Raw genomic sequence first — 55,531 nt, forward strand, 5'->3', positions numbered from 1 at the left:
TCTCGACCGTCACAATTGCCTGACCTTCAGCTTTCGCTCGACCGCGGAAGAATGGCCATTCCGCGATCCTGAGAATGGCGACCGTTTCTCAAGACCCGTCTTCGGCAATCTCGAAACCAATAACGGGCCGACCGCACGCAGCCTTTGCCTCGCCGGTCTTGGCCTCGCCCGCGTCGGTCAGTTCCATGTGCAGCCGGATATCGACGCGGGAACATTGGTGCCCGTGTTGGAAGCCTATAACCCCGAGGATATCGAACTCATCCACGCCGTCTATCCCGGTCACGAACATCTTGCGGCCCGCATCCGCGCCTTCATCGATTTCCTGGTCAAGAACATCCGCTAGATAGGGCATAACAAAGCGCACCGGCTGGACAGAACCGGAGGGCGATTGAAAGCAGGGCTTGTCGGGAGATATCGACATGGCTCCGGAAGAACCCGCCGTAAAGAGATTAAAGTGCGATCCACACAGCCGGTGGAAACTTTCGATCCTGGGCGCCTACTGAAGTAGGTGGGCGCCGTATGTCCAGACCCACGAGCCCGGACAGGGACAGCTCCCTAAGGATCGGGTATGGCCCCGAGGATTCATTTGTTCCTGTCGAGAAGCGCAGACCGCATCGCGGAATATAAGTGCATTTATGTCGCAGCACTAGTGGGGCAGCGGTGCTGGCCCAAATTAATTGAGTTCAGCGGGTGTGCGGCCGTTGAGCTTGTCAGTAATGCCCTGAATGTGGCTCGTCACTTCCGAAAGGGCAGCCGCAATGCCTTCCTCCGTTCGGGCGGTGGCGGCAAGCACGGTATCCCGGTTGCTGCGCAGCGTCTCCAGTTCGGATTCCAGCCCGGCAACGCGCCGCGTTAGCTCGGAAATCTCGTCCATCACCATGATCCCGGCCATGACTGTGATCCTGAGATCGCCGATTTCGCCGAACTGCCCTTTGAGATGGCCCACGTAACGGTCGAAACGGGTCGCAAGATCGCTCAGGTGCTCTTCCTGCCCTTCTTCGCAGGCCATGCGATAGGCCTTGCCGTCGATCGTTACCGTTACCTGCGCCATGTCTTCCAAGTCCTCTTAGCGGTCAAGAACCGCGCGGATCGTTTCCATCGCCGTCACCAGCCGCCGCGAAACCTCGCGGTTGACCTCTTCCAGCCGATTGGCGCGGAATTCGGCCTGGTCGAGCTCCTGGGCAAGACGCGAACGATCGGCATGCACACGGCGAACCTCGCCTTCGATCTCGCCTTGCTCGCGCTGGCGCTCGATACGCATGTCCACTGCATTCTCAAGGCCTGAGATTGCCTGTTTCAGCTCCGTAAGCGCCGCTTCGATGGTTTTGCCGTTAGGCGTCATGTCTTTTCCGGTTCCCCGCACAAGACCCGCGAATCGGCTCCTGCCGCCGACCCTGTATTTTCAAGAGGATATGCAGCTAGGCTGGAGCGCGTCAATAAAGCCTGGCTGATCGTGCCCGCCCTATTCTGTGGATGAGTGATTTACACAAGCTTGTCACACAAAATTCGTCTTTTGTAAAACTTGACGATCAAATGTCAAAAATCGTCGCACCCGGCCTCCAAACGGCTTCCAGTTTGTTGACTTGCCCGTTCCAACTGCTATGTCTCGACCGCTCCCTTTGATGGTCTTGGCAGGCTCGAGGCCATCCCCAACCTGGAACCAGCGGAAAAGCCATGACCTCACGCGAACAAAACGATCGGATGGCGAATGCGATCCGATTCCTCTCCATGGATGCTGTCGAAAAGGCGAATTCCGGCCACCCTGGCATGCCGATGGGCATGGCTGATGTGGCAACGGTCCTCTTCACCAAATATCTCCGCTTCGATCCCAAGCAGCCGCATTGGCCGAACCGCGACCGCTTCGTGCTGTCTGCCGGCCATGGCTCGATGCTGCTCTACTCGCTGCTCTATTTGACCGGCTACCCGGACATGTCGGTCGAGGACCTGAAGCAGTTCCGTCAACTCGGCTCCAAGACCGCCGGCCATCCGGAATACGGTCATGCCACCGGCATCGAAACCACCACCGGCCCGCTTGGTCAGGGCATTGCCAATGCCGTCGGCATGGCGATCGCCGAGCGCAAGCTGCGCGACGAATTCGGTCCGGAACTGCAGGATCACTATACCTACGTCATCAATGGCGACGGCTGCCTGATGGAAGGCATCAGCCATGAGGCGATCGCTCTTGCCGGCCATCTCAAGCTGAACAAGCTGATCCTCTTCTGGGACAACAACTCGATCACCATCGACGGCGCCGTCTCGCTGTCTGACTCGACCGACCAGATCGCCCGCTTCAAGGCCGTTCACTGGAACACGATCGAGATCGATGGTCACGACCAGGCCGCGATCGCCGAAGCGATCGAAGCCGCCCACAAGTCGGACCGCCCGACCTTCATCGCCTGCAAGACCGTCATCGGCTTCGGCGCTCCGAACAAGCAGGGCACCCACAAGGTTCACGGCAACCCGCTCGGCGCCGATGAAATCGCTGCCACCCGCAAGGCGCTGAACTGGGAATACGAGCCTTTCGTCATCCCCTCCGACATCCTCGATGCATGGCGCGCAGCCGGCACCCGCTCTGACAATATCGTCAAGGCTTGGGAAGAAACGCTCTCCAAGTCCCCCGCCAGGGCCGAGTTCACCCGCCGTTTTGCCGGAGACCTGCCGGAAGGCTTTGACAAAGCCATCGACGACTACAAGAAGAAGCTCGCCGAAACCAAGCCGACGATCGCCTCCCGCAAGGCATCGGAAGACGCACTTGAAGTCATCAACGGCTTCGTGCCGGAAACGCTTGGCGGCTCTGCCGACCTCACTCCGTCGAACAACACCAAGACCAGCCAGATGCATTCGATCACGCCGACGGATTTTGCCGGACGCTACATGCACTGGGGCATCCGCGAACACGGCATGGCATCTGCCATGAACGGTATCGCGCTCCATGGCGGCCTTATTCCTTACGGTGGCGGCTTTATGATCTTCTCGGATTATTGCCGCCCGCCGATCCGCCTCGCTGCCCTCATGGGCATTCGCGTCATCCACGTGCTTACGCATGACTCGATCGGCGTCGGCGAGGACGGCCCGACCCACCAGCCGGTCGAGCAGATCGCTGGCCTGCGCGCCGTTCCGAACCTGCGGGTCTTCCGTCCGGCAGACGCCGTCGAAACGGCCGAATGCTGGCAGATCGCGATGAAGAGCAAGGATCATCCGTCTGCGCTGGCTCTCACCCGCCAGAACCTGACGACCGTCCGCACCGAGTATAACCAGAAGAACCTCTGCGAACTCGGCGCCTATACGCTCGCCGGCAATGCCGATGCCAAGGTCACGATCTTCGCCTCGGGCTCGGAAGTGGAACTGGCCGTTGCCGCCCGCGCAACGCTGGAAGGCAAGGGTGTCAGCACCCGCGTCGTTTCCGTTCCCTGCACGGAACTCTTCTTCGAGCAGCCGGATGCCTACCGCAAGGACGTCATCGGCAACTCGCCGGTCAAGATTGCCGTCGAAGCTGCCGTCCGCGAAGGCTGGGATGCCTTCATCGGTCCGGAAGGCTCGTTCGTCGGCATGAAGGGTTTCGGCGCTTCCGGTCCGGCAAAGAAGGTCTTCGAACATTTCGGCATTACGGCTGACGCCGTTGTTGCAGCCGCAGAAGCGAAGCTCTAATAGAAGTGCCTACGGGCACTTCCTCATTACTATCAGCAAGCCCCACCTCTAGGGAGTGAATGCACATGACAGTCAAGGTTGCCATCAACGGTTTCGGACGTATCGGCCGCAACGTTCTTCGCGCCATCGTCGAATCCGGCCGTACCGACATCGAAGTCGTCGCCATCAACGACCTCGGCCCCGTCGAGACCAACGCTCACCTGCTCCGTTACGACTCCATCCACGGCAAGTTCCCGGCCGAAGTGAAGGTCGAAGGTGATACGATCATTGTCGGCGGCGGCAAGCCGATCAAGGTCACCGCGATCAAGGATCCGGCAACGCTTCCCCATCGGGAATTGGGCGTCGATATTGCGATGGAATGCACGGGCATCTTCACCGCCCGCGACAAGGCTGCGGCCCATCTGACGGCTGGCGCCAAGCGCGTCATCGTTTCGGCTCCTGCCGACGGCGCTGACCTGACGGTCGTCTTCGGCGTCAACCACGACCAGCTCACCAAGGAGCACCTGGTCATCTCCAACGCCTCCTGCACCACGAACTGCCTCGTGCCGGTCGTGAAGGTTCTCGACGACGCCGTCGGCATCGACCACGGCTTCATGACGACCATCCACTCTTACACCGGTGATCAGCCGACGCTCGACACGATGCACAAGGACCTGTATCGCGCCCGCGCCGCTGCGCTTTCGATGATTCCGACCTCGACGGGCGCCGCAAAGGCCGTCGGCCTCGTTCTGCCGCACCTCAAGGGCAAGCTCGACGGCACCTCGATCCGCGTTCCGACCCCGAACGTCTCAGTCGTCGACTTCAAGTTCGTTGCCAAGAAGGCGACCACGGTCGGCGAAATCAACGAAGCGATCAAGGCTGCTGCAAACGGCAAGCTGAAGGGCATCCTCGGCTACACCGATGAGCCGCTCGTCTCCCGCGACTTCAACCACGACAGCCACTCCTCGATCTTCGCGACAGATCAGACGAAGGTCATGGAAGGCAACTTCGTGCGCGTCCTGTCCTGGTACGACAACGAATGGGGCTTCTCCAGCCGCATGTCCGACACGGCTGTGGCCTTCGCCAAGCTTATCTGAGCTTGACGGCAGATTGGAAAACGGCCCGGGAAACCGGGCCGTTTTGTTTTGAGGAACGGTGTGCAACCTTCGCTGGGTTGCCTCGAAAGAACGGGAAATGGTGCATCTGAATATTCGAAAGGCTGATCCGGCCGACGCCCGGGAACTTTCCGAGATTCTCAACGAGATCATCGCAATCGGCGGCACAACCGCACTCGAGACCCCTCTTTCGCCGGAAGAACTGGCCGATTGGTTCATAACAGGCGAATGGCCTCTGATATGCCACGTCGCCGAGAGCAATTCTGGTCTCGCCGGTTTTCAGCCCCTGAGCCTCTACGGAAACCCACCGAAGGGCTGGGCCGATATCGCGACCTTCGCGCGGCAGAACCCAAAGATACCGGGCGTTGGAACCGCACTTTTCGCGGCAACTCTTGCCGTTGCCAAAGAGCGCAACATCGAGTTCATCAACGCAACCATCCGCGCCGACAATGCCGGCGGTCTCGCCTATTACGAAAAAATGGGCTTCCGCACCTATAACACGATTGAGAAAGTGCCGCTTAAGGATGGTACGCTGGTGGACAAAATTCAGAAGCAATATGAGGTGCAGAAGGGTCGGAGCGACCTCTAGGCGCCTCGCAAACAAAAAATGCGGCGGCCCGCCTATCTGCCCTGCTCTCGCCTGATTTGCTTATACATTCTTTATACAGACTTTTTCCCGTAGCGTCCTTCACTATCCCTCCTCCCGAGGGTCGTCCAGCAGCATGATGCAGCGATGCAGCCGAGGTTAAGCCGCAAGGCCTACCCTTCTGCTGTTTTTTGCCGTTTACTAAAAGATCGCGCTGGACGCGGAGGGGTAAGGGACAGATCGGGGGCGGCTTTCGGATGGCGATGAGGCGAAAGGGGTAGGCATGGAAGCGTTTTACATCGTGGTGCTAGTTGCGACGGCGCTCGTGCTTCTTGCTGCCTTTTCGAGCTTGCTCGCCTTCCGCTTCGGCGCTCCCCTGCTGCTGCTCTTCCTGATGATTGGGCTTGCCGCCGGTGTCGATGGTCTCGGCATCGAATTCAGCAATAACTACCTTGCCTATGTTCTGGGCTCGATTGCCCTTGCCGTCATCCTCTTCGATTCCGGCTTCGGCACGCCGATGCAGGCCTTCCGCATCGCTGCGATACCATCACTGACACTCGCATCGGTCGGCGTGCTCCTGACAGCGGCCCTCTTTGCTTTCGCCGCCCGCTGGCTGCTCAATTTCACCTGGCTCGAAGGCATGCTGCTCGGTTCCATCGTCGCCTCCACCGATGCCGCCGCCGTCTTCTTCCTGCTGCGCATCGGCGGCATCAACATCCGCGACAAGGTGCGTTCCACCCTGGAAGTCGAATCCGGCACCAACGACCCGATGGCGATCTTCCTGACAATCGCACTGGTCGAGGTTCTCGCCAGCGGCGAACGTTACGCCGGCATCAATATCGGCATGCTCGCCATGTTCATCCAGCAAATGGGCCTTGGCGTCATCCTCGGCCTGCTGGGCGGCATGATGATCGTGCTGATCGCCGGCCGGCTGGAAACGGATCGCGGCCTCACGCCGATCTTCGTGCTGGCGCTTGCCTTGCTCGTCTTCTCCTTCACCGGTGCTGTCGGCGGCAGCGGATTCCTTGCCGTCTATGTCGCCGGTATCTATGCCGGAAACCGCAGGATGCAGGCGATCAGCACCATCAGGCGCTTTCAGGACGGCATGACCTGGCTTGCCCAGATCATCATGTTCCTTGTGCTCGGCCTGCTGGCGACACCCTCGCAGTTTCCCGTCATCATCGTGCCGGCGATCCTGCTCGCGCTCTTTCTGATCTTCGTCGCCCGGCCGCTCGCCGTCTGGCTGTCGCTGCTGCCCTTCGATTATACCCAGCAGGAAATCGGCTTCGTCGCCTGGGTCGGCCTGCGCGGCGCCGTTTCCATCCTTCTCGCCATCATGCCGATCCTCGGTGGGCTGCAGCACAGCCAGATCTATTTCAACACCGCCTTCATCATCGTGCTCGTCTCGCTGCTCGTACAGGGCTGGACGATCAAGCCGGTCGCCAAGCGCCTGGGCCTCATCATCCCACCGCGCATCGGCGCGGTCGACAAGGTGGAGGTCGACCTGCCGGGCGCCGCCAACCACGAACTGCTTTCCTATCGCGTCGTCAAGGATAGCCCCGTGCTCCGTGGCGAGCGCATCCCGCGCTGGGCAGCCCCCTCGCTCGTGATCCGCGACGGCAAGTCGATGCGCTATCAATATGCCGGCCGCCTCAGGGAAAACGATCTCGTCTACCTTTTCATCGCACCCAGCTACTCGCGCCTGCTCGACCGTCTCTTCGCCAGCCGCGCACCCGTCGATGAGGACGATGCGGAATTCTTCGGCGCCTTCGCGCTGTCACCGGCCCGTCCCGCCGCCGATCTCGACGCCGCTTACGGTCCCGGCCTTCTCAACGAAACCGAAAAGGGGCTGACGATCGCCGAACTGATGAAACAGCGCCTCGGGGGCAAGGCGGACTATGCCGATCGTGTCCGTCTCGGCTCGCTGATCCTCATCGTTCGCGACCTCGACGACCAGGATCACATTACCTCTGTCGGCATGTCGCTGGAGGCTGTGGAGCCGGCCACCACGCTACCGATCTTCATCAATCTGCGCGATATTATCCAGCGCATCCGCGACCGTATGAAAGGCCGCCAGAAACATGAGGCAGCCACGACGGAAGGTGCTGCGGGACGTGAGGAAAACCCGCGCTGAAACGGCGACCCACTGCCTTGCGTCTCCCCCGATCCTTGCTATGGTCGGCGCAACTTTCGCCAACCACGAACGGATCCTCCCATGGCAGCTTTCAAGACTCTCGACGACCTCAACGACATCGCCGGCAAGCGCGTTCTCGTCCGCGTCGACCTCAACGTCCCTGTCAAGGACGGCAAGGTCACCGACACGACCCGCATCGAGCGCGTTGCGCCGACAATCCTTGAACTGTCGGAAAAGGGCGCCAAGGTCATCCTGCTCGCCCATTTCGGTCGCCCGAAGGATGGTCCTTCGGCGGAATTTTCGCTTTCGCTGGTTGCCCCGTCAGTCGAGCAGGTGCTTGACCATTGCGTGCTGACGGCAGCCGACTGCATCGGCGAGGCAGCTGCTTCCGCCGTCGCGAAGATGAACAATGGCGATATCCTGCTCCTGGAAAACACCCGCTTCCACAAGGGCGAGGAAAAGAACGATCCTGATTTCACCAAGGCGCTCGCCGCAAACGGCGATATCTATGTCAACGATGCCTTTTCGGCTGCGCACCGCGCCCACGCTTCCACCGAAGGTCTTGCCCATCATTTACCTGCTTATGCGGGGCGCACCATGCAGGCCGAACTCGAAGCATTGGAAAAGGGTCTCGGCAACCCGGTCCGTCCGGTCGTCGCGATCGTCGGCGGCGCCAAGGTCTCGACCAAGATCGACCTCTTGATGAACCTCGTAAAAAGGGTCGATGCGCTCGTCATCGGCGGCGGCATGGCCAATACCTTCATCGCCGCCCGCGGCACCAATGTCGGCAAGTCGCTCTGCGAACATGATCTTGCCGATACCGCCAAACAAATCATGATTGAAGCCGCCACTGCCGGCTGCGCGATCGTCCTGCCGGAAGACGGAGTCGTCGCCCGCGAGTTCAAGGCAGGTGCGGCCAACGAAACTGTTTCTATAGAAGCGATCCCCGCCGATGCTATGGTTCTCGACGTCGGCCCGAAGTCGGTCGAAGCCGTCAAGGCCTGGATCGAACGCGCCACCACGCTCGTGTGGAACGGTCCGCTCGGCGCCTTTGAAATCGAGCCCTTCGATACAGCGACCGTCGCCGCCGCGAAATATGCCGCCGAGCGCACCAAGGCAGGCAAGCTTACCTCGGTTGCAGGCGGTGGCGATACGGTCTCGGCACTGAACCATGCCGGCGTTGCCGAAGACTTTACCTATGTTTCGACCGCAGGCGGCGCCTTCCTTGAATGGATGGAAGGCAAGGAACTACCGGGCGTGGCCGTTCTCTCCCGTTAATCGATAAGGCGATTAGCCAGATATTCCAGCAGGATAGACCGCGGAGGCTAGCGCTTCCGCGGTCTTTTGCTCAAAAAGAGAAAAAAATCCCGAACTTTCAAACGATTGAAATCATTTCAATCGTTTCAATGACTTAGCGCTCCCTTTTTTCTCCCTATAAACTTCTGTTATCCGGGTTCTATATTATCAATTCTGCCGGGTTTCATTGTGGAGAGAACGAGATGAGCGAACGACTGGAAGACATTGCAGTGAAGATGGTTGCGGGTGGTCGAGGCCTACTTGCAGCCGATGAATCGACCGCCACCATCAAGAAGCGTTTCGATGCGATCAATCTTGAATCGACCGAGACCAGCCGGCGCGATTATCGCGAGATGCTCTTCCGCTCCGACGAAGCGATGAAGAAGTACATCTCCGGCGTCATTCTTTACGAGGAAACCCTTTTCCAGAAGGCCGCCGACGGCACGCCTTTCGTTGACATCATCAAGGCTGCCGACAGCATTCCAGGCATCAAGGTCGATATCGGCGCCAAGCCGATGGCCAAGTTCCCCGGCGAAACCATCACCGAAGGCCTCGACGGCCTCGCAGACCGCCTCGCCAAATATTACGAAGCCGGCGCCCGTTTCGCCAAGTGGCGCGGCGTCATCGCCATCTCTGAGACCCTGCCGAGCCGCGGCTCCGTGCGTGCCAATGCCCAGGCGCTGGCGCGCTATGCAGCGCTCTGCCAGGAGGCCAGGATCGTGCCGATCGTCGAGCCGGAATGCCTGATGGACGGCAAGCCGGGCGACCACAATATCGACCGTTGCGCCGAAGTGACCGAGGCCACCCTGCGCATCGTGTTCGAGGAACTCGCCGACGCCCGCGTCAGCCTCGAAGGCATGATCCTCAAGCCGAACATGGTCATCGACGGCAAGAATGCCCGCAAGGCTTCCGTCGCCGAGGTTGCCGAGCGCACCGTGCAGGTTCTGAAGCGCACGGTTCCGTCAGCCGTTCCTGGCATCGCCTTCCTCTCCGGCGGCCAGACGACGGAAGAAGCGACCGCCCATCTCTCCGCGATCAATTCCGGCTACGACCTGCCCTGGTTTGTCACCTTCTCCTATGGCCGCGCCCTGCAGGACAGCGCGCTAAAGGCCTGGAACGGCAAGCAGGGAAACGTCGCTGCCGGCCAGCGCGAATTTGCGCACCGCGCCGAAATGAACAGCCTCGCCGCCAAGGGCAACTGGAAGGCCGAGCTCGAAAAGGCTGCATAAGCCTTTTGATATTTGAGAAAATAAGGCAGGCGGCGAACATCTTCGCCGCCTGTTTTATTTGCACCTGCGTATCACGATGGCAATTTGTCATGGCGACAAGATAATCCTTCGCCACAACCGCGGGCCTCGCTAATCATGGCGCCTCCACCATCGGAGTTGTCATGAACAGCCTGTCTTACACCACCGTCGACGTTTTCACTTCCACCCGCTTCGAAGGCAACCCGCTCGCGGTCATGACCGACGCAAGGGACCTCAGCGACGCGGCAATGCAGACGATCGCCGCCGAGTTCGGCTATTCCGAAGTCACCTTCGTACTGCCACCAGAGAACCTCGAAAACACGGCAAGAGTGCGCATCTTCACGCCGACGATGGAAGTGCCGTTCGCCGGGCATCCCAATGTAGGCACCGCCTTTGTTCTCGGCCAGCAGAGCGAGATCTTCGGCCGCCCCATCGGCGACAAGCTGCGGTTCGAGGAGAATGCCGGTCTCGTGGAAGTCGCCCTGCAGCGCCGCGAGGGCCGCGTCACCGCAGCGACGATCCGTGCGCCGCAACCGCTTGAAATAGGAGACACGATACCCGAGGCAGTCATTGCAAGCTGCGTCTCCATCGACCCGGCCTCAATCCGCAAAAACACCCATGCTCCGGTCTTTGCATCGGTCGGTCTGAACTTCGCCGTCTCAGAACTTGAAAGCCTTGAGGCTCTCGCCGCGGCAAGCCCGAACCTCAACGGCTTCCAGGCAGCGGCCAGCACCACAACCGGCAGCCATGATTTCTCCCTGTTCCTCTACGTCCGTCCCACAGCTGCACCCTGGAAGATCCGCGCCCGCATGTTCGCGCCGCTGGACAATGTCATCGAGGATCCGGCGACCGGCAGCGCATCGGCAGCCCTTTGCGCCTACCTCGTCTCGTTGCGTCCGGAGGCTGACATCAACCAGCACATAACGATCGAGCAGGGCGTCGAAATGGGCCGGCGCAGCGTCATCGAGCTGGATGTCGTCAAGAAGGCCGGCACAGTGACCGATGTGACGATTTCGGGAAGCTGCGTGCCCGTCATGAGAGGCGAGATCATCCTGCAGGACTGAACCTTCGACCTAGATCACAAAGTCGCGCGCCAGCAGCGCCACAGCCCAGATGGCAAAGGCAATCAGCGCGATCTTCCAGAAATCCATCCGGCGGCGCAGCCCCGGATAGCCGAGCGGCTTGATGATCTGGATTGCCATGGCAAGGATGAGCAGCAACGCTATCAACTTTGTCATGGCTTTATTTTTTCCATTTATCAGAATGTCACAGGACGGACATTTTTTCACGCGAACAGAGAATATCTACTCGCCGTAAAGGCATTCCGGGACACAATCAACATACTTATGGACTGGGCAGATACAGGTCTCGCCTTATGTCCTTTTTCAAAGCGAACACGCCGAGTCTGGGGATATGACAAGAAATCTGCTGTCCGTCGCTGCGCTGCTCTTTGGCACGCTCTTCCTCTTCATGGGCAACGGATTGCAGGGCATTCTGCTTCCCGTGCGCGGAAATCTCGAAGGTTATGCCACGACGACGCTCGGCCTGCTCGGCACGTCCTGGGCGGCGGGCTTCGTCATCGGCTGCCTGGTGGCCCCGAAATTGGTGCGGCGTGTCGGCCATGTGCGCGCCTTCTCCGGCTTCATCGCCATCATTGCCATCATCGCGCTCGTGAGCGGCATCATCATCGATCCGCTCTGGTGGGTCGTCCTGCGCGCCGTCACCGGTTTCTCGACCGCCGGCACCTCGATGATCATCGAAAGCTGGCTGAACGAGCGGGCGAACAATGAAAGCCGCGGCGCGATCTTCTCGCTCTATATCGGCATCACCCTGCTCGGCGTCGTCGGCGGCCAGTTGATGATCCCGCTGGAAGACGTGCGCACGCCGGTGCTCTTCATGATCTGCGGCATTTTCTACTGTATTGCCATGCTGCCGACGACGCTGTCGACCGCCGCCTCGCCGCAGCCGCTGAAGGCCGTAAAACTCGATCTGCCGGCGCTCTACCGCAATTCGCCCGTCTCCTGCCTTGGCATCCTGCTCGTCGGCATCGCCAACGGCGCCTATGGTACGCTTGGCGCCGTCTTCGGCGCGGGTGCCGGCCTCTCCGACACTGCGATTGCTGTCATGATGAGTGCGACCATCTTTGCCGGCGCCATAATGCAGCTTCCGGCCGGGCGCCTCTCCGACCGTATCGACCGTCGTTATGTATTGGCCGCCATGTCGGCCATCGCAGCCCTTGCCGGCCTCCTGATTTTCGTGCTGCACCCCTCGTCCCCTACCTTCCTGATCGGCCTCGTAATCCTCTACGGTGCCGTCGCCAATACGCTCTATCCGATCGCCGTCGCCCATGCGAACGACTTTGCCGCATCGGAGGATTTCGTGAAGGTCTCGGGCGGCCTGCTGCTTCTCTACGGTATCGGCACCGTCATCGGCCCGACGATTGGAGGTCCGGTCATGTCGGTCATCAGCCCGCACGCACTCTTCCTGGTGACGGCGCTCGCCCATCTTCTGATCACCGGTTATGCCATCGTCAGGAGCCGCATTCGTGCAGCCATTCCGGCGAGTGACCGCGATGCCTATACGACGATCCCGACCGCAACATCTCCTACGCTCACGCCGCAAAGCATGTCGCTTGCTGATCCCGGCTCCAACAAGCCTCCCGAAAGCGGCAATCCTGCTGTAAAGTTCGGCTGACAAACTGAAGCATGTTGCGCAAAACTGTGCAGCGGTTTTGCGCGAGATGCATGAAACCAGGACTTAAAGCGTGAAAGCGAATCCTGGAGATCGCAACACGGCTTAAAGGAGGAGCGACGATGAGCTTCATTGATGATGACAGGCCGCAGAAGAAGACTGCACACGAGATCGGCTCCGATCTCTCCATGCTTTCGGTGGACGAGCTGAAGGCGCGTGTGGAACTCCTGAAAACCGAGATCGCGCGGCTCGAAGCCGAGGCCGCCAAGAAGGCGTCCGGCCGGATTGCAGCCGAAGGCCTTTTCCGATCATAAGACTGCGAATAGGCAAATATTGCTTCAAAATTACTTGTCGTAAGTCTTAAATTGGGACGATATTAATAAAAAATTAAGCTTTATAAGATATTACTCGTACCGTTCAGATCTTTCTGGACCTCAGACAGTTTTCCAAGCGGTGAATTGGTCTGATTTTTCTCCCTGTTTTACCTTGAGAGCCGCTTTTGCGGCTCTTCTTTTTTGCGCTGCCCTACTCCTTTCCACGAAACTGTGGAGATTAACCTTTTCTTAAGAAACGGCTTGCGCATTTGGGCTAAAGATACCATCTTGAAATCATAAAGACCGGCGTGGGAAACTTTTCCATGAAAACCGGCGTTACCTGATAGTAGATGCGTGCAACAGGGATTCTTTAGATGTCGGAACTTGGATTGAACACAATCAGTTTTGCGGGCCGCGCTGCCGCATCTTCACAGTTCAAGACGCTTTATGCTGAGGGCATGTCGCTGGTCGAAGAAACCGCATCCTACCTCGACGGCCAGGGCCGCGCAGCCTCCAAGGTGCTGCCGCGCATGGCCTCGGTCCTTTATGCAGCTGAATCGATGCGCCTGACCACCCGCCTCATGCAGATGGCTTCCTGGCTGCTGCTACAGCGCGCCGTCAACAATGGCGAAATGTCCCGCGATCAGGTTCTGGCCGAGAAGAACAAGGTTCGCCTCGACGGCTTTAACGTCGACCGCAATGCTCCTGGCTGGGGCGACCTGCCGGAATCCTTCCGCGATCTGGTCGAGCGTTCGCTTCGCCTGCAGAACCGCATTGCCCTGCTCGACCGCGAGATCTATCGCCCGGCCGAAGCTGCGATCGTTCCGGACAATCAGAACAGCGTCCAGGCTCAGCTTTCCCTGCTGCAGACGGCCTTCGGCAACAACTGATCTGGTATCATAGAATTTCATGAAAACCGGCGGCGGCAACGCGGCCGGTTTTTTGTTTGCTCACCAGGACAGGTCCGGAAAACAAAAAGCCCGGCACGAAGCCGGGCTTTGAATAGTCCGCCAAGCGGAAGCGGATTAGAGGCCGAGGCCGCCGAAACGCTTGTTGAACTTCGAAACACGGCCGCCGCGGTCCATGAGCTGCTGGTTGCCGCCAGTCCAGGCCGGGTGCGACTTGGAGTCGATTTCGAGATTCATGACAGCGCCTTCCGAACCCCAGGTCGAGCGGGTTTCGTACTCGGTGCCATCGGTCATGACTACCTTGATAACGTGGTAGTCGGGATGGATGCCTTCCTTCATGACAATCTTCCTGCGATGCCGGGGTTCAATTTGCCGCAGACAGTTGCGGCGAAAGAACCGATTGAATAAATGAAGCCGCAGTCGTGAAGGCTACGGCTTCCCATTAGGATGCGGTGCCTATACATGAAGGGCGCCGGGATAACAAGGGCCAAGGAGCCGCAATACGCGGTCTTTGAAGGCGATCGGAGATGAATTGGCAGAGCAGGCAGAGCTTGGGGAAAAGAAGTCGCGTTCGCTGAAACCGCTCGGCAGGCTGACACCCTATGTGGTGCGCTATCGCGGTATGGTCGCGGGCGCGCTGATTTCGCTGGCGCTCGCCGCAATCACCTCGCTTGCCATCCCACTTGCCGTACGCCGCATGATCGATCACGGCTTTACTCAGGCCGACGGCACCTTCATCAACAGCTATTTCGCCATGTTGATGCTCATGGCCATGGTGCTCGCCGTCGCTAGCGCTCTTCGCTATTATTTCGTCATTAGCATCGGCGAACGCATCGTTGCGGATCTGCGCCGCGATGTCTTTTCGCATGTCACACGGCTTTCGCCTTCCTTCTTTGACGTCAACCAATCGGGCGAGATCGTCTCGCGGCTGACGGCCGATACGACACAGATCAAATCCGCCGTCGGCGCCACGGCTTCCGTTGCGTTGCGCAACCTCATTCTCTGCATCGGCGCGCTCGGCATGATGATCGTCACCTCGCCGAAGCTTTCGAGCCTCGTCATCGTTGCGATCCCGGTCATTGTCTTTCCGCTGGTCGCCGGCGGCCGCTCGGTGCGCAAGCGCTCCCGTGCTGCACAGGATACGCTGGCAGAGGCCTCCGCCTTCGCCAATGAGACGATCGCGGCAACCCGCACTGTACAGGCCTTTAACGCCGAGATCGCAGCCGCCGACCGTTACGGCTCGGCTGTCGAATCCGCCTATCAGGCCGCACGTTCCGCCGTATCCTCCCGAGCCCTGCTCACAGGCATTGCCATCACCCTGATCTTCGGCAGCGTGGTCGCCGTTCTCTGGTTTGGTGCCCATAGCGTTCTCGCCGGTACGCTCTCGGCCGGTACGCTCGGCCAATTCTTGCTCTATGCGGTCATCGCAGCCGGCTCGCTCGGCGCATTGTCGGAGGTCTGGGGCGAGCTTTCGCAAGCGGCAGGCGCGGCCGACCGCCTGACCGAGCTTCTGGACGAGGTTTCGCCGATTGCTGCCCCTGTAGATCCGCAACCGCTTCCCTCACCGGCACAGGGTCGGGTGGAATTCGACAGCGTGCATTTCGCCTATCCGTCCCGCCCCGGCAGATCGGCTCTGCATGGGCTGGATTTCAGAGTGCAGCCGGGGGAAACGGTCGCGATCGTCGGCGCCTCCGGTGCCGGCAAAAGCACCGTCTTTTCGCTCCTGCTGCGATTCTACGATCCGCAACAGGGCAGCGTAAGGATCGATGGGGTCGATGCCCGCCAAGCAGACCCGGATGCATTGCGCCAACGCATCGCCATCGTGCCGCAGGACGTCACCATCTTCGCAGCTTCGATCCACGACAACATCGCTTTCGGCGTTCAAGGTGCCACGCGTGAGCAGGTTCGCGCCGCCGCGATTGCGGCTCAAGCCGATGAATTCATCAACAGGCTGGAGAGGCATTACGACACCGAGGTTGGCGAACGCGGCGTCACTCTGTCCGGCGGCCAGCGCCAGCGCATCGCCATTGCCCGCGCGATCCTGAAGAACGCCCCCATCCTGCTTCTGGACGAAGCGACTTCGGCACTTGATGCCGAAAGCGAAACGCTGGTGCAGAAAGCCCTCGATGGCCTGATGCAGGGCCGCACCACCTTGGTGATCGCTCACCGCCTCGCCACCGTTTTGAAGGCCGACCGCATTCTCGTCATGGATCAGGGCCGCGTGGCGGAGGAAGGCACACATCAGAGCCTGATCCGCCAGGGCGGCATCTATGCGAAGCTCGCCCGCCTGCAATTCGATGCGGCCAATGAGGACGTCTTGGCCGCAGCCAAGTAGCCTGCTCCGCATCGCATCACGACTAAAGTCTGATCGGCACACCTCCCACGAGCGGTTGCCTTTGCCGCAGCCTGCCCTAACCTCCCTATGCCCGAGGGTGGGATTTTGCTGTTGAAATCTGTGGGAGGAGATTCGAATGGCGCTTTGTAGAATGACTCGTCGCATGAGCCTGGCGTTAGCCCTTGGCCTGCTTGCCGCCACTGCAGGCACGGCAGCATTGGCCCAGACCTTTCCGGATCGCTCGATCACCATGGTCGTGCCCTTTGCCGCCGGCGGCTCGACCGATGTCGTCGCCCGCATCGTCGCGCAGAAAATGTCCGACGATCTTGGGCAGCAGGTCATCGTGCAGAATGTCGCGGGTGCCGGCGGCAATCTCGGCGCCGGCAATGTCGCGCGCGCCGAGCCGGATGGCTATACGATCCTGATGGGTACCGTCGCCACGCACGCCCTCAATCCAATGATTCTGAAATCGACGCCCTACGATGCCGAGAAGGATTTCGCGCCGATCTCGCTGCTCGTGATCGTTCCGAACGTGCTGGTCGTCAATCCGGAACTGCCTGCAAAGAATGTGCAGGAACTGATCGCGCTCCTCAAAGCCGATCCGGGCAAATACAGCTACGCTTCATCCGGCAACGGCACGCCGCTGCACCTTTCCGGCGAACTTTTCAAAAGCATGGCCGGCGTCGACATGCAGCATATTCCCTATAAGGGAGCGGGACCGGCGCTGAACGACGTCATCGGCAACCAGGTGCCGATCATGTTTGACAATCTGCCCTCGTCGTCGAGCCACATCAAGGCCGGTACGCTGAGAGCTCTCGCTGTGACGACGGCCGAACGCGCGCCATCCTTCCCCGATGTTCCGACCATAGCGGAATCCGGCATATCAGGATACGAGACCTATACTTGGAATGCGCTCTTTGCACCTGCCAACACCCCACCCGATGTGGTCAGCCGCCTCAACGCCGCGGCCAACAAGGCATTGACCGATCCGGCTGTTGCCGAACGGATGAAGGAGTTCAGCGCAACGATCGTCGGATCCACGCCGGAAGAACTCGGTGCCCATGTGAAGGCCGAGCTCGCGAAATGGAAACCGGTCGTCGATGGCGCCCATATCCAGATGGAGTGACCGCAACGGGAGGGAACCGCATGCCGATTTCCCTCTTCTCCCGCGCCCGATCCAACCGGCGGCAATTGAACGCCCTGCAATTGAATTCTAATTAAGGTAGTGGAAAAGCTTACAATTCTGGGCTAGCCTTCAAAGGGCTGACGCACGATTTCAGCTTACCAGGAGGGATCCATGTACAGATTTGAAGTTTACAAGGATAAGGCCGGTGAATTCCGCTTCCGCTTCAAGGCGTCGAACGGAGAGACCATGTTCTCGTCCGAGGGCTACAAGGCGAAAGCATCCGCAATGAACGCCATTGAATCCATCAAGAAGAATTCGCCCGGCGCGGATGTGGTGGACCAGACAAAAGCGGAAGCCTGATCTGAAGCGGAGGCGACACCGTCGCCTCCAGCATCTTCCTGTCGGCGTATTTTCTCGCACCCATTTGCAGCGAAGCAAGAAGACACGCGCGACGCGACAGTGATGGCCTCTACGTGCCGCTAGAGGCCAGGACACCGGCCTCCGGAACGAGATCATGATGGCGGAAGCCGACGCGCTGCTGCTGCGAAGCCGGTACTTTCGACTGCTTCGGTCCGTTCCAGTGCCAGGCGGCGAACAAGTCCGTCCACGTCGCGCATCGCCGGACGGCAGCAACGGACTGGGAAGCTCTCGTCACGCTCTATCGGGCCCTGATTGCCATGAAACCGACGCTCGGCGCGAAGGTCAGCCACGCAGCTGTCATCGGCAGGGTCGAAGCGCGGCCTCGGCCCTCACTTTGCTGAACGGGCTGGAGCAACGTGCCATTGCCAGCTGCCGGCCCTATTGGGCAGTGCGCGCGCATCTGCTTTCCGAACTCGGTGAAGGTGATGCCGCGGCAGAAGCCTACGCTACGGGATCGCGATCGGCCTGAGTGACAATCCAGCCATCGGCACCTTCCTCACCGGCAGGCTTAAGGCCGTTATTTCTCGGTCAGCTTGAGTTCGATACGGCGGTTCGTGGCGCGCGCTTCCGGCGTATCGCCGGGCGCAATCGGCTGGAATTCGCCGAAGCCTGCCGCAACAAGCCGATCGGCAGGCACACCCTGCGCGATAAGGAACTTCACGACAGAGATCGCGCGGGCAGACGAGAGCTCCCAGTTATCCCGGTAGCGGCCCGTGCCTGAAAGCGCAACATTGTCCGTATGCCCGTCGACGCGCAGAACCCAGTTGATTTCGGGCGGAATTTCCTTGGCAAGGTCGAGCAAGGCGGCGGCGAGCTTTGCCATTTCCGTTTGGCCATCGGGATTGAGGTCCGCTCCCCCAGATGGGAACAGCACTTCCGACTGGAAGACGAAACGGTCGCCGACGACACGGATGTTTTCGCGATCGGACAGGATCTCGCGAAGACGGCCGAAAAAGTCCGACCGGTAGCGGTTGAGTTCCTGCACGCGCGCGGCCAGCGCCACATTCAGACGGCGGCCGAGATCGGCAATTTTTGTCTGTGAGGTCTGATCCTTTTCCTCGGAAGCCTGCAGCGCTGCCTCGACAGCAGCAATCTGGCTGCGCAGCGCTGCGATCTGCTGGTTGAGGAGTTCGACCTGGCTGAGGGCACGGTCGCTGACCTGCTTCTGCTCATCGAGCTGTTGCGTCAGCGTTCCGATCTGTCGCTTTGCCGCATCTTGGCCGCCGGAGCCGGCGCTCAACAGTGCCTGCAATCGCGTACGCTCGCCCTCAGCACTCGCAAGCGATGCCTGCAGATTGGCGACGGAATCCTGAAGATCCTGATTGCTGCCTTTCTCGAGCGCCAGCAACTGCGTGAGCTCATTGATCTGACCGTTCAGACGTGCCAGCACTTCATCACGGCCGCTGATTTCGCGGCTGAGAATAAACTGGCCGACGACGAAGACCGTAAGGATGAACATGATGGCGATGAGCAGCGTCGACAGAGCATCGACGAACCCCGGCCAGTAGTCCACCGCGCGTTGGTGGCGACGGTTGCGGGCAAGAGGCATGCTTACTTGCCCTCGCTCTTTTCGACATGACCGGCTCGCTCGCGCGCCCGCTCGCCGCCACGATCCTGCACGCCGATACGCTCGGCCAGCCGGTCGAGCGTCCGGCGCATCGCCTTTGCCTCGTCCTGCTGCACCTCGATCCAGTCGCGCAACATCTGCTGCTCGTTGCGCATGTTCTTGACGAGGCCCTGGATGCCTTCGGCAAGGCTCGCCATGGCTGCGACCGACCGCTGGCTGGCCGGGCCACCCTCTTCGGCAACCTTGCGCAGATATTCCGAAAGCGCCTTCATATCTTCCGACGAGCCGCCGGAGACTGCATCGAGCGTCGGCACCGGAATGTCCGAGCCGACATCGGTAACCGAGGAGAGCCAGTTTTCCAGCTCCATGTAGAAACGGTTCTGCGCGCGGCCGGCCTGCAGGTCGAGGAACCCGAGGATCAGCGAACCCGAAAGACCGAGCAGCGATGACGAAAAGGCCTGGCCCATGCCGGACAGCGGCGTCGCAAGCCCTTCCTTCAGCGTGGACAGCACGTCGCCCGTGCCGTTCGAGCCGGCATCGAGCGACTGGATGACCGAACTGATGGAGCCGATCGTGCCGATAAGGCCCCAGAAGGTGCCGAGCAGGCCGAGGAAAACGAGAAGCCCGATGAGGTAGCGGGAGACATCGCGTGATTCGTCGAGACGATTGGCGATCGAATCCAGAATGGAGCGCAGCGCGGTGGTCGACAATGCGACCCCGGACTTGCGGTTGCCGATCAGCGCCCGCATCGGCGCAAGCAGCCGCGGATTGCGGTTCACCTTGTCGGCGCTGCCCGCAGCGCGGAAGGAGTTGAACCAACGCACTTCCGGACGAAGCGACAGCACGTGATTGAAAACGAGAATGATTCCAACGGCAAGAACACCGAGGATGAGACCATTGAGGCCCGGATTATGCATGAAGGCGGTCTGTGTCTGCCGGAACAGGATAGCCGCTATGAAGCCCACGATGATGAGGAACAATAACATCGTCCAGAAGAACGACATGGGACTTGAGAGTTTGTAGGCGTAGCCACTCGTGGTCTTCTCGGTCGAGCCGAACTCGGCCACATTCACATTTTCCATAGGTTCCTCGGCCTCCGGACTAATTGCAGCCGGAGACTAGATCAACATTGCGCCGAATTGAAGTATGCCCGGTGGAAAAGCGGGACTTTGCAACAGGCTGTTTGCCCGCCCGTCACCGGGTCGGAACAGGCCGCTTGACGACTTCCGTCAGGGCTTTGTGAATGTGCTCGTTGCCGGCAATGATCGCGCCGGTTTCGAGGATCGACGTGCCGCCGTCCCAGTCGGTCGCAAAACCGCCCGCTTCGCGGATGAGCAGGATGCCGGCCGCCATGTCCCAGGGCGACAGCGCCGTTTCCCAGAAACCGTCAAAACGACCGGCCGCCACATAGGCAAGATCGAGCGAGACCGCACCCATGCGACGGATGCCGGCGACCTCACCCATGACGTGGCGCAGCTCGATCAGGAACTTGCCGTGATTTCCACGACCGAGATGCGGCACACCGCAGCCGATGACGCTGTCGGAGAGCACCCGGCGCGAGGCGACCCGCAGCCGGCGATCGTTCAAGAATGCACCACCGCCGCGCTCTGCGGTGTAAAGCTCGTCCGTCGCCGGGTTGAAGATGACACCTGCCACGATCTCATTGTTGCGCTCGAGTGCGATGGAGACGGCGAAGGCTGGAATGCCGTGCAGGAAGTTGGTCGTGCCATCGAGCGGATCGACGATCCAGCGATGCGCGCCATCAGTACCCTTGATCTCTTCGCTTTCCTCGCCGAGGAAGCCGTAGGTCGGGCGAGCCTTGAGAAGCTCTTCCTTGACGATCTTCTCGGCCTTGCGGTCCGCATTCGAGACGAAGTCGCCCGGTCCCTTCACCGATACCTGAAGGTTCTGCACTTCACCGAAATCACGCCCCAGCGACTTGCCTGCCTTGATGGCAGCCTGAACCATGACATTGAGAAGAGCTGAACGGGCCATGTGGGCATTTTCCTTGGATAATACGGGACGTGCTGTCAGGGGCGGGGTATGTCCCTGAACGCCGGAAGCGACAGCGCTGCATAGATTGGCGGCCTCAAGACCACAAAATCGCGGAAATTTCAAGGGGATTGCCGCATGGCAGGGTTGCAGCACCCGCGAACAGCCCGAAATAATTCGGACAGATTAGTCTGAATAGCACTCGGCCGCATGGGCGAGGACAAGGAAATCGCGAGCTTCGCAGCTATCTCGCGAGCCCTGAAGCATCCTTCATCACCGGCGCCAGCCTGACGATCGACGGCGGTTATCTGGCCTGACGCAGACAAGCGAACGGCGGCGCAGATGCGCCCGTCGTTCCATTGCCCAATGCCCAAAATTCAGGACTTCTGCTGTGTAATTAGCACTTCGCGAGCGATCTGGTCGAGCGGCAGGATACGGTCGACACCGCCCTTGGCGATCGCTTCCTTCGGCATGCCGAAGACAACCGATGTCGCCTCGTCCTGCGCGACGGTATAGGCGCCGGCCTGATGCATTTCCAGCATGCCGCGCGCGCCGTCATCTCCCATTCCCGTCATGATGATGCCCATCGCGTTCGAGCCGGCCGAACGGGCGGCGGAACGGAAGAGCACATCGACAGACGGGCGGTGGCGGGAAACCAGTGGTCCGGACTTGACGGACACATAATAGCGTGCGCCCTGACGCTCCAGCAGCATATGCTTGTCGCCGGGCGCAATCAGCACGTGACCGCGCAACACCGGATCGCCGTCGGCTGCTTCCTTGACCTCGACTTCGCAAAGACCGTTGAGGCGCTTGGCGAAAGCCGCAGTGAATTTTTCCGGCATGTGCTGGACGATCACCATGCCCGGCGCATTGGCCGGCAGCGCCTCCAGAAATTCGCGCAGGGCTTCCGTTCCGCCCGTCGAAGCGCCGACGCAGACGACCATTTCCGTCGTCTTCGCCATGGCCCGGCCAGTTGGTGGCGGCAGCATCGCATCGGCCGTCAGCTTCTTGGCCGGCCCTTCCGCCGAAGCCGGACGGACGCGGCCTGCAGCGCGGCGCACATTCGCAAGCCGTGCATGCGAAGCGCTCTTGACCACTTCACGGATACGCATCGCATCATCGGCCAGACTGTCGGCCGCACCGATCTTCGATTTCAGGATGACATCGACAGCTCCGGCCTCCAGCGCCTGCAGCAGCGTTTCCGAACCTGCTTCCGTCAGCGACGAACACATGACGACCGGGATAGGCCGCTGTGACATGAGCTTGCGCAGGAAGGTGATGCCATCCATGCGCGGCATCTCGACATCGAGCGTGATGACATCGGGGATCTCTTCCTGGATCTTGCGCGCCGCCATGAACGGGTCGGAGGCGACGCCCATGACTTCGATCTCCGGGTCGTCTTCCAGAACCCGTGTCAGCGTCTGCCGGACACTGGCGGAATCATCGATGACGAGGACACGGATTTTTTTGGCCATAGGACCCTCTCAGATGCGCTGGAACACCGTATTCGAAACCTGCTTCAAGGGAAGGTCGAAGCCGGTAATCGATTCCGAGTGTCCGATAAACATGTAACCGCCCTTCGCGAGACAATCGCAGAGACGAGTGAGAACACCTGCCTGCGTCTGCTTGTCGAAGTAGATCAGCACGTTGCGGCAAAAGATCAGGTGCATCGCATCGCCGACAGGATATTTCTCGTCCATCAGGTTCATGCGGGCGAAGCCGACGCGGCTGCGCAGCTTCGGTGAGATGCGAACGTCGCGTCGGCCCTGCTGCTTGGCCACCATGACATATTTCTTCTGCAGGTCGCGCGGCACCGGCGCGACTAGGTCTTCCGCATAGATGCCCCGGCGCGCGGTCTGCAGCACGTCGGTCGAGAGGTCGGTTGCCAGCACACTGTAGGAGAGATCGCTGCGGCCCTCGACGAATTCGGCCAGTACCATTGCCATGGTGTATGGCTCCGCGCCGGTCGAGCACGCCGAACTCCATGTACGAATGGTCCGCACGCCGCTATCGGCGAGCGTTGGAAGCGCGACCGTCTGCATATATTCGAAATGCTTGGCTTCCCGGAAGAAATCGGTCTTGTTGGTCGTCACGACGTCGATCAGGTAGACGCTCTCCTGATCGAGACCGCCGTCGTTGAACAGGAAATCGCAATAGTCGTCGAAGCTCGTATGGCGCGTGGCGCGCAGACGCCGGCGCAGCCGGCCCTCCAGCATCGTCAGTTTCGTCGGCGGCATCTTGATGCCGCTATAGTCATAGATGAACCGTGCCAGCTTGTCGAAGTTACGCTTGCTGATCCTGTCACCCGGCAATTGGGTTTCTACCGCTGCCATACTCATAAAACGCGACGCTCCGGGTAGGTGTAGAGGGCCTTAGGCGGCCGATTGCAGGACAGAGGCATCCTCGCGCGACAGAAGCCGGGCAAGGTCGACGATAACGACGAAGCCGTTCTCGCGACGCACGACACCGGCAATGTAATCCGACCGCCAGCGTACGCCGATATCGGGTGCGGACTCGATCTGATCGCGACGGAACGGCGTCACTTCGAAAACGCGATCGGCGACCAGGCCGAGCGTCAGAAGGCGGCTTTCCATGGGAACGTCGAGGACCAGCACACGCGTATGCGGCGTCGGCACGGTCTTCGACATGCCGAGCTTCAGGCGCAGGTCGATGGTCGGAACACCCTGGCCACGCACGTCGCGCAGGCCGAGCAGATAGTCGGGGCCATTCGGAATCTTGAAGGCTTCCGCATAGTCGAGGATTTCGCGCACCACCTCCACCGGAACGGCGAAGATCTCCTCGCCGAGGCTGAAGGTCACGAATTGGGCTTCCAGAGATGTTGTTGCCATGATCAACCGCTTTCCTTGGATTCGGGCGCCCCCATTATCGGAGACGCCTGTTAACATATTGAAAGGACCCGGATGCTCAGGCACTTTCCTTGAACTCTGCATCCCCGTCGTCGGGGCCGCCCATGGAGAGGTCGAGGGCAAAGCCCTTGGCGCGTGCCTGCTGGGCAGCAACCGTATTGGCAGCCGCGGTCTTCTTGCTGACCGGCTTGCGACCTCCGGTCGGAAGCGGCGTGCGCACCGTGACCTTGGCGGCCGGAGCGCGGGAGAGGCGGTTGCCGGCCATATCCACCTTGAAGAAGGCGATCGAGGCCTGCAGTTCCTCAGCCTGGGTTGCCAGCTCTTCGGAGGTCGCCGACATCTCTTCGGAAGCGCCGGCATTCTGCTGCGTCACCTTGTCGAGCTGCTGGATCGCTTCGTTGATCTGGGCAGCACCGATATCCTGCTCGCGGCAGGCAGCACTGATCTCGGAGACCAGTTCGGCAGTCTTGCGGATGTCAGGAACCAGCCGACCCAGCATGTCGCCGGCTTCCTGCGCAGCCTTGACCGTATCGCCGGACATTGCACTGATTTCAGCGGCTGCCGACTGGCTGCGTTCCGCAAGCTTGCGCACCTCCGAGGCGACGACCGCAAAACCCTTGCCATGTTCGCCGGCACGAGCCGCCTCGACCGCTGCGTTCAGGGCGAGCAGGTCGGTCTGGCGGGCGATTTCCTGAACGATGCCGATCTTTTCGGCGATCGTGCGCATCGCAGCCACCGCGCGGTTGACGGCATCGCCGGAATTCTCCGCATCCTTGGCGGACTGGCGGGCGATCTTTTCGGTCTGGGCGGCATTGTCGGCATTCTGCTTGATGTTTGAAGCCATCTCTTCCATCGAAGCGGAGGCCTCTTCAGCCGAAGCCGCCTGTTCGGTCGCGCCCTGCGAAACCTGCTCGGAGCTGGCCGAGAGTTCCTGGCTGCCGGACGAGACGTTTTCCGCAGCCGCGATTGCGTCAGCGACCACACCACGCAGGCGCTCCACCATCTGCTCCAGAGCGATACCAAGCGTATCCTTTTCCGAAAGCGGCTTAGGAGAAACAGTCAGGTCGCCGTTCGAGATCTGGTTGGCAATCTGTGCCGTGTTACGCAGGTTGCCGGTCATCCTCGTCATGGAATTGACAAGATCGCGGATCTCGTCATTGCTCTTGTGCTCGATGTCCTGTTCGAGATCGCCGATGCTGACGGCATCCGCAAGTTGAACCGCACGCTTGAGGCCCCGGGAGATATTGAGCAGGATCCAGATGGCCGCAGCGGAGGATACGATAATCAGACCGATCGTCATCATAACCAGCAGGTTGCGCGACTGCGCATACTGGTCGTTGGTAGCGGCGTCGGTTTCGGCGACATTGCCGGTCACGGTGTCGTTCAACTTGGTGAGAATGCCGAGAAGCTGGGTCGTTACTACCTGGCCCTCGCCCATCGAAATGACGCCGGCCTGGGTGTTGGATTCGCTGGTGTTTTGCGTGGCAAGGTCGGCAACACGATCCTGCAGCGCAGTCCACTTGCCGTAGAGATCGCCGAACTGAGCCATGCCATTCCTGATGTCAGGGTCTTCCGAAGTGGCAAGGCGAGCCTGGAGCGTCTTGATCTGCTCGCGCTGTTGCGAGATCTCATCGACATAGCCGGCGATCTTTGTCGCATCGGTATTGATGATCGCATCCTTTTCGGCGCGGATGGAGCGCATCACGGCATCGGAGAGATCGCCGGAATCGCGCAGATTGGCGACCGGACCGGCAACCATGACCGAGATGTCGCTGTTCAGCGACGAGAGATTGTAGATCGAAAGACCGGCCATGGCGCAGGTCAGGAGAACGATGAAACCGAACACCAGGCCCAGTTTGAGTTTGATCGTGAAGCGCATTCCAAGACCCCTTTAGGACTACAGCGGATATCCCGCGAAATGACACATTGTGCCGCCGTACAAACGCTTCATGCGTTGCCGGCCGAGCCGGTGTGCCCCGGCGCGTCCATGCGCCGGCCATAACGGGGCCGCTTTTGCCGCGGCCCCAAAGCCTACCCGCCAGGAAGCGCCTATGCGCTTTCCCGGAAATCTTCGTCCGCCGTATCCGGCCCGCCCATTGACATATCCAGGGCGAACCCCTTGGCACGGGCTTGCTGAGCAGCAACGCCGTTGGCGAGAGCCGCTTTGCCGGCCGGTTTGCGCGCTGCGGCCGGAACCGGACTGCGCGTGGTTACCTTGGCGGCCGGAGTACGTCCCTGGCGGCCACTTGTCGCCATTGCCTTGCCACCCGCTGTATCGACCTTGAAGAAGGCAATTGATGTCTGCAGTTCCTCGGCCTGGGCGGCGAGTTCTTCTGACGTCGCAGACATCTGCTCGGAAGCGCCGGCATTCTGCTGGGTGACCTTGTCGAGCTGCTGGATCGCCTCGTTGATCTGCGACGCGCCGACATCCTGCTCGCGGCATGCGGAGCTGATCTCCGCCACGAGTTCCGCCGTCTTTCTGATGTCAGGCACCAGGCGGCCGAGCATGTCTCCGGCTTCCTGGGCAGCTGCGACGGTATCGCTCGACATGGCGCTGATTTCCGCTGCCGCCGACTGGCTGCGCTCGGCAAGCTTGCGCACTTCCGAAGCGACGACCGCAAAACCCTTGCCATGCTCGCCGGCACGGGCAGCCTCCACTGCTGCGTTGAGTGCGAGCAGGTCGGTCTGGCGGGCGATTTCCTGAACGATGCTGATCTTCTGGGCGATCGTACGCATGGCCTCGACCGCACGGGAAACGGCGTTTCCGCTCATCTCCGCATCCTTGGCCGACTGGCGGGCGATCTTTTCCGTCTGGGCGGCGTTATCGGCGTTCTGCTTGATGTTGGCAGCCATCTCTTCCATCGAGGAGGAGGCTTCCTCGGCCGCCGAAGCCTGCTCGGTGGCACCCTGCGATACCTGCTCCGAGCTCGCCGAAAGCTCCTGGCTGCCGGCCGAAACATTCTCCGCTGCCGCAATTGCGTCCGCGACGACATCGCGCAAACGCTCCACCATCTGTTCGAGCGCGGTCCCGAGTGTGTCCTTGGCCGAGAGCGCCTTCGGAGAAACCGTCAGGTCGCCGGCGGCAATCTGCGTGGCAATGTCGGCGGTGGCACGAAGATTGGTGACCATGCTTTGCATGGCGATGCCGAGCGTATCCTTGACCGAAAGCGGCTTCACCTCGACCGAGAGGTCGCCTTCTGCGATCTGGTTGGCAACATCGGCGGTAGAGCGCAGGTTATTCACCATGCCGAGCATGGCAATGCCGAGCGTATCCTTGTCGGAGAGTGGCTTCGGTGTAACGCTGAGGTCACCGTTCGAAATCTCGTTTGCGATGCCAGCGGTATTGCGCAGATTGTCCGTCATGACGTTGATCGTGTTCACCAGATCCTTGATCTCGTCATTGCTCCTGATCTCGACCTTCTGGTTCAGATCGCCGATGGCGACGGCGCTGGCGACGTTCATGATCTTGCGCAGGCCGCTGTTGATGCCAAGCGCGATCCACAGCGCGGCGGCAAAAGCGATGACGGAAGCGCCGATGGCAATGCCGATCAGCAGGTTTCTGGTATTGCCGTAGAGGATTTCCGTATCGTCGTCGGCTTGGGTCATCGACTTCTGCTGAAGCGCGACAAGTGTTGTAAAGACGTCTTCCAGTTCCGTGACGATGGCCCGAACTTCTCCACCGGAATAAGCCGTGGCCGCTGCCCTGTCGCCGCTTTCCTGGATGGAGGCGACTTTATTGGAACCTTCCACGAAACGTTTGCTGAGCTCCACCAGCCTGTCCCATGTCGGCCTGCCGTCTGCAGTTGCGAGCTGTTGGCCGCCTGTCGCGAATGTCAGCAATTCATCCATGCTCTTCGCCGAATTCTCGTAATTCCTATTGGCCGCCTCGGGATCCATTTCCAAAAGGGCGTTCTTCTGCCACCTGATGGCATCGAGCTCGGCAGCTTTTGCTTCCAGAGCCAATTCCAGTCTTTTTGATGGACCTGCGATCAGCTCGCCGACGGCGGCATTCAGCGAGCTGAGACTGATAATTCCATAAACCGCGCTGCCTACCAGCAACAGTATGACGAAGCCGAACGCGGCCGCGAGCTTGAGCTTGATCGTGATACGCATCGCAATACCCCTATTTGAAAGCGACGTAATAAACGTGGACCGATGGTTCCTGTTGCTGCGTCATGCAGCAAGACATTCCGGTAGGCAAAACAGGTCGCACAAAGGTCTTGCGGCCTTGCATCCGGCGTTCCTGGTCGCCGGAAGCTTGTGTCAGAGGCCGCATGTGCAGCCCTGACCGGACAAAGCGCTCAGGCGCTTTCCTTGAACTCCGCATCCCCGTCGTCGGGGCCACCCATCGACATATCCAGGGCAAAGCCCTTGGCGCGTGCCTGCTGGGCAGCAACCGTATTGGCAGCCGCGGTCTTCTTGCTGACCGGCTTTCGACCTCCGGTCGGAAGCGGTGTGCGCACCGTGACCTTGGCAGCAGGAGCGCGGGACAGGCGGTTGCCGGCCATATCCACCTTGAAGAAGGCGATCGAGGCCTGCAGTTCCTCAGCCTGGGTTGCCAGCTCTTCGGAGGTCGCCGACATCTCTTCGGAAGCGCCGGCATTCTGCTGCGTCACCTTGTCGAGCTGCTGGATCGCTTCGTTGATCTGGGCAGCACCGATATCCTGCTCGCGGCAGGCAGCACTGATCTCGGAGACCAGTTCGGCAGTCTTGCGGATGTCAGGAACCAGGCGGCCGAGCATGTCGCCGGCTTCCTGGGCTGCCTTCACCGTATCGCCCGACATCGCCGAGATTTCGGCGGCTGCCGACTGGCTGCGTTCCGCAAGCTTGCGCACTTCCGAGGCGACGACCGCAAAACCCTTGCCGTGTTCGCCGGCACGCGCGGCTTCGACGGCCGCGTTCAGGGCGAGCAGGTCGGTCTGGCGGGCGATTTCCTGAACGATGCCGATCTTTTCGGCGATCGTGCGCATCGCAGCCACCGCGCGGTTGACGGCATCGCCGGAATTCTCCGCATCCTTGGCAGACTGGCGGGCGATCTTTTCGGTCTGGGCGGCATTGTCGGCATTCTGCTTGATGTTTGAAGCCATCTCTTCCATCGAAGCGGAGGCCTCTTCAGCCGAAGCCGCCTGTTCGGTCGCGCCCTGCGAAACCTGCTCGGAGCTGGCCGAGAGTTCCTGGCTGCCGGACGAGACGTTTTCCGCAGCCGCGATTGCGTCAGCGACCACACCACGCAGGCGCTCCACCATCTGCTCCAGAGCGATACCAAGCGTATCCTTTTCCGAAAGCGGCTTAGGAGAAACAGTCAGGTCGCCGTTCGAGATGAGGTCTGCCACCTTGGCCGTTGTGCGTAGGTTTGACACCATGCTCTGCATGGCGATGCCGAGCACATCCTTGTCCGACAGCGGTTTTGCGTCGACCGAGAGATCCCCCATGGCGATCTTGTCGGCAAGCGCTGCAGTGCTGCGCAGGTTGGCGGTCATGACATTGACCGTGTCGATCAGATCCTTGATCTCATCATTGGTCTTGATCTCGACCTTCTGTTCGAGATCGCCCTTCGACACGGCCTCCGCAATAAAGGCAACCTTCTTCAGACCGCGGTTGATGCCGAATGCGATCCAGACCGCGATGGCCGTCGAGAAGACGAACAGCACTACTGCCATACCGATCAAGGCACTGCTGGAATTGTCGTACTGGACATTCGTCGCTTCGTCCGTAGCGTGCAGATCCTCAACGATGTGATTGTTGAGTTCACCCAGGATCTTCAGAAGATCGTCCGTGACCTTTGCGCCATCGCCCATAGAGATCTGGGCGGCATGCGCATTGCTTTCAGTCGTGTTCTGGGTTGCCAGATCGAGGATCTGGTCCTGCATCCGTGTCCAATTCGGATAGACCGAACGGAATTCTGCGAGCTTGCTGATGATTGCGGGGTTGGTCTCCTTGTCGAGTTCGGCCAGCCGATCGTCAATGGACTTCCGTTCCTGCGCGACCGTGTCCCGATATCCGGTAATGGCAGCCGGATCCGTGTTCATGACGGCATTCTTCTCGGCGCGGATCGATCCGGCGACCGCATCGGAAAGCCCGCCCGAAGCCAGAAGATTCTTGGCAGGACCAGCAACGATATCGGTGATGGCAGCATTGAGTGAATAAAGATTGGTAATGGCAAGACCTGCCATTCCAAGCGCCAATAATATTACGAGACCAAAAGCAATACCTAGCTTCATTTTAATGGTGAAACGCATCTCTATCCCCTGGAAGCGGAAAATACTGTCTCGCAAGGCGGCCCAGGAACGGATCGCCAGTGAAGAAACCAAAGAAGAGCCAAAAAAGGGGGACAGCGAGTAATTCACTTCCCAGCAGTCGGACATCTAGTGATCACGACGCTAACGCATACACACGTTGCGGGATATTTCCGTCCGGGGCCGCCGAAACGGCCTCGGAGAGTTTCGGTTCACTGCGAAGCACTCAGGCGCTTTCGCGGAAATCGTCGTCACCGGCGTCCGGGCCGCCCATCGACATGTCCAGAGCAAAGCCCTTGGCACGTGCCTGCTGGGAAGCGACGGTGTTGCCATGGTTTTGTGTCGCCGGAGCCGGCTTGCGTGGGTTAGCGGCGGCCGGAGCCTTGATCACCTTGGCGGTCGTCTTTGCAGCGGTCTTCCGTACACCGGCACGGGTCGTGCCTGCCGTATCGACCTTGAAGAAGGCGATCGAGGCCTGCAGTTCCTCGGCCTGAGCAGCAAGCTCTTCGGAGGTTGCCGACATTTCTTCGGAAGCGCCGGCATTCTGCTGGGTTACCTTGTCGAGCTGCTGGATTGCTTCATTGATCTGCGAGGCGCCGATATCCTGCTCGCGGCAGGCGGCACTGATCTCCGAAACCAGCTCGGCAGTCTTGCGGATGTCAGGAACCAGGCGGCCGAGCATTTCGCCGGCGTCGCGAGCGGCCTTGACCGTGTCGCTCGACATGGACGAGATCTCCGCTGCTGCCGACTGGCTGCGTTCTGCCAGCTTGCGCACTTCCGAGGCGACGACCGCAAAGCCCTTGCCATGTTCGCCGGCACGAGCGGCCTCGACGGCGGCATTCAGGGCGAGCAAGTCCGTCTGGCGGGCGATTTCCTGGACGATGCCGATCTTCTCGGCGATCGTGCGCATCGCATCGACGGCGCGGTTGACGGCGTCGCCGGAAGCTTCCGCGTCCTTGGCGGACTGGCGGGCGATCTTTTCGGTCTGCGCGGCATTATCGGCATTCTGCTTGATGTTCGCAGCCATCTGCTCCATCGAGGCGGAGGCCTCTTCAGCGGAAGCCGCCTGTTCGGTCGCACCCTGCGAGACCTGCTCGGAGCTGGCCGAGAGTTCCTGGCTGCCCGAAGAAACGTTGTCGGCAGCAGACAGGGCATCCGCAACGACACCACGCAAGCGTTCGATCATGATATTGACGTTGCCGAGCAGTTCACCGATTTCGTCATGCGTGGTGATCTCGGCCATCTTCGTCAGGTCGCCTTCGGCAACTTCGCGGACAACGGTGTTGGCGCGGCTAAGACCCTTGCTGATGGTATTCGCGATCCAGAAGGCAGTGAGGCCAGCAACCAGCAACGCTACGGCAGCAACCGCAATCATCGTCGTGCGCGTCGTGGCATACTGCTGATCGGCGCTGTCATCAGCTTCCTTCATGCGCTGTTTTTCGAGCGTCAGAATTTCATTGAGCGTGGCGTCGATATCGTTGGCCGCCTGGCGAGCCGTCGTGACCGAGACATTGTTGGCGCCGTCCATATTGCCGTCCTTGATGAAATTTCGGATCTGGTCGTCGGCCTGATTGAATGCCTTGGAAAGTTCGGCAACTTGCTCCCAACGCGCCTTGCCTTGCTCGGTTGCAAGTTTCGTCACGGCGGCGAAGGCATCGGCGAAGTCCTTGCGAGCCTCGTTGCCCTTTTCGATCGCACCGGAAGCGTCGTCGGCATTGCGCGCGGTCATAAGGTTCTTCTGCTGGCGGATGGCTTCGAGCTGGGCGATATTGATCTGTTGCGCCAGGTCGAGGCGCGCGGCAGGACCGGCAAGAAGGTTACCGATTGTGTCGTTCAGCGAGCCGAGGCTGAAGATGCCGTAGGCGGCAGTGCCCATGAGCATGAGAATGATAAAGGTGAACGCTGTCACCAGCTTTGTCTTGATCGTCAATCGCATCGTCTTAACCCCTACTGATTGGCCCCGGCTAGTTGACGGCCCCCGCCGTCTCATGCCTCGATGAGAAAATCGCCTGCAAATTCGGGAGGATGATGAACTCGCCACCCCTCTTGACCAGGCAATTGATGTAATCGGCGCGCCAGCGCATACCCACGCTCGGTGGCGGTTCGCTGGCGCTCTTCGTCAGCGTCGTCACCTCGTTCACCTTGTCGGTGCGCATTCCAACGAGCGTCTGCTCCCCCTGCAGATCGACCTCGATGACGACGATACGGCTGTCGATCGTCGCTTCCGAAGCTTCCATCCCGAAAGCGAGACGAAGATCGGCGAGCGGAATGACCTTGCCGCGGAAGTTGATGACGCTGGCGACGAAAGGCTGGGCGCCCGGCACCGCAGTTTCAGGAAGCAGATCCAGGATTTCCTGGACGATGACTGCTTCCAGAGCGAAGGTCTCGCCATTGAGATCGAAAGTCAGAACTTCGACTTCCTCGGCATAATTCCAGTGCTTGTCGAATTTTTCGGCTGTTGCTGCTGTGCTCATCCTGCCACGCGCAATTGCGCCTCCTGTTGCTGACCCGCGGCAACGAGGTGCCCGACGTCAAGAATGAGAGCGACGCTGCCGTCGCCAAGAATGGTGGCGCCAGAGAAGGTCGCCACGTCGTTGTGCAGTTTCGACATCGACTTGATGACCGTCTGGTGGTCGCCGATGATCTGGTCGACCACGAGGCCGACGCGTTCTGTGCCCGTCGAGATGACGACCACCTTCTGATGCACGTCCGGCTTGGTGCCGGTGCGGAAGAGATCGCGCAGCCGCAGGAACGGCACCAGGCTGTCGCGCAGCGAGATGAAGCTGCGCCCACGCGAGCGGAGATCTTCTTCCAGCGACAGTTCGAGGCATTCTTCGACCGCCGAGAGCGGGATGACGTATCGGCCGGAACCGACACGCACCAGCAGGCCATCGATGATGGCGAGCGTCAGCGGAATGCGTAGCGAGACTTCCGAGCCCTGCCCCGGCAGGCTGACGATCTCGATTGCACCACGCAGCGCCTCGACCGTCTTCTTGACGACATCCATGCCGACGCCGCGGCCGGAAAGATTGGTGATCTGCGCGGCGGTGGAGAAGCCCGGCGCGAAGATGAGCTGCAGCAGTTCCTGATCGGAAAGCGGCTGACCGGGTGCAATCAGGCCAGAAGATTCCGCCTTGGCACGAACCCGCTCGCGATTGATGCCGCGGCCGTCATCCTTGATGGAGATAATGACTTCGCCGCCGGACTGGTGGGCGGCAAGCGTCACGGTCCCAGCTTCCATTTTGCCGGCGCCGAGGCGTTCGGCTGGCGGCTCGAGGCCGTGGTCGATCGAATTGCGGACGAGGTGGACAAGCGGATCGGCGAGGCGCTCGATGACGGTCTTGTCGACTTCGGTGGTCTCGCCTTCGGTGACGAGTTCGATCACCTTGCCGGTTTCACGCGCGAGATCATGGACGAGGCGGCGGAAGCGCGAGAAGAGCGTTCCGACCGGCACCATGCGAAGCACCATCATCGTGTCGCGAAGCTCGCCGGAGAGACGTTCGATTTCCTCCGAAACCGAGCGCAGGGCGATATCCGAGCTGGAACTTGCCAGCTGGCTGAGGCGCGACTGGGCAATGACGAGCTCGCCGACGCGGTCCATCAGTTCGTCGAGACGTTCTGCCGGAACGCGGACGTTTTCCTGCGCTTTTGCCTGGGCTGCGGCTTGGGCGGGTGCGGGCGTTTCGCGCTTCACCGGAACGGCCTCGACCGGGCGGAATTCCGGAGAGGCGGCGGGTGTTGCCGCGGCGACCGGAGCGGCGGCAGCCACATCCTTCTTTGTATCGACCGGTGCGGCCTGCGGACCGGCGATTTCCTGAACATCGAGCTCCATATCGTCCATGACGAAGATGAAGACGTCATCGATGGCGGAACGGTCCTGCTCGCTGGTTAGAACGACGTCCCAGGAGACGTAGAGTTCGGTCGGGACCAGATCATCGAGCGGCGGAATGCCTGACGTGTTTGCACGGACTGCGCATTCGCCGAGATCGCGCAGTTCATCCAGGAGGCCGAGCGGGTTGGTGCCGTTGGCCATGGCATTTGCCGGCAGGCTGAAACGGATGCGCCAGGTCGTCGTCTTCTTGGCAGGAGCGGCTGCCGTGACAGCGGGCGCTGCAGCGGCAGGAGCGGCAGCCTCCTTGGCCTCGGCCTTACCGCCGACGGCGGCCTGAAGCTGGGCAAGCAGCTTGTGGCCGGTATCGCCATGATCGGCATCGGGCTGCTCGACGAGAGCCTGCATATGATCCTGCGCGGCAAGGACAGCCGCGACGAGCTCGGCGGTAGCCGGAACCTCACCCTTGCGGACACGGTCGAAGGCCGTTTCGCAATGATGGGTGAAAGCAGCGAGCGCCTCGAAGCCGAACATCGCGCCCGAGCCCTTCAACGTGTGAAGGCCGCGGAACACGGCGTCGACGAGATCCTTGTTTTCGAGGTCGTGATTGAGGTCGAGAAGGCCGGCTTCGATCGCCTCAAGGCATTCGGCTGCTTCGGTACGGAATACTGCGACTGGATCAAGCGAGCTCATCTGCCAAGGACCTTCTTCACGATCTTAACGAGATTTTCCGGATCGAACGGCTTGGTGAGCCAGCCGGTGGCGCCGGCAGCCTTGGCGCGAGCCTTGAGGTCCGCATCTGATTCCGTCGTCAGGAAGATGATCGGCACGCCGGCCTGGGCGGGCAGCTTGCGCAGCTCCTCGATCATCGTCAGCCCGTCCATGACGGGCATGTTGAGATCGGTGACGATCAGGTCGAAATTGCCGCTTTTGGCGGTTGCCAGGCCCTCGGCGCCATTGACGGCTTCGGTGACTGTGTAGCCTGCGTTGGTGAGCGTGACCTTGGTGGTCAGCCGGATGCTGGCGGAATCGTCGACGGTCAGGATGTTTGCGCTCATAATGTCACCTCTTTATGCAACCAGAACTTCTTGTCTTCTTCATCGAAGGCCTCGGTAAATCCGGCCCGCTCGAGAACCTTGAGAAGCGAACCGCTGGCCGGAGTCGAAAGGGTAAAAGTCTTACCTGCGGCCTTTGCCTGACGGCGGGCCGCTTCGATGAGCTGAAGGAAACTCAGATCCGCCTCCGCATTCTCAGGGAGACTTAGAGTAATATTGTTATTGTCACGGAATCGATCAACAATCTTCGAATATACTTCTGAAGCATTACGAATGCTCAGAACTTCTGGAAGGGATATAGATTCGCAATATTGTGCCTGAGTATCCAATGCGGCCTCCATGGTCGGAGAAATACTTAACGACCCTAAAAGGACTCTCATGACAGGCTTAACAGCGCGTAAACGGCGGTTGTAGGAAAGTGCAATTAGCGCGAGTCCGGACTCCCTGAATTATCATCCAAGATAATTTATACTGAAGCCTTCTCACATTATAAAATACCATAAAAAACAAAAAGATAGACAGCGACAACGCAAGGCCTGTCAATTCTTGCCGAATACTTTCATAGGTTGTTAATCACAACGTTTACGAGTCTGCGGCGTTTACCAGCCGTTTCCATCCTGCCCGTACAAATAGAGTCAAATTGCCTGTGTTTATAAGTAAAGGTACAAAAATGACAAACGCGACGGCATCGGCACAGACTGCGTTTTACGCATCAGGTTTGGATATCAGTCAGACTCTGGAATCGGCCCGCACCCAGGTCGAGGAGCGCTTCCTCGAAGGTGGCACCGTCCTGCTGTCCGTCATGGATGTCCTCAATCGTCTGTTGACGTCGCTGGACCAGATCACCAAGGCGCTCGACAACAATGAGGCGAGTGATACCAGCGCCGATCTCAATGCAACCGTCCAGAACCTGATCGAGCTTCCGGGCGCCGAAGAAAACCGCCAGCAGGCCCTGGCGGCACTTGCCCAGACCGGTTCGGAACTGCACCGGCATGTCGCTGATATGCAGGAGACGATGCGTTATCTGCGCACCTTTGCGGTCACGGTGAAGATAACAGGCGCGGGCCTTGCCGAATTCGCGGGCTTCGCTCAGGAGATCCTCGAACGCATCTATTCGGGGACCGACGAAGTCAACCGTTTCGCTACCCATCTCGACAGCCTGCAGAAGGAAGTCAAGCTCGCCCTCTCGTTCGGCAACAGTCTCTCCAAGAACTATGCCGACACCGTTCCTGCCGTTGCCAGGGCACTCAAGGACGACGCGAAGAAGATCGCCGATCATCGCCAGAATCTCGGCGCGATCGCCCGCGACGTCGGTGCCGTTGCCCGTGGCGTGCAGGCCAAGGTCGCATCCACGCTTTCGGCGCTGCAGATCGGCGATATCACCCGCCAGCGCATCGAGCATGTGCAGAGCACCTTCTCGCTGCTGGAGGATTTTTTCGCAAGCGAGGACGGCGCCAGGCTCGATGCCGACGCACGCAAGCGCCTGCAGAACGTCATTCATCACCTGACGGCCGCGCAGATGGCGGACATGTGCACGGATTTCCAGCGGGATTCCCGCAATGTCGTGCAGACTATCGCGAGTTTCAGCCAGGATACGCAGGAAATTCTGAGGTTGCGCGACCAGATGAGTGGTCAGAGCGACGGCAATGGCGGCAATTTCATGCGCGCGCTGGAATCCAGCGTCTCGGCCGCCCACGAGATCGTCAAACAGGTCGATGCCGCGGGCCGACAGGCCGATCAGGTCAGTCAGTCGACGCTCGGCACCGCCGCGACGCTTCTGCACTCCATCGAGGCGATCCGCGCGGTCAAGACCGATATTCACTACATGGCGCTGAATACCAACCTGCGCTGCAGCCGTCTCGGGGAAGAGGGCAAGTCGATCAACGTCGTTACCGCCGAGCTGCGAATCTTTGCCGGCAAGCTCGACGATTCAGCCGACGCCATCGTCAACGGCCTGCCGGCACTCGAAGCCTCGGCCGGACGCGTTGCTCCTGCAAGCAGCGCCAAGAACGGCGGCCTTGCCGAAAGCCTCACCTCGGCGGTCGGCACGATCCGCTCCGCAGCCGACCTGATGGAAGACGAGCTCAAGGTGCTTGCCGAACATGGCCGCGAGGTCGCGACCAAGATCAACCTGCTGATCGGCAAGCTCGATTTCCAGCATGATCTCGGCGATGTGCTCGCTCGCTGTGCCGATGTTCTGGAAACCGTGGCCGGCGATCGGATCGCCGATATCTCCGACATCGCCGAGGCGATTGCTCCGCTCGACCGCAAGATCTTCAAGCTCTACACGATGGTGCAGGAGCGCAATGTCCATCGCGACATCGTTCCCGCCACCGAGGAAATGGCGGCACCCGCATCTGCTGAGCCGGCAAAAGCCCAGAGCGACGAGGATCTGTTCGAGGACGCGCTTTTTTGAAGCAAGACCCACGCGTTACAGCATCGGCCCAAAAATCGGAATCGATTTTTGGAAAGCCTGATGCGTAGATTCAATGAGCTATAGAGCGTTCTTAGTGCGTCCGAATGGACGCACGGCGCTCTAATTGGTCCGGCGGAACTTGTTTGCCGCCTCGATCGCCGCCTTCTGCTGGTCGTCCTCGATGCCGAGATAGAAATCCTCGAGCACCGGGTCGGTCAGCCCCGCCCGCCGCGACAGCACGTACCATTTCGCGGCCTCGATTGGATCGGGCGGGGTACCGAGCGCATTGATGTAGAGATGTGCGAGCTTGTTCTGTGCAACGACATTGCCGCGGTTGGCGGCAAACTTCAGCCACTCGAAGCCACGCACGTAATCCTTCGGCCCGCCGATACCGTTGACCAGCCAGATACCCATGTCGAGCTGCGCCGTATCGAACCCCGCGCGCGCCGCGCGCGCCAGCCAGTCGCGGGCCAGAAGCTTCTTGTCTTCAGGCAGATCGGCAACCTTCTGGTAGATCTGCGCAACTGCATATTGCGCATCGGCGACGCCCTGTTCCGCAGACTTCTCATAATAAGGCAAGGCAAGCTTCAGCCCCTTGTCGCCGCGATTGTCGGCAACGAGCGTCTGCGCCCAGTTGAATTCGGCAGACGAATTGCCCGCATCGGCCGCTTTGCGCATGAATTCATCGGCCTTCGCCTTGTCGCGCGTGACGTCGTTGCCCTCCATGAGGAGCAGGGCATATTTGAACATGGCTGCCGGATCGCCACCCTCTGCTGCCTTGCCGTACCAGAAGGCTGCGTTCTTCATGTCTCGCTTGACGCCAAGCCCCTGCGACAGGATTTCCGCAATCAAGGTCTGGGCAGCCGGATCGCCGAGCTGCGCCCGCGGCAACGCCTTGTCCATGGCAGTCAGGTAATAGCCACGCTGATAGGCGCCGAACGCCTCGTCGATCTGCCCCTTGTATTCCTTTTCAGGCGGCAGGTCGGGCAGCTTTGCACCCATACGATCGAAAACCCCGACGCCATCGGATGGAATGGCGCCAGCGGGCGGCTGCGGCCGGTCGGTACGGAATGTCTGGCTGGGCCTCGCCGAGGGTTCGGTAATCGCCTCACTCGCCTGGGCCAGCGCAAACTCCGGCCTGACCGCCAGCAGGGCGGTTATGCAAAGGAGAACGCATCTCGAAAGGCGGGCAGGGATCGGCATGAGGGCGATATCAATCCTCAAACCGTGGCGCTTTTTCGTCAAGCAAGGCATTGATCTGAGCCACGATCGAGGACGCCTGCGCCGGCTCCGCAAAAACCCCCATGCGCATCGCCACGAACTCCGCACCGGTCTCGGCAACGGCAAGCGCGGAAGCCGGATCAGTGCCGCCCATGACGATGCAGGGGATCTCGATCATCGATGCCCACCACTCGGCAAGCGCCAGATTCTTCGGATGCGCCTCCGGCTTGATGTCGCCATCGAGCTTGCCGAAGAAGATGTAATCGGGCCGTTCCTCGCCGACTTCCAGCGCCGTATGCCGGTCGGCCGCATTGCCGCCGCCGACGATCAGCTTGTCCGCGTAACGATCGATCGCATCGGCAATCTCGCTTGCCGGTCCGGTGATATGCAGGCCATCGGCCTTCGAACGGCCGACAACGCGGCTGTCGCCGGCGATCAGTGCCGCAGCACCGGCAGCCTGAATGATCGGGACAAGCTTCTCCGCGCGTTTCTGGAAGCTGCCGTCATCCAGACCGTATTGCGGCAGAATGACGGATGCGACATCGCCACCATCAAGCGCATCGGCGACGCTCTTCACCTGTTCATCGGCATCGGCGATGTCGGGCGCAACAAGGACAAGGCGGCAGCGGTTTTCCGGTTCGGTCATGAAGTCTTTCCATCTGCGGCGGTTTTTCCCGCTCTATGGCGGATCCGCACTCGTTTTGAGTGAGTAATTCCGATAGAGGGGGCTTGCAAGGGGAGGAACTTCAAAAGCATGCCGCAAGATCTGTCATTCTACTACGCTGCAATCCCGGCTGTCATTCTGGTCGGGCTTGCCAAAGGCGGGATGGGCGACGCTTTGTCGCTGATCGGCCTTCCCTTTCTCGCCCTCGTGGTCGCACCCGTCGAGGCCGCTGCGATCCTGCTTCCCATCCTTGTTTTCATGGACATGATATCGCTGGTGATCTGGCGTCGGCATGGCGACTGGACGACGCTGAAGATCATGCTGCCAGGCGCTATTCTCGGTATCGCCTTCGGCTGGGCCACCTCGGCTCTCGTACCAGGCAATGTGCTGCGTATTCTCATCGGCGCCGTCACCATCGCCTTCTGCCTGCGTTATTTCTGGAACAATTTCGGCCCCGGCAAGGGGAAGGTCATCCCGCCGCGGCCCCAGCGCCCGGTGCTGGCGAGCCTTTGGAGCACGCTTTCCGGCTATGGCAGCTTCGTCGCCCATGCCGGCGGCGCGCCCTTCCAGATCTATGCTTTGCCACTCAAGCTGCCGCCGCGGGAATTCACCGGCACTAGCGTGCGCTTTTTCGCCATCCTGAACGCCGTAAAGCTCATTCCGTATTTCGCGCTTGGCCAGCTCGACACCCGCAACCTCCTGGCCTCTGCTACGCTTCTGCCCTTCGCTCCGCTGGCAACAATCACCGGCGCATGGTGCGTACGGCGCATGAAGCCGCAGATATTCTATCCCTTCATGTATGCCATGGCGCTGATCGCCGCTTTACTGATCCTGCGCGAAGGCATGCTCGAATAGGGTTGCCTTCCGTTGCGATGCACAATTTCCTTGCTGCAAGAGCCTGTTTGACGTAGCTTTTTGCGATGTCGAACGCGGACCCCTTCACTGCGATTGCCGATCCGAACCGGAGGTTTTTGCTGGAGGAATTGCGGCGCGCGCCGAAGACGGTCAATGAGCTTGCCGAGGGCCTGCCGATCAGCCGCCCGGCCGTGTCGCAACATCTGAAGGCGCTGCTTGAAAGCAACCTCGTGTCCGTGACCTCGGAAGGCACGAAGCGCATCTACACGGTCAACAACCGCGGTTTCGACAAGCTCAATCTCTGGCTCGATCAGTTCTGGGCCTGAAGACGCCCTTTTCTCATAAAAACGCCAGCCCGATGCCGCATGCAAGGGACTGGCGCTTGATTTCGGTTATTCACCGGGTCTTGCTTGATAGTCTAGAAAACTGGGGAATTTACCTTTTCTTTCACAAGACTGATATCCGGCGATATCCTGGAAAGATCAATGGACGGATGACTTGAGACGCTCGATCTCGTCCTTGATGCGCAGCTTACGGCGCTTGCATTCGGCAAGTTCAGTATCGGAAATAGAGGGAGATGTTCTCAGGGCATGCAACTCCTCCTCGAGAGCGACATGCTTTTTCTGGAGCGATTCAAGATGAGCTTGAACAGTCATTTGACCCTTCCTTCCTCTTACCCTTCCCCAGCCATCCATTGCTGGAGATCCAAGGTGTCAACCAGCGGACTGTGACACATTTTTAAAGGCTTGTCGAAGGCCAAAAGATGAAGACTAAGCGGCAAATTCATGATCAACACTAACTTCCCGTTACCTCTATTTGGTGATAGGAGCTTGCGGAAATTATCGGCAGACCGGACAAGGTCCGAAGACGATCATGGGGAATACAAATGGCCGATCAGGAACAGGCGGAAATCAGGCTCATGGTGGCGCGTTTGCGCCAGGAGCACGAGGATTACGACGCCGCGATCAACGCCATGATTGAGACAGGCTGCGACGCGCTGCGCATCCAGCGCATGAAGAAGAAGAAGCTGGTCATCAAGGACAAGCTCTCCAAGTTGGAAGACCAGATCATCCCCGATATCATCGCCTGAAGGAACGATTGTGACGATGACAGACAGACCGCCAGTCGCCATTATCATGGGCAGCCAGTCCGACTGGGAAACCATGAAGAATGCTGCCGATACGCTGGAGGCGCTGGAAATCGAGTATGACGCGCGTATCATCTCGGCTCATCGCACACCCGACCGGCTCGTCACTTTCGCCAAGGGAGCACGCGCGGAGGGGTTCAAGGTCATCATTGCAGGCGCTGGTGGTGCGGCCCACCTTCCGGGAATGACGGCTGCCATGACGCCGCTGCCGGTCTTTGGCGTGCCGGTCCAGTCGAAGACGATGTCCGGTCAGGACAGCCTGCTTTCCATCGTCCAGATGCCGGGCGGCATCCCCGTCGGTACGCTTGCCATCGGCAAGGCCGGCGCCATCAACGCTGCTCTTCTCGCCGCTGCCGTGCTCGCCCTCTCCGACGAGGAGATCGCCGACCGCCTCGACGAATGGCGCGAGCGCCAGAGCGCCTCGGTCGCCGAATATCCGATGGACGATCTCTGATGGTAAGAACGATAGGCATCATCGGCGGCGGCCAGCTCGGCCGCATGCTCGCCATGGCCGCAGCCCGGCTGAACTTCCGCACAATCATATTGGAGCCACAGGCCGACAGCCCCGCCGCCCAGCTCGCCAACCGGCAGATCGTCGCCGCCTATGACGATCCGGCAGCGCTCGCCGAATTGGCTGATCTCTGCGACGTCGTGACCTACGAGTTTGAGAACGTGCCCGTTGCGGCTGCAGAACGGCTGGCAAAGAATGTGCCTGTCTATCCACCCCCGAAGGCGCTGGAAGCCGCACAGGACCGCCTCATCGAAAAACGTTTCATCAACGGCTGCGGGATCCCGACCGCCCGTTTTCATGCCGTCGACAGCCAGGCCGATCTCGAGCAGGCGTTGAAGGATTTCGGCGGTCAGGGTGTGCTGAAGACCCGCCGCCTCGGTTATGATGGCAAGGGCCAGAAGGTGTTCCGCTCACCGGCCGACAGTCCTGACGGGACCTATGCGGAGCTCGGCTCAGTGCCGCTCATCCTCGAAAGCTTCGTCGCCTTCGAGCGCGAGATCTCGATCATCGCCGCCCGCGCCACTGAGGGAACCGTGCTCTGCTTCGACCCGGCCGAAAATGTCCATCGCAACGGCATCCTTCATACATCGACCGTGCCGGCGGCGATCTCCGCTGCCACCGCCGATGCGGCACGCAAGGCTGCTGAACAAATCCTCACCGCGCTCGACTACATCGGCGTCATCGGCATCGAATTCTTCGTGCTGACCGATGGCAGCCTGATTGCCAACGAAATGGCGCCGCGCGTCCACAATTCCGGCCACTGGACCGAAGCCGCCTGCGTCGTCTCGCAATTCGAGCAGCATATCCGCGCCGTCGCCGGCCTGCCGCTCGGTAATCCGCGCCGCCATTCCGATTGCGTGATGCAGAACCTGATCGGCGACGATATCCTGGCCGTTCCGGACTGGCTGAAACGCGACGACACGCTTGTGCACCTCTACGGCAAGACCGAGTCGCGCCCTGGCCGGAAGATGGGCCACGTGACGATGCTGACGGGCAAAACCACCTGAACCTTTGCCCGGACAGCGCCTGAAAACCGCGGAAAAAAGCCTTCACGTGGTTGACACAGGGCAGAGGCCGGGTTATCTGCTCCCCCACCTGAAGAGCGCGCCCAGCCGGCGCGCTTTTGATTGTTAAAGATACGGGCGAATGTGAATTCCCCCAGAAACATCGCGGATCAGAAAAATGAAGATCAAGAATTCGCTCAAGTCGCTCAAGGCGCGTCATCGTGACAACCGTCTCGTTCGCCGCAAGGGCCGCATCTACATCATCAACAAGCAGAACCCGCGCTACAAGGCTCGTCAGGGCTGATTGTACGTGTACCCGGTTTGTCTGCCTGCGGGCTGGCATATCGGTTGGTCGCTTCGGTGATCACGTCAAATTTGTTTGATCTTCAGCGATGGCGGGCTAATATGTCCGCCATGCGCTTTTTTGCTATGACCTCAGCGGCGCTGCCGCTTGCCCTCACCCTGTTCGCCCCAGCCCTTCCTGCCATGGCGCAGCAGAAGGACGTTATTGTCGAGCAGCCGGCCAATACCGATTCTTCGCCGAAACAGCGTCTCGACCAGCTCTATTCGCAGTTGAAGCGTGAACGCGATCCGGACAAGGCGAGCAGCATCGCCAATCAGATCCGCATGGAATGGAACGATTCCGGCAGCGCAACCATCAATCTCCTGATGCAGTGGGCCGACAAGGCGATCGAGGAAAAGCGCAATCCGGCAGCCCTGGACTTCCTCGATGAAGCCATCGCCCTGAAGCCGACCTATGCCGAAAGCTGGAACCGGCGCGCGACGCTGAACTTCGTGCTCGGCAACTATCGCAAGTCGATGGCCGATATCGAGCAGGTGTTGAAAATCGAGCCTCGCCATTTCGGCGCGCTGTCCGGCATGGCGGCTATCCTCGCCACAACAGGCAATGACGACATAACGCTCAAGGCCTGGGAGCGCATTCTCGATGTCTACCCCGCCGATCGCACCGCCCAGGATCAGGTCAATACGCTCTCGGAAAAGCTTGCCGGCAACCGCACCTGACCGATCCGCGCACACTTGACGGCGTGGGAAAGCACACAATCTTAAACTGATGATGTCGTCATCGTGCGGTTGAAACCATGCTTGCCGAAATCTCCGCCCTTCTCGTCCCCGTAGCCGCCGCCATCGGCTATTCTTCCTACAAGGCCCGCCAGTTTGAATATGCTTATCCCAATATCGGCGAACTGACCGATATCGGCGGCTATCGCATGAATGCCGTGCATGTGCCTCGCCCGGACAGCGCCGATCTTCCAGCTCTGGTTTTCATTCATGGCGCGAGCGGCAACCTGCTGGACCAGGCTGGTGCTTTCCGAGAGCCGCTGGAAGGCCGCGCCGAGATGCTCTTCGTCGATCGCCCCGGTCATGGCTATTCGGAACGCGGCGGGCCGGAAAATGCCCTGCCTTCCGGCCAGGCCGACGCTATCGCCAGGCTGATGGAAAAGCGCGGCATCGAAAAGGCGATCATCATCGGCCATTCCTTCGGCGGCGCGATCGCCGCGGCCTTCGGTGTTCGCCATCCGGGCAAGACGGCGGGTCTTCTCTTCCTCGCGCCGGCCTCCCATCCATGGCCCGGCGGCATCGACTGGTATTATCATGTCGCAACGGCGCCGGTTGTCGGTTGGCTCTTCAATCATGCAGTCGTCGTGCCTCTCGGCCTGCACCGATTGGAGCGCGGCACGCTAAATGTCTTCCGCCCCAATCCCCGCCCCGTTGATTACGTCGCCAGAACCGGCCCGTCGCTGGTGCTAAGGCCGCGCGCCTTTTACAACAATGCCGCCGACTTCAAACGGCTCCATGAATACCTGACGGCCAATGCGCACCACTATTCCGAGATATCATCACCAACCGTCATCATAACGGGCGACAAGGACGAGATTGTCTGGGAGCACCTGCATTCGCGCGGTCTGGCGCGGGATATCAAGGGGTCCGAACTCATCACGGTCAAGGGCGTTGGCCATAAGCCGGATTATCTTGCGACCGATGTCGCCATCGCCGCTATGGAGAAGATTGCCGGCAAGCCGCGCGACCTTGCAGCGATCGCCCGCAAGGCGGAAGAACGGCTGGCCGGCTCTTCCATCGATCAAACCGTCGGAACGGTGCCGCCATCGATGGTATATTCCGCGCCGTGAATGGAAGCGGCACGCGGCGAGGCCAGGAAGGCAACGAGTTCCGCCACCTCTTCCGGGCGCCCTGGCCGGCCGATCGATATGCCGCCAAGCGAATCCATCAGCAGCTTGCGGCCACTATCTTCGTCGGTACCGGCCTCTTGCGCGATCCGCCGGATCAGCGCTGTTGCGGCCGTGGTCTCGATGAAGCCAGGCGCTATGGCATTCACCCGAACGCCCTTCGGTCCGACCTCTTTCGACAATCCCTTGCTGTAAGTCGACAATCCAGCCTTGGCCGCCGCATAGGCGAGCGTCGCTTCATAGAGCGGCAACCGCCTCTGGATCGAGGATATATGGATGATGACGCCGTGGCCACGCTTGATCATGCCGGGCAGAAACGATCGGTCGAGCCGCACCGGCGCCATCAGGTTGGCATTGATGTCCGCCTGCCAGTGCTCATCCGTCAACGCGGCAAAACCACCACTCGGCGCCGACGAGCCGCCGACATTGTTGACGAGAATATCGAGGCCGCCGAAACTGTCGAGCACCGTCGAGACGACGGTATCCACACCCTCCACGGTACTGATATCAGCCTGAATGAAGAGCGCAGGTACCTGCCCCTCGGGCAGCGGCGAGCGTGCAGTCGTCGCAACCTTCGCGCCGGCCGCCGAAAGGCGCTGCACGATTGCCTCACCCATACCCTTTGTACCGCCTGTGACAAGCACCCGCTTGTCAATGAACTCGTTCGGATCGAACGTAAAAGCAGGTGCGACAGTCATGCGTAGATCTCCAGATGCGTGATGACATCGCCGGCAAGTGTGAAGTGATAGTGGAGCGTGACAGGACTGCCTGGAAAATTGCCCGAAACCAATGCCGCCACGATCGGCCTGTCGGCGTCACCGGAAATCTCCCTGGGATCGACCGTCACACCATATTTGCGCGTCGTCTCCTCCATCCATTTGCGGATTTCGGCACGGCCATGCCTGTCTTCGCCTTCGTCGCGTACGCTGGCATCTGCGGCAAAACAGGTGAGCATGCCGTCGACATTCTTTTGATTCTTGGCGGCGTAATAAATCGCCAGCGGTTTCGGAAGCTCGATGTTCACTCGGAAAACTCCTCTTCTGTTGCTTCGCGAAAAGGATGGGCATAAGCTTACCAAATGACAAGAACATACAAAAAAGTATGGTACTTACCAAAAAGTAAGGCGCTGCGATGACACCCTATTCTGCCGCAACCGGCGTCGAGAACGTTCTGAAGATCCTGGAAGGGCGCTGGAAACTCATCATCCTCTTCCACCTGTTCGGCGGCAAGGTGCTGCGCTTTTCCGATCTCGAACGCGCCATCCCCGCCATCTCGCAGAAGATGCTGATCCAGCAGCTGCGCCAGATGGAAAATGACGGCATCGTGCTGCGCATCGTCCACCATCAGGTGCCGCCCAAGGTGGAATATCGTCTGACCGACTGGGGCCAGGCCCTCTGCCCCGCTTTGGACGCTCTGTTGAAATGGGCAGCCTTGAAGGACAAGGACCTCACCGGCATGGTTTTCATTCCGGAAGAAACCGGCGACCGAACTCCCTGATCCGGTCAGGGGTAAGGTGAATGTCGCCGTCGCAGGTCAGGACATGACCGTTTCACGAAGTTGATCGTCTCCACGCCTCTCGACGAACACGACACGAACAAGAAACTCGCCGAGCTTCTCGCCTGATCGTTGTCTCCCGGCGAGGTAACGCCATATCTTTGCCATCGCCGTCCTTCGAGGGGAAATTCATGGACCGCCTTCATAGACAATCCGTCGCCATTCTCGCCGCCATTTCGCTTTGCCTCGCGCCGTTGCAGGCTTTTTCCGCCTCGCCGGCGCCTGTCGAAGCCGAGCATGGTATGGTCGTCACCGCCCAGCATCTGGCAACCGATGTCGGCGTCGACGTGCTGAAGAGTGGCGGCAATGCCGTCGATGCCGCGGTCGCAGTCGGTTATGCGCTGGCGGTCGTTTATCCGACAGCCGGCAATCTCGGCGGCGGCGGTTTCATGACGATCCGCCTGAAAGACGGACGGACGACCTTTCTCGATTTCCGTGAACGCGCGCCGCTCGCGGCAACCGAGACCATGTATCTCGACGCCAAGGGCGACATCGTCCCACGCGCCAGTCTCGACGGCTATCTCGCCGTCGGCACACCGGGTTCGGTCATGGGTTTCGAGACAGCCCGCGAAAAATACGGCACGAAGAAGCGCGAAGAACTGATCGCGCCGGCCCTGAAATATGCAAGGGAAGGCTTCACGCTGGAGCAAGGTGATACGGCAAGCTTTGCCAGCAGCGCCAAGCGGCTCGCCAAGGATGAAGAGGCCGCAAAGATCTTCCTGAAGGCCGGCGGCAGCCCCTATTCGCCCGGTGAAAAACTGGTGCAGCCGGATCTGGCCGCCGTCCTGCAATCGATCTCGGAAAAAGGCCCCGACGCCTTCTATAAGGGTGCACCGGCCGATGCGATCGTCAAGGCGAGCCAGGCCAAGGGCGGCATTCTCGCAAAGGAGGATTTCGAGCACTACAGGGTGCGGGAACTGAAACCGATCGAATGCAATTACCGCGGCTACGACATCATTTCCTCACCGCCGCCCTCCTCCGGCGGCGTTATCATCTGCGAGATCCTGAACGTCCTCGAAGGCTATCCGCTTTCCTATCTCGGCTATGGATCCGCCGAAGCCGTGCATATCATGGTCGAGGCCATGCGTTATGCCTATGTGGACCGCAATGCCGCGCTCGGCGATCCCGACTTTATCGACAACCCCGTCTCCAAGCTGCTGGACAAGAACTATGCCAAGGAGGTCCGCGCCAAGATCGACCCCTACAGGGCCGGTACTTCGGCCAATCTGAAGCCGCTCGGCGGCAAGGAAAGCACCGAGACGACGCATTATTCCGTTATCGATGACGAAGGCAATGCCGTTGCCGTAACCTATACACTGAACGGCTCCTTCGGCGCCGGTGTGGTCGCGCGCGGCACCGGTGTGCTGCTCAATAACGAGATGGACGATTTCACCTCCAAGCCTGGCGTGCCGAATCTCTATGGCCTTGTGCAGGGTGAGGCCAATGCCATCGCACCGAAGAAGACGCCGCTGTCTTCCATGAGTCCGACGATCGTCACCAGGGACGGTAAGCCCTTCATGGTGATCGGCAGCCCTGGCGGTTCGCGCATCATCACCATCACTCTCGAAGCGATTCTCAACGTCGTCGATTTCGGCATGGACATCAGCCAGGCGGTCAACGCCCCACGCATCCATCACCAGTGGCAGCCGGACACCGTATACCTGGAGCCCTTTGCGCTCTCTCCGGATACTGAAAAGGCGCTTGCCGAGATGGGTTACAAGCTCGCGGGTGGCAATGGTGCTCCGGTCTGGGGACAGGCGGCCGGCATCCTCGTCGGAGGCAAAAGCCTTGCAGCCATCGAGAAGGGTGGCGGCGCCCGCTACAACGGCGCAATGGACAGCCGCGCGACCGAAGGCTCGGCCAACGGTTATTGACAGGCCGGGCTTCAGCGGATCCTGACCCGAACGAAATCGCCGTCGATCTCGACGCGCGGCATAGCGCCCGGCACGCTCGGCTGTCGGGCATCGACCCAGGACGCTTTTGCCGTCACCTTGTAGTCGATCGGTACACTGTCTCCGAACCCGAGATAAGCATCGAGTGCGCGAGCACGGATCGATACTCTTTCGTCCGCTTCGACCCTGTCGAAATCGAGGGAAGCCCGCACGGCATCGGCGCGGATATCGATGCCGCTGGCATGGCCGTCAAAGGTCACGTCAGCCGCTTTTCCGGCAATGGCGAGATCGGAGAAATGGCCATCGAGCCTTGCCGTGAAGGCGCTCTGATCGATCCTGAGGGCCGCGCCGGCGGGCACATTGGCATTGACCTCGATCATGCAGTCGGACGGGTCCAGCCAGGACGATGCGGCGATATCGATATGCAGGACCGTGCCGTCGACACGCATGTTGCTGTTGTCACGGCAATCGGCGAAGTACCAGCTCGAATACCAGGATGAGAACCAGCCCTTGCGTCGCCCACTGAGTGATGCCCCATAAGGCTGGTTGCTTCGCGTGGTGATGTTGATCGAGCTGGCATCGCCGCTGATGGCGACGACCCGTACGCCGGAAAGGTCGGGAATTGCAGTGGTCGACACCTTATCCGGCAATGCGGAAGCGGAGGCTGCCAGAAGCACCGGCATGACGAGAAGAATGGCCATCGGAAATCCGTTCATGATTGCGACCTCCTATCGAGGACACCGTCAGGATGGATTTTCAGGCCCATTTCGAGACCTCGATCACGATCCGGGTCGACCGCGAACGCAATCGGGTTCATTCTGAGATCATTGTTACTGTTCGGATATCACCGATGATCTTTGTTCCGCTGCCCTTCGTCGTGGCTCTTCTGCTTGCCATCCTGCTCATCCGCATGCTGCGGCAGGGAGATGGATCGCTTGCCGAAAAGCGACCTTTCCTGCTGCTGATCGGGTTCTACGTCCTCCAATCCGTGGTGATCGGCATCCGCTGGGGCTATGACATCATCGAGATCATGCCTCTTCAGTCGTTGATCGCGACAACGATCGCGGCTCTCGCCTGGGTCTGCTTCAAGGGGCTGGCCATGGAAGAGCAGCCCACCCTCTCCCGTTTCTGGCCGCACCTTCTGCCGACGGCCGCAATCGTGGTTCTCATCGCCCTTTATCCTGAGCCGATCAGCCTCGCCATTATCCTGATCTTCCTCGGCTACGGGGCAGCACTGCTCTGGCTTGCCCGGCATGGCCCGGATGCGCTCGTCGCCTCCCGCCTTGACGGTGCAGTGCTTTCCTATCGTTCGCTGCAAATCACCGGCTTCGCCCTCATCGCTTCTGCCATCACCGACGTCATTATCAGCTTCGATTTCACCAAGACCGGTGGCATCCATGCAGGCGCCATCGTCGCGCTCGGGAATGTCATCGCGCTACTGATTCTCGGCACCGCCGCCTCGGTGGCGAGCAGCGGCAGTACAGTCGAAGCGACATCCGCGGAACCGCCCCCGCCACCGCCAGCAACGGAGGAAGACGCAGCGGTCGCCGCAGCCCTCGAGGCGCTGATGCGCGCTCGTCAACTCTACCGCGATCCCGAACTCAATCTCAGCCGCATTGCCCGCAGGATGAACCTGCCCGCCCGGCGCGTCTCCACAGCCGTCAACCGCATCCATGGCATGAGCGTTTCGCAATATGTGAACGACCTCCGCATCCGCTCCGCCTGTGAACAACTGGTCGGCACCGATCATTCGATAACCCAGGTGATGTTCGACTCCGGCTTCATCAGCAAGTCCAACTTCAACCGCGAATTCGCACGCATGAATGGCGAAAGCCCGACACAGTTCAGAAAACGGCGCATCCCGCGGGAATCGGGTGGCACAGCGTCCAATGTCATATTCATGTCACCGTGACAAAGTCGCCGTTCACAAGCAAAGATGCGCGCTCTATGCATGAGCGGCATTCAGCAAAAAGAGATTCCCATGGCTTCCATTGAAATGATCGTTGCCGCCCGGGCTCGCCTGCGCGGTCATGCGCGGCGCACGCCGCTTCTCTCCTCCCCCTTTCTCGATGAAATCGCCGGCCGGCGGCTGTTCGTGAAGGCCGAATGCCTCCAGCATACCGGCTCCTTCAAGTTCCGCGGTGGCTGGTCCGCCGTCTCGGGCATCGATCCGGACCTGCGCAAGAAAGGCGTCATCGCCTTCTCCTCCGGTAACCATGCACAGGGTGTCGCCCTTGCTGCCCGCATGCACGGCATCCCCTCTGTCATCATCATGCCGAGCGACGCGCCGAAGCTAAAGATCGCCAATACTCGGGCCTTCGGCGCCGAAGTCGTACTCTACGACCGCGCCAATGAAGACCGCGACGAGATCGGCGCAAAGCTTTCGGCCGAACGTGGATTGACGCTCATCAAGCCCTTCGATGAGCCGCTGGTCATTGCCGGCCAGGGCACCACCGGGCTGGAAATCGCCGAACAGACGGAAGAGGAAAGCGTCAAGAATGCCGAAGTCCTCGTACCCTGCGGCGGCGGCGGCCTGAGTTCGGGCATCGCCCTGGCATTGGAAGCAAGCGCACCGGGTTTTCGCGTCCGGCCCTGCGAGCCGGAAAATTTCGACGACACGACGCGCTCGCTTGCCTCGGGTAAGATCGAGCGCAATGCTTCGCTCACGGGCTCGATCTGCGATGCGATCGTAACGCCGCAACCGGGCAACATCACCTTCCCGATCCTGAAACGCCTGGCCGGACAAGGCGTTGTCGTTACCGACGATGAAGCGCTGCGCGCTGTCGCACTTGCCTTCACCCGCCTCAAGATCGTCGTCGAGCCAGGCGGGGCCGTTGCCCTTGCCGCTGCACTCTTCCACGGCGACCAGTTGGACAGCGATACGGCTGTGGTCGTCACCTCAGGCGGCAACATCGACGCCGGCGTGTTTACCACAGCGCTGGAGCGCTTCGGCTAAAAGCCGGCAACTTAACGACGAAGACCCTGATCGCGATCGGCGACGACCTCGATCATGATCGGGGTCTCCCTCACCTGACAAACAGCGAAACCTCGTCTCGCCGCCATGTGGCGGTCTTCGCTCCGAGGTTTTCATGATACATCTTCTCATCCTGCTGCTGTCGGCCTGCCTTCTTGCCGCCAACACTCCGGTACATACGGCCGACACTGTGGGTCTGTCCTTGTTCTCGGTTCCCGTGCCGGAACGCGGCGGCATCATGGACATCACGCTCTGGTATCCGGCGACGGCGGGCGGAACGCCCGTCCTGGTCGGTGACAGTCCACTTTTCAAAGGCGAGGCCGCGCAACAGGGCGCACCTGCCGCTGCCGGCAGCCATCCCTTGATCCTGCTTTCGCATGGCGGTCTGAAATCCGGGCCGTTCATTGGCGCCTGGATGGCATCGCGCCTCGCCTCGAAGGGTTTCGTTGTGGCAATGATGCGCCAGCCGGATCCGCAGACGATGACGAGCGAGGAAAGCCTCCACGAGATATGGCTGCGGCCCGGTGATCTCTCCGCGGCTCTGACCGCAATCGAGAAGGGCGGCACGCTGCCTGCAAAGATAGACCGCAACCGTATCGGCGTGCTTGGCTTCCTTGTCGGCGGGACATCGGCGCTTTCGATTGCTGGCGGCCACCTCGATCCGGAAAACTTCGCGCGCTCCTGCAACCCCGACGGCACAGGCATCGACTGCGCCGAGTTCGCCAGCGCCGGTATCGATCTCCATTCCATCGACAGGCAGAAGCTCACCCGCTCCCATCTCGATCCGCGGGTGAAGGCGGTCGTCGTCATCGATCCTGAACTCGGCGCCAGCTTCGCGCCTGAAAGCCTCACGCGCATATCGATCCCCGTCCGACTGATCAATCTCGGCACCCCGGAAACCATCTGGCCAGGGCTGCGCGCGTCAGGCCTGAAGGACGCAATACCCAACGCACGTTACGATCTCCTGACGGGCGCTTCGCAATACAGCGCCTTCAGCGAATGCAAACCGTCAGGTGCCGCCATCCTTCGCGAGGAAGGTGAAGAGCCTCTCTGCGACGATCCCAAGGAAGCAAGCCGGACGGCTATCCATGATCGCCTTGCGGAGATGGTGGCAGCGGCCTTCAGTACGAACCTCCCTCAATAGAAAACATCGTCCGCAGCGACCTGCCGCGGACGATGCCGTTCTCTGTCGATCGCCGTTATGCGACCTTGTAGCGCGGGGCCGGGACCGAGCGAGACAGGTTCGGCATCAGCGCCTGGCGTGCCTGTTCATAAGCGGCGAGCAGGCCGGCATCTTCGAGCGCCGGGATCGTCGCAAATTCACCCTCGGCGAGACCTGCCAGTGACGCGTCGACCATGTTTTCCGCCGACATGACGATCTCGCCCGGCAGATGCTCGACCGGCGTGCCGGCAATGCCCCAGAACTCTGTGGCGGTGGCGCCTGGCAGCACGACCTGGACGCGGATATTCTTGTCGGCAAGCTCATGCTTCAGCGACTGGCTGAAGGCGAGCACGAAGGCTTTCGTACCGCCATAGACGCCGTTCAGGATCTCAGGCGCGATCGCCACGATCGAGGCGATGTTGATGATGGTGCCGCCACCGCGTGCAACCAAACCGGGCACGGCGGCATAGGTGAGCCGCATCACTGCCGTAACGTTGATATCGACCATCTCCTGCATCTTGTCGACGTCGGAGGCGAGCAGCGGCGCGGTTCCACCAAAGCCGGCATTGTTGACCAGCATCGTGATGCTCTGGTCTTCCTTCAGCACCTTCTCGACCTTGGCAAGATCGTCCTGCTTGCCGAGATCGGCGGACAGCGTCTCTACGGTCCGACCCGTCTCATCGCTCAGGCGGCTCGCCAGCGCCTTCAGCCGATCACCGTTGCGGGCGACGAGGATGAGGTTGTAACCCTGCTTTGCCAGCCGGTGGGCATAGATCGCGCCAATGCCCGAAGAGGCGCCCGTGACCAGCGCCGTACCCTTATGTTCTTGTGCCATGATCGTTTTTCCATCTGGTGCGCCGGCCCGATTGCCTTGCGCTTGAGGAGAGTTTTACGCCCAATTGCTCACGTCCTAAATGTCATATATACCACCTTTTAAGACATCCACTTTTCAGGACATCATGACGATGCAGCAAATCGGCTTCCTACTCTTTCCCGGCTTTCAGATCATGAGCCTCGCTGCCGCCTCGGCCTTCGAATTCACCAATCTCGAGATCGGCGAAAAGGTCTACGACATCCATTATCTCTCAGAGACCGGCGGCCCCATCGCCAATTCTCTCGGTATGATCGTCGAGACAGAAGCTTTCGGCGATCCCGCTTTCGACACACTGATCGTTACGGGTGCGCCCGACATCAAGCTTCCCAACGAGGCGGAAGCAAAGTTCATTCGCGCCGCACTTGCCGCCACCCGTCGCCTCGCCTCGATCTGCACCGGTGCCTTCCTGCTTGCCGATGCCGGCGTCCTTGATGGCCGCCGCGCCACAACTCACTGGTATCTCGCCCGCGAACTGCAAAACCGCTATCCCGAGATCCGGATGGAAGAGGACCGCATCTACATCATCGACGGCTCAGTCTGGACCTCGGCGGGCATGACGGCGGGTGTCGATCTGGCTCTTGCCATGGTCGAGAAAGATCATGGCCTGGAAATCGCCCGCGCCGTTGCCCGCAAGCTAGTCGTCTATCATCGTCGCGCCGGTGGCCAGTCGCAGTTTTCCGCCCTTCTTGAACTGGAACCGAAATCCGACCGCATCCAGAAGGCGCTCGCGCACGCGCGCAGCAATCTGAAATCCACGCTTTCAGTCGAAGAGCTGGCCGAGGCCGCGCATCTCAGCCCCCGTCAGTTCAGCCGCGCCTTCCGGGCCGAAACGGGCCAGTCGCCGGCAAAGGCCGTCGAGAACCTGCGCCTGGAAGCGGCTCGCCTGATGATGGAGCAGGGCCGCCATCCAATCGATACCGTCGCTCGTGAAACCGGCTTTGCCGATCGCGAGCGTATGCGCCGCGCCTTCCTGCGCGCCTTCGGCCAGCCGCCGCAGGCAATCCGCCGGGCGGCACAACAGGAAATGCAGGCGTGATGTAACCGGCAGAGCTAGAGGCCGCCGCCCCGATCAAAAGCATCGTCCGCCACCGTCAAGAATCGCAGGTGGAGGAGGTGGAGGGGGTGGCGGAGGTTTTCTCCTAAGACTAGCCGGAGACCTTGCCAGACCGCTGGCGTAGGTGGCATCCGGCAGGTTTCAGCAAAGAACCTCCTACACCTCCTCCACTTGATTTAAATACATATATATCAATGGCTTGAACCGGCGGAGATAACCTCCGCCGAACCTCCTCCATTGAAGGTGAACCTCCGCCACCAAGCCCCTTTCGGGCGCAAAATGGCGCCCCTTCTTGTATCAGAGCATCTCCTGGGGGAGGTTCCCTGAAGTGGAGGAGGTTCCGATACCAAGCAACCTCCTCCACATCTGCCATGCCGCACAAACCTGTGCAGCCGTCTTGCGATAAGCCTCAACCTTGCTGGAGCGCCCTGCGGATGGCGATTTCGACAGGCGAATAGGCGCCGTCTTCACGCACAAGCTTTAGCGGCTCCGATGGCGCAAGAGCCGGCTGGGCCATGAAGCGCGGCTCCTTGCCGCGATGCATCTGCGCCGCATGGATGAGGAACGGATGGCACAGATAGACCGTGCCCGCCTGCCCTGTCGCCAGGGCAAGCGGCCTGTCTTCACCGACATGCTCCAGCCTCAGATACG

54 protein-coding genes, 1 other RNA gene and 3 pseudogenes (2 of these 58 cut by a window edge) are annotated in these 55,531 nt (G+C 60.3%); 31 read left to right on the forward strand and 27 right to left on the reverse strand.

Going from position 1 to position 55,531, the window contains the following annotated elements; all coding sequences use genetic code 11:
* A protein-coding gene (locus ACK9YZ_RS17270; RefSeq protein WP_416064638.1) for a LysR family transcriptional regulator crosses the window boundary here: on the forward strand, positions 1-343 show its end. 554 nt of this gene lie to the left of the window's left edge; only the last 343 of its 897 coding nucleotides appear in the window; the start codon falls outside the window, past its left edge; it ends in the stop codon at positions 341-343.
* Positions 344-454: 111 nt separating this feature from the next.
* Here the strand turns inward: ACK9YZ_RS17270 and ssrS are convergent.
* The 3 genes from ssrS to ACK9YZ_RS17285 form a co-directional block, all read right to left on the reverse strand.
* Positions 455-614: non-coding RNA, 6S RNA (ssrS, locus tag ACK9YZ_RS17275), on the reverse strand.
* 59 nt (positions 615-673) lie between these two features.
* Positions 674-1,051, reverse strand: a complete 378-nt coding sequence (locus tag ACK9YZ_RS17280; RefSeq protein ID WP_183735197.1) for a cell division protein ZapA — start codon at positions 1,049-1,051, stop codon at positions 674-676.
* Positions 1,052-1,066: 15 nt separating this feature from the next.
* Positions 1,067-1,342 carry a DUF4164 domain-containing protein gene (locus ACK9YZ_RS17285; RefSeq protein WP_007826550.1) on the reverse strand — a complete coding sequence of 92 codons (276 nt, stop codon included), beginning with the start codon at positions 1,340-1,342 and terminating at the stop codon, positions 1,067-1,069.
* 332 nt (positions 1,343-1,674) lie between these two features.
* On the opposite strand from ACK9YZ_RS17285, the gene tkt reads away from it, so the two are divergent.
* The 7 genes from tkt (at position 1,675) to ACK9YZ_RS17320 (ending at position 11,069) form a co-directional block, all read left to right on the forward strand.
* The gene (gene tkt, locus ACK9YZ_RS17290; RefSeq protein ID WP_416064639.1) at positions 1,675-3,648 is read left to right on the forward strand and encodes a transketolase; all 1,974 of its coding nucleotides are present in this window, start codon (positions 1,675-1,677) and stop codon (positions 3,646-3,648) included.
* Positions 3,649-3,713: 65 nt separating this feature from the next.
* A complete protein-coding gene (gene gap, locus ACK9YZ_RS17295) occupies positions 3,714-4,724 on the forward strand; it encodes a type I glyceraldehyde-3-phosphate dehydrogenase (RefSeq protein ID WP_216755833.1) in 1,011 nt (336 codons plus the stop codon).
* Positions 4,725-4,830: 106 nt separating this feature from the next.
* Complete coding sequence (locus ACK9YZ_RS17300) at positions 4,831-5,331, forward strand: GNAT family N-acetyltransferase (protein WP_416066760.1); 501 nt, start codon at positions 4,831-4,833, stop codon at positions 5,329-5,331.
* Positions 5,332-5,611: 280 nt separating this feature from the next.
* Positions 5,612-7,462, forward strand: a complete 1,851-nt coding sequence (locus tag ACK9YZ_RS17305) for a potassium/proton antiporter (RefSeq protein ID WP_416064640.1) — start codon at positions 5,612-5,614, stop codon at positions 7,460-7,462.
* Between the two features lie 81 nt (positions 7,463-7,543).
* Positions 7,544-8,740, forward strand: coding sequence for a phosphoglycerate kinase (locus tag ACK9YZ_RS17310; RefSeq protein ID WP_416064641.1), 1,197 nt, complete (start codon positions 7,544-7,546; stop codon positions 8,738-8,740).
* 221 nt (positions 8,741-8,961) lie between these two features.
* A complete protein-coding gene (locus ACK9YZ_RS17315) occupies positions 8,962-9,987 on the forward strand; it encodes a class I fructose-bisphosphate aldolase (protein ID WP_416064642.1) in 1,026 nt (341 codons plus the stop codon).
* 161 nt (positions 9,988-10,148) lie between these two features.
* A complete protein-coding gene (locus tag ACK9YZ_RS17320) occupies positions 10,149-11,069 on the forward strand; it encodes a PhzF family phenazine biosynthesis protein (RefSeq protein WP_416064643.1) in 921 nt (306 codons plus the stop codon).
* A 9-nt stretch (positions 11,070-11,078) separates the two neighbouring features.
* On the opposite strand, the gene ACK9YZ_RS17325 is transcribed toward ACK9YZ_RS17320, so the two are convergent.
* Positions 11,079-11,243 carry a hypothetical protein gene (locus ACK9YZ_RS17325; RefSeq protein WP_216755838.1) on the reverse strand — a complete coding sequence of 55 codons (165 nt, stop codon included), beginning with the start codon at positions 11,241-11,243 and terminating at the stop codon, positions 11,079-11,081.
* Between the two features lie 175 nt (positions 11,244-11,418).
* Between ACK9YZ_RS17325 and ACK9YZ_RS17330 the strand changes: the two genes are divergently transcribed.
* From ACK9YZ_RS17330 to ACK9YZ_RS17340, 3 genes are all read left to right on the forward strand, one after another.
* Positions 11,419-12,699 carry an MFS transporter gene (locus ACK9YZ_RS17330; RefSeq protein WP_416064644.1) on the forward strand — a complete coding sequence of 427 codons (1,281 nt, stop codon included), beginning with the start codon at positions 11,419-11,421 and terminating at the stop codon, positions 12,697-12,699.
* Positions 12,700-12,818: 119 nt separating this feature from the next.
* On the forward strand, positions 12,819-13,010 hold the full coding sequence (locus ACK9YZ_RS17335) for a DUF1192 domain-containing protein (protein ID WP_216755840.1): 192 nt from the start codon (positions 12,819-12,821) through the stop codon (positions 13,008-13,010).
* A gap of 374 nt (positions 13,011-13,384) precedes the next feature.
* On the forward strand, positions 13,385-13,900 hold the full coding sequence (locus ACK9YZ_RS17340) for a DUF1465 family protein (RefSeq protein WP_112545041.1): 516 nt from the start codon (positions 13,385-13,387) through the stop codon (positions 13,898-13,900).
* 135 nt (positions 13,901-14,035) lie between these two features.
* On the opposite strand, the gene rpmE is transcribed toward ACK9YZ_RS17340, so the two are convergent.
* A complete protein-coding gene (gene rpmE, locus ACK9YZ_RS17345) occupies positions 14,036-14,257 on the reverse strand; it encodes a 50S ribosomal protein L31 (protein WP_007826526.1) in 222 nt (73 codons plus the stop codon).
* 193 nt (positions 14,258-14,450) lie between these two features.
* Here rpmE and ACK9YZ_RS17350 point away from each other — a divergent pair, with 193 nt between their 5' ends.
* The 4 genes and pseudogenes from ACK9YZ_RS17350 to ACK9YZ_RS17365 form a co-directional block, all read left to right on the forward strand.
* Positions 14,451-16,253 carry an ABC transporter transmembrane domain-containing protein gene (locus tag ACK9YZ_RS17350; RefSeq protein WP_416064645.1) on the forward strand — a complete coding sequence of 601 codons (1,803 nt, stop codon included), beginning with the start codon at positions 14,451-14,453 and terminating at the stop codon, positions 16,251-16,253.
* Between the two features lie 136 nt (positions 16,254-16,389).
* On the forward strand, positions 16,390-17,379 hold the full coding sequence (locus ACK9YZ_RS17355; protein ID WP_416064646.1) for a Bug family tripartite tricarboxylate transporter substrate binding protein: 990 nt from the start codon (positions 16,390-16,392) through the stop codon (positions 17,377-17,379).
* 171 nt (positions 17,380-17,550) lie between these two features.
* Positions 17,551-17,739: a YegP family protein gene (locus tag ACK9YZ_RS17360; protein ID WP_192729246.1), complete on the forward strand. Its 189-nt coding sequence runs from the start codon at positions 17,551-17,553 to the stop codon at positions 17,737-17,739.
* Between the two features lie 71 nt (positions 17,740-17,810).
* Positions 17,811-18,336, forward strand: a pseudogene (locus tag ACK9YZ_RS17365) (RNA polymerase subunit sigma-70); the annotation flags it as partial.
* On the opposite strand, the gene ACK9YZ_RS17370 reads toward ACK9YZ_RS17365, so the two are convergent.
* The 3 genes from ACK9YZ_RS17370 to ACK9YZ_RS17380 form a co-directional block, all read right to left on the reverse strand.
* Positions 18,317-19,348 (reverse strand): peptidoglycan -binding protein, encoded by a 1,032-nt coding sequence (locus tag ACK9YZ_RS17370; RefSeq protein ID WP_183735211.1) that lies wholly within the window; start codon positions 19,346-19,348, stop codon positions 18,317-18,319. The pseudogene ACK9YZ_RS17365 and the gene ACK9YZ_RS17370 overlap by 20 nt on opposite strands.
* A gap of 2 nt (positions 19,349-19,350) precedes the next feature.
* On the reverse strand, positions 19,351-20,448 hold the full coding sequence (locus ACK9YZ_RS17375) for a MotA/TolQ/ExbB proton channel family protein (protein WP_216755844.1): 1,098 nt from the start codon (positions 20,446-20,448) through the stop codon (positions 19,351-19,353).
* A 112-nt stretch (positions 20,449-20,560) separates the two neighbouring features.
* Entirely contained in the window at positions 20,561-21,361 is an 801-nt protein-coding gene (locus tag ACK9YZ_RS17380) for an inositol monophosphatase family protein (protein WP_216755845.1), read from the reverse strand.
* Between the two features lie 192 nt (positions 21,362-21,553).
* On the opposite strand from ACK9YZ_RS17380, the pseudogene ACK9YZ_RS17385 reads away from it, so the two are divergent.
* Positions 21,554-21,675: pseudogene (locus ACK9YZ_RS17385) on the forward strand (SDR family oxidoreductase); the annotation flags it as partial.
* A gap of 60 nt (positions 21,676-21,735) precedes the next feature.
* Here the strand turns inward: ACK9YZ_RS17385 and ACK9YZ_RS17390 are convergent.
* The 11 genes and pseudogenes from ACK9YZ_RS17390 to ACK9YZ_RS17440 all read right to left on the reverse strand — a co-directional run bounded on the left by ACK9YZ_RS17390 (position 21,736) and on the right by ACK9YZ_RS17440 (position 35,674).
* Entirely contained in the window at positions 21,736-22,833 is a 1,098-nt protein-coding gene (locus tag ACK9YZ_RS17390; RefSeq protein WP_416064647.1) for a protein-glutamate methylesterase/protein-glutamine glutaminase, read from the reverse strand.
* Positions 22,834-22,842: 9 nt separating this feature from the next.
* The gene (locus ACK9YZ_RS17395; protein ID WP_416064648.1) at positions 22,843-23,697 is read right to left on the reverse strand and encodes a CheR family methyltransferase; all 855 of its coding nucleotides are present in this window, start codon (positions 23,695-23,697) and stop codon (positions 22,843-22,845) included.
* A gap of 33 nt (positions 23,698-23,730) precedes the next feature.
* The gene (locus ACK9YZ_RS17400) at positions 23,731-24,207 is read right to left on the reverse strand and encodes a chemotaxis protein CheW (RefSeq protein WP_216755848.1); all 477 of its coding nucleotides are present in this window, start codon (positions 24,205-24,207) and stop codon (positions 23,731-23,733) included.
* A gap of 76 nt (positions 24,208-24,283) precedes the next feature.
* Positions 24,284-26,104: a methyl-accepting chemotaxis protein gene (locus ACK9YZ_RS17405; protein ID WP_416064649.1), complete on the reverse strand. Its 1,821-nt coding sequence runs from the start codon at positions 26,102-26,104 to the stop codon at positions 24,284-24,286.
* 170 nt (positions 26,105-26,274) lie between these two features.
* Positions 26,275-27,672: pseudogene (locus ACK9YZ_RS17410) on the reverse strand (methyl-accepting chemotaxis protein); the annotation flags it as partial.
* A gap of 854 nt (positions 27,673-28,526) precedes the next feature.
* Complete coding sequence (locus tag ACK9YZ_RS17415; RefSeq protein WP_416064650.1) at positions 28,527-30,464, reverse strand: methyl-accepting chemotaxis protein; 1,938 nt, start codon at positions 30,462-30,464, stop codon at positions 28,527-28,529.
* Positions 30,465-30,687: 223 nt separating this feature from the next.
* Complete coding sequence (locus tag ACK9YZ_RS17420; RefSeq protein ID WP_416064651.1) at positions 30,688-32,397, reverse strand: methyl-accepting chemotaxis protein; 1,710 nt, start codon at positions 32,395-32,397, stop codon at positions 30,688-30,690.
* Positions 32,398-32,425: 28 nt separating this feature from the next.
* On the reverse strand, positions 32,426-32,935 hold the full coding sequence (locus tag ACK9YZ_RS17425; RefSeq protein WP_183735220.1) for a chemotaxis protein CheW: 510 nt from the start codon (positions 32,933-32,935) through the stop codon (positions 32,426-32,428).
* Positions 32,932-34,983 carry a chemotaxis protein CheA gene (locus ACK9YZ_RS17430; protein WP_416064652.1) on the reverse strand — a complete coding sequence of 684 codons (2,052 nt, stop codon included), beginning with the start codon at positions 34,981-34,983 and terminating at the stop codon, positions 32,932-32,934. Before ACK9YZ_RS17430 ends, ACK9YZ_RS17425 begins: the two co-directional genes overlap by 4 nt.
* Positions 34,980-35,348 (reverse strand): response regulator, encoded by a 369-nt coding sequence (locus tag ACK9YZ_RS17435; RefSeq protein WP_112544064.1) that lies wholly within the window; start codon positions 35,346-35,348, stop codon positions 34,980-34,982. Before ACK9YZ_RS17435 ends, ACK9YZ_RS17430 begins: the two co-directional genes overlap by 4 nt.
* On the reverse strand, positions 35,345-35,674 hold the full coding sequence (locus ACK9YZ_RS17440) for an STAS domain-containing protein (RefSeq protein ID WP_216755855.1): 330 nt from the start codon (positions 35,672-35,674) through the stop codon (positions 35,345-35,347). Before ACK9YZ_RS17440 ends, ACK9YZ_RS17435 begins: the two co-directional genes overlap by 4 nt.
* 341 nt (positions 35,675-36,015) lie before the next feature.
* Here ACK9YZ_RS17440 and ACK9YZ_RS17445 point away from each other — a divergent pair, with 341 nt between their 5' ends.
* On the forward strand, positions 36,016-37,761 hold the full coding sequence (locus ACK9YZ_RS17445) for a chemotaxis protein (protein WP_416064653.1): 1,746 nt from the start codon (positions 36,016-36,018) through the stop codon (positions 37,759-37,761).
* A gap of 120 nt (positions 37,762-37,881) precedes the next feature.
* Here the strand turns inward: ACK9YZ_RS17445 and ACK9YZ_RS17450 are convergent, their stop codons facing one another.
* Both ACK9YZ_RS17450 and ACK9YZ_RS17455 read right to left on the reverse strand, forming a co-directional pair.
* Entirely contained in the window at positions 37,882-38,964 is a 1,083-nt protein-coding gene (locus ACK9YZ_RS17450; RefSeq protein ID WP_416064654.1) for a tetratricopeptide repeat protein, read from the reverse strand.
* A 10-nt stretch (positions 38,965-38,974) separates the two neighbouring features.
* A complete protein-coding gene (locus ACK9YZ_RS17455) occupies positions 38,975-39,628 on the reverse strand; it encodes a thiamine phosphate synthase (RefSeq protein WP_416064655.1) in 654 nt (217 codons plus the stop codon).
* Positions 39,629-39,736: 108 nt separating this feature from the next.
* Between ACK9YZ_RS17455 and ACK9YZ_RS17460 the strand changes: the two genes are divergently transcribed.
* Positions 39,737-40,501 (forward strand): sulfite exporter TauE/SafE family protein, encoded by a 765-nt coding sequence (locus ACK9YZ_RS17460; RefSeq protein ID WP_416064656.1) that lies wholly within the window; start codon positions 39,737-39,739, stop codon positions 40,499-40,501.
* A 65-nt stretch (positions 40,502-40,566) separates the two neighbouring features.
* Positions 40,567-40,827, forward strand: a complete 261-nt coding sequence (locus ACK9YZ_RS17465; protein ID WP_113296103.1) for an ArsR/SmtB family transcription factor — start codon at positions 40,567-40,569, stop codon at positions 40,825-40,827.
* A 156-nt stretch (positions 40,828-40,983) separates the two neighbouring features.
* On the opposite strand, the gene ACK9YZ_RS17470 is transcribed toward ACK9YZ_RS17465, so the two are convergent.
* The gene (locus ACK9YZ_RS17470; protein ID WP_007826474.1) at positions 40,984-41,157 is read right to left on the reverse strand and encodes a YdcH family protein; all 174 of its coding nucleotides are present in this window, start codon (positions 41,155-41,157) and stop codon (positions 40,984-40,986) included.
* A gap of 230 nt (positions 41,158-41,387) precedes the next feature.
* On the opposite strand from ACK9YZ_RS17470, the gene ACK9YZ_RS17475 reads away from it, so the two are divergent.
* The 6 genes from ACK9YZ_RS17475 (at position 41,388) to ACK9YZ_RS17500 (ending at position 45,313) form a co-directional block, all read left to right on the forward strand.
* The gene (locus tag ACK9YZ_RS17475; RefSeq protein ID WP_007826473.1) at positions 41,388-41,591 is read left to right on the forward strand and encodes a YdcH family protein; all 204 of its coding nucleotides are present in this window, start codon (positions 41,388-41,390) and stop codon (positions 41,589-41,591) included.
* Positions 41,592-41,607: 16 nt separating this feature from the next.
* The gene (gene purE / locus ACK9YZ_RS17480; RefSeq protein WP_183735228.1) at positions 41,608-42,102 is read left to right on the forward strand and encodes a 5-(carboxyamino)imidazole ribonucleotide mutase; all 495 of its coding nucleotides are present in this window, start codon (positions 41,608-41,610) and stop codon (positions 42,100-42,102) included.
* Positions 42,099-43,166 (forward strand): 5-(carboxyamino)imidazole ribonucleotide synthase, encoded by a 1,068-nt coding sequence (locus ACK9YZ_RS17485; RefSeq protein WP_416066761.1) that lies wholly within the window; start codon positions 42,099-42,101, stop codon positions 43,164-43,166. Before purE ends, ACK9YZ_RS17485 begins: the two co-directional genes overlap by 4 nt.
* Before the next feature lie 175 nt (positions 43,167-43,341).
* Entirely contained in the window at positions 43,342-43,467 is a 126-nt protein-coding gene (gene ykgO / locus ACK9YZ_RS17490; protein ID WP_007826467.1) for a type B 50S ribosomal protein L36, read from the forward strand.
* A 101-nt stretch (positions 43,468-43,568) separates the two neighbouring features.
* Entirely contained in the window at positions 43,569-44,186 is a 618-nt protein-coding gene (locus tag ACK9YZ_RS17495; RefSeq protein WP_416064657.1) for a hypothetical protein, read from the forward strand.
* A 77-nt stretch (positions 44,187-44,263) separates the two neighbouring features.
* Entirely contained in the window at positions 44,264-45,313 is a 1,050-nt protein-coding gene (locus ACK9YZ_RS17500; RefSeq protein ID WP_416064658.1) for an alpha/beta fold hydrolase, read from the forward strand.
* On the opposite strand, the gene ACK9YZ_RS17505 is transcribed toward ACK9YZ_RS17500, so the two are convergent.
* The gene (locus ACK9YZ_RS17505) at positions 45,265-46,068 is read right to left on the reverse strand and encodes an SDR family oxidoreductase (RefSeq protein WP_216755862.1); all 804 of its coding nucleotides are present in this window, start codon (positions 46,066-46,068) and stop codon (positions 45,265-45,267) included. The genes ACK9YZ_RS17500 and ACK9YZ_RS17505 overlap by 49 nt on opposite strands.
* Positions 46,065-46,394 (reverse strand): nuclear transport factor 2 family protein, encoded by a 330-nt coding sequence (locus tag ACK9YZ_RS17510; protein ID WP_416064659.1) that lies wholly within the window; start codon positions 46,392-46,394, stop codon positions 46,065-46,067. Before ACK9YZ_RS17510 ends, ACK9YZ_RS17505 begins: the two co-directional genes overlap by 4 nt.
* Positions 46,395-46,501: 107 nt before the next feature.
* Here ACK9YZ_RS17510 and ACK9YZ_RS17515 point away from each other — a divergent pair, with 107 nt between their 5' ends.
* Together ACK9YZ_RS17515 and ggt are read left to right on the forward strand one after the other, a co-directional pair.
* Entirely contained in the window at positions 46,502-46,867 is a 366-nt protein-coding gene (locus ACK9YZ_RS17515) for a winged helix-turn-helix transcriptional regulator (RefSeq protein WP_216755864.1), read from the forward strand.
* Positions 46,868-47,055: 188 nt separating this feature from the next.
* On the forward strand, positions 47,056-48,798 hold the full coding sequence (gene ggt / locus ACK9YZ_RS17520) for a gamma-glutamyltransferase (RefSeq protein WP_416064660.1): 1,743 nt from the start codon (positions 47,056-47,058) through the stop codon (positions 48,796-48,798).
* An 11-nt stretch (positions 48,799-48,809) separates the two neighbouring features.
* On the opposite strand, the gene ACK9YZ_RS17525 is transcribed toward ggt, so the two are convergent.
* Complete coding sequence (locus ACK9YZ_RS17525; RefSeq protein ID WP_416064661.1) at positions 48,810-49,532, reverse strand: hypothetical protein; 723 nt, start codon at positions 49,530-49,532, stop codon at positions 48,810-48,812.
* Positions 49,533-49,666: 134 nt separating this feature from the next.
* On the opposite strand from ACK9YZ_RS17525, the gene ACK9YZ_RS17530 reads away from it, so the two are divergent.
* From ACK9YZ_RS17530 to ACK9YZ_RS17540, 3 genes are all read left to right on the forward strand, one after another.
* Entirely contained in the window at positions 49,667-50,728 is a 1,062-nt protein-coding gene (locus ACK9YZ_RS17530) for a helix-turn-helix domain-containing protein (protein ID WP_416064662.1), read from the forward strand.
* Between the two features lie 69 nt (positions 50,729-50,797).
* A complete protein-coding gene (locus tag ACK9YZ_RS17535; RefSeq protein WP_416064663.1) occupies positions 50,798-51,772 on the forward strand; it encodes a threonine ammonia-lyase in 975 nt (324 codons plus the stop codon).
* A gap of 133 nt (positions 51,773-51,905) precedes the next feature.
* A complete protein-coding gene (locus ACK9YZ_RS17540; RefSeq protein ID WP_416064664.1) occupies positions 51,906-52,934 on the forward strand; it encodes an alpha/beta hydrolase family protein in 1,029 nt (342 codons plus the stop codon).
* A gap of 55 nt (positions 52,935-52,989) precedes the next feature.
* On the opposite strand, the gene ACK9YZ_RS17545 is transcribed toward ACK9YZ_RS17540, so the two are convergent.
* Complete coding sequence (locus tag ACK9YZ_RS17545) at positions 52,990-53,787, reverse strand: SDR family NAD(P)-dependent oxidoreductase (protein WP_416064665.1); 798 nt, start codon at positions 53,785-53,787, stop codon at positions 52,990-52,992.
* 130 nt (positions 53,788-53,917) lie between these two features.
* Here ACK9YZ_RS17545 and ACK9YZ_RS17550 point away from each other — a divergent pair, with 130 nt between their 5' ends.
* Entirely contained in the window at positions 53,918-54,862 is a 945-nt protein-coding gene (locus tag ACK9YZ_RS17550) for a GlxA family transcriptional regulator (protein WP_216755870.1), read from the forward strand.
* A gap of 427 nt (positions 54,863-55,289) precedes the next feature.
* Here the strand turns inward: ACK9YZ_RS17550 and ACK9YZ_RS17555 are convergent, their stop codons facing one another.
* Positions 55,290-55,531 carry the end of a phytanoyl-CoA dioxygenase family protein gene (locus ACK9YZ_RS17555; RefSeq protein ID WP_416064666.1) on the reverse strand. It continues 565 nt past the right edge of the window, so 242 of the gene's 807 nt are visible here — the last part of the coding sequence; the start codon falls outside the window, past its right edge — the gene reads right to left on this strand; the stop codon is at positions 55,290-55,292.

Origin of the sequence: Rhizobium sp. ZK1 (assembly GCF_047782645.1) — a bacterium.
Taxonomy (GTDB): domain Bacteria; phylum Pseudomonadota; class Alphaproteobacteria; order Rhizobiales; family Rhizobiaceae; genus Rhizobium.

Excerpts from the sequence above, each read along its gene's own strand:
- ACK9YZ_RS17280 (WP_183735197.1), bottom strand. The coding sequence starts at position 1,051 with ATGGCGCAGGTAACGGTAACGATCGACGGCAAGGCCTATCGCATGGCC.
- ACK9YZ_RS17285 (WP_007826550.1), bottom strand. The coding sequence starts at position 1,342 with ATGACGCCTAACGGCAAAACCATCGAAGCGGCGCTTACGGAGCTGAAA.
- tkt (WP_416064639.1), top strand. The coding sequence starts at position 1,675 with ATGACCTCACGCGAACAAAACGATCGGATGGCGAATGCGATCCGATTC.
- gap (WP_216755833.1), top strand. The coding sequence starts at position 3,714 with ATGACAGTCAAGGTTGCCATCAACGGTTTCGGACGTATCGGCCGCAAC.
- ACK9YZ_RS17305 (WP_416064640.1), top strand. The coding sequence starts at position 5,612 with ATGGAAGCGTTTTACATCGTGGTGCTAGTTGCGACGGCGCTCGTGCTT.
- ACK9YZ_RS17310 (WP_416064641.1), top strand. The coding sequence starts at position 7,544 with ATGGCAGCTTTCAAGACTCTCGACGACCTCAACGACATCGCCGGCAAG.
- ACK9YZ_RS17315 (WP_416064642.1), top strand. The coding sequence starts at position 8,962 with ATGAGCGAACGACTGGAAGACATTGCAGTGAAGATGGTTGCGGGTGGT.
- ACK9YZ_RS17320 (WP_416064643.1), top strand. The coding sequence starts at position 10,149 with ATGAACAGCCTGTCTTACACCACCGTCGACGTTTTCACTTCCACCCGC.
- ACK9YZ_RS17325 (WP_216755838.1), bottom strand. The coding sequence starts at position 11,243 with ATGACAAAGTTGATAGCGTTGCTGCTCATCCTTGCCATGGCAATCCAG.
- ACK9YZ_RS17330 (WP_416064644.1), top strand. The coding sequence starts at position 11,419 with ATGACAAGAAATCTGCTGTCCGTCGCTGCGCTGCTCTTTGGCACGCTC.
- ACK9YZ_RS17335 (WP_216755840.1), top strand. The coding sequence starts at position 12,819 with ATGAGCTTCATTGATGATGACAGGCCGCAGAAGAAGACTGCACACGAG.
- ACK9YZ_RS17340 (WP_112545041.1), top strand. The coding sequence starts at position 13,385 with ATGTCGGAACTTGGATTGAACACAATCAGTTTTGCGGGCCGCGCTGCC.
- rpmE (WP_007826526.1), bottom strand. The coding sequence starts at position 14,257 with ATGAAGGAAGGCATCCATCCCGACTACCACGTTATCAAGGTAGTCATG.
- ACK9YZ_RS17355 (WP_416064646.1), top strand. The coding sequence starts at position 16,390 with ATGGCGCTTTGTAGAATGACTCGTCGCATGAGCCTGGCGTTAGCCCTT.
- ACK9YZ_RS17360 (WP_192729246.1), top strand. The coding sequence starts at position 17,551 with ATGTACAGATTTGAAGTTTACAAGGATAAGGCCGGTGAATTCCGCTTC.
- ACK9YZ_RS17370 (WP_183735211.1), bottom strand. The coding sequence starts at position 19,348 with ATGCCTCTTGCCCGCAACCGTCGCCACCAACGCGCGGTGGACTACTGG.
- ACK9YZ_RS17375 (WP_216755844.1), bottom strand. The coding sequence starts at position 20,448 with ATGGAAAATGTGAATGTGGCCGAGTTCGGCTCGACCGAGAAGACCACG.
- ACK9YZ_RS17380 (WP_216755845.1), bottom strand. The coding sequence starts at position 21,361 with ATGGCCCGTTCAGCTCTTCTCAATGTCATGGTTCAGGCTGCCATCAAG.
- ACK9YZ_RS17390 (WP_416064647.1), bottom strand. The coding sequence starts at position 22,833 with ATGGCCAAAAAAATCCGTGTCCTCGTCATCGATGATTCCGCCAGTGTC.
- ACK9YZ_RS17395 (WP_416064648.1), bottom strand. The coding sequence starts at position 23,697 with ATGAGTATGGCAGCGGTAGAAACCCAATTGCCGGGTGACAGGATCAGC.
- ACK9YZ_RS17400 (WP_216755848.1), bottom strand. The coding sequence starts at position 24,207 with ATGGCAACAACATCTCTGGAAGCCCAATTCGTGACCTTCAGCCTCGGC.
- ACK9YZ_RS17405 (WP_416064649.1), bottom strand. The coding sequence starts at position 26,104 with ATGCGCTTCACGATCAAACTCAAACTGGGCCTGGTGTTCGGTTTCATC.
- ACK9YZ_RS17415 (WP_416064650.1), bottom strand. The coding sequence starts at position 30,464 with ATGCGTTTCACCATTAAAATGAAGCTAGGTATTGCTTTTGGTCTCGTA.
- ACK9YZ_RS17420 (WP_416064651.1), bottom strand. The coding sequence starts at position 32,397 with ATGCGATTGACGATCAAGACAAAGCTGGTGACAGCGTTCACCTTTATC.
- ACK9YZ_RS17425 (WP_183735220.1), bottom strand. The coding sequence starts at position 32,935 with ATGAGCACAGCAGCAACAGCCGAAAAATTCGACAAGCACTGGAATTAT.
- ACK9YZ_RS17430 (WP_416064652.1), bottom strand. The coding sequence starts at position 34,983 with ATGAGCTCGCTTGATCCAGTCGCAGTATTCCGTACCGAAGCAGCCGAA.
- ACK9YZ_RS17435 (WP_112544064.1), bottom strand. The coding sequence starts at position 35,348 with ATGAGCGCAAACATCCTGACCGTCGACGATTCCGCCAGCATCCGGCTG.
- ACK9YZ_RS17445 (WP_416064653.1), top strand. The coding sequence starts at position 36,016 with ATGACAAACGCGACGGCATCGGCACAGACTGCGTTTTACGCATCAGGT.
- ACK9YZ_RS17450 (WP_416064654.1), bottom strand. The coding sequence starts at position 38,964 with ATGCCGATCCCTGCCCGCCTTTCGAGATGCGTTCTCCTTTGCATAACC.
- ACK9YZ_RS17455 (WP_416064655.1), bottom strand. The coding sequence starts at position 39,628 with ATGACCGAACCGGAAAACCGCTGCCGCCTTGTCCTTGTTGCGCCCGAC.
- ACK9YZ_RS17460 (WP_416064656.1), top strand. The coding sequence starts at position 39,737 with ATGCCGCAAGATCTGTCATTCTACTACGCTGCAATCCCGGCTGTCATT.
- ACK9YZ_RS17465 (WP_113296103.1), top strand. The coding sequence starts at position 40,567 with ATGTCGAACGCGGACCCCTTCACTGCGATTGCCGATCCGAACCGGAGG.
- ACK9YZ_RS17470 (WP_007826474.1), bottom strand. The coding sequence starts at position 41,157 with ATGACTGTTCAAGCTCATCTTGAATCGCTCCAGAAAAAGCATGTCGCT.
- ACK9YZ_RS17475 (WP_007826473.1), top strand. The coding sequence starts at position 41,388 with ATGGCCGATCAGGAACAGGCGGAAATCAGGCTCATGGTGGCGCGTTTG.
- purE (WP_183735228.1), top strand. The coding sequence starts at position 41,608 with ATGACAGACAGACCGCCAGTCGCCATTATCATGGGCAGCCAGTCCGAC.
- ykgO (WP_007826467.1), top strand. The coding sequence starts at position 43,342 with ATGAAGATCAAGAATTCGCTCAAGTCGCTCAAGGCGCGTCATCGTGAC.
- ACK9YZ_RS17495 (WP_416064657.1), top strand. The coding sequence starts at position 43,569 with ATGTCCGCCATGCGCTTTTTTGCTATGACCTCAGCGGCGCTGCCGCTT.
- ACK9YZ_RS17500 (WP_416064658.1), top strand. The coding sequence starts at position 44,264 with ATGCTTGCCGAAATCTCCGCCCTTCTCGTCCCCGTAGCCGCCGCCATC.
- ACK9YZ_RS17505 (WP_216755862.1), bottom strand. The coding sequence starts at position 46,068 with ATGACTGTCGCACCTGCTTTTACGTTCGATCCGAACGAGTTCATTGAC.
- ACK9YZ_RS17515 (WP_216755864.1), top strand. The coding sequence starts at position 46,502 with ATGACACCCTATTCTGCCGCAACCGGCGTCGAGAACGTTCTGAAGATC.
- ggt (WP_416064660.1), top strand. The coding sequence starts at position 47,056 with ATGGACCGCCTTCATAGACAATCCGTCGCCATTCTCGCCGCCATTTCG.
- ACK9YZ_RS17525 (WP_416064661.1), bottom strand. The coding sequence starts at position 49,532 with ATGAACGGATTTCCGATGGCCATTCTTCTCGTCATGCCGGTGCTTCTG.
- ACK9YZ_RS17530 (WP_416064662.1), top strand. The coding sequence starts at position 49,667 with ATGATCTTTGTTCCGCTGCCCTTCGTCGTGGCTCTTCTGCTTGCCATC.
- ACK9YZ_RS17535 (WP_416064663.1), top strand. The coding sequence starts at position 50,798 with ATGGCTTCCATTGAAATGATCGTTGCCGCCCGGGCTCGCCTGCGCGGT.
- ACK9YZ_RS17540 (WP_416064664.1), top strand. The coding sequence starts at position 51,906 with ATGATACATCTTCTCATCCTGCTGCTGTCGGCCTGCCTTCTTGCCGCC.
- ACK9YZ_RS17545 (WP_416064665.1), bottom strand. The coding sequence starts at position 53,787 with ATGGCACAAGAACATAAGGGTACGGCGCTGGTCACGGGCGCCTCTTCG.
- ACK9YZ_RS17550 (WP_216755870.1), top strand. The coding sequence starts at position 53,918 with ATGCAGCAAATCGGCTTCCTACTCTTTCCCGGCTTTCAGATCATGAGC.